The following is a 57,671-nucleotide window of genomic DNA, read 5'->3' on the forward strand; positions in this document are numbered from 1 at the left end:
TCCGCGTTGACCGTTTCTTTCGAATGCCCATCGCAACCTCCTCATCGAGTGTTGCGACGACCAATTGAATCCGCCGGGATGTCCCAGCCGAACCTGTGGTACCTGCCGCCTGCACTTCTTTCTGCAGGCGGGCCATGGGGGCGGCAGGCTCCCGGCCTTCCCCGCGCCCTCTCGTTCGAGAGAGCGATCGTCGACTGATAGCTCGGATGCCAATGCGTCGCGAGAGCGCCTGTCGACGCTCTCAGCTCACACTCATTCGAAGAAGATGAATTCGTGGTCGCCGGTGTAGCCGGAGCGCTTGAATTCGAAGGCCCATTCCTCTGGGGTGTGGAAGATGCGGCAGGTGAGCTGCCAGTACATCAGGTTCACCTTCTCGCGCTCGTTGCGGTAGCCCTCGACGCAGAGATACTTGGCGCCGCGGCTGACGCGCTCCATCTCGCGCAGGGCGGCATCGAGATCGTAGTTGTAGAGGTTGTGCAGCGTGTTGATCGAGATGACCAGATCGAAGTGCTTGTCGGGGTAGGGCAGCTTGGCCGCGGTGCCGACTTGGCAGAACGGCTTCACGCTCTCCATCGTGTGCTCGATGCCGTAGGAGGAGACGTCGATGCCGGCGACCTCGAGATCCGGGATGGCTTCGCGGAAATCGTGCAGGATGAAGCCCTTGCCGGAACCGACGTCGAGCACGCGCATGCCGGGCTTGATGCCGTAGGTCGCGATCATCGCATCGGCGACCTTGCGCCAGCGGCCGTCATATTTGTAGCCGCCATAGCCGGTCTCGCGGCTGCCGTCCCAGTAGTCGTAGTCGTACTTGATCGCCATCTCCGCGACATCGGCCTTGTCGCGCTGGGTAACGCGCGCGAGATAGTCGCGCTTGGTCGATTTGTGGACGAGACTGACGAACTCGCGATAGGCCATGAAGATCTCCGGGCGTTACGATGTCGGTTAGTCGGATGTGGCGCCGATGAGGTCGAGCTTGGCGTCGGCCTTGGCTAGCTGTTCGGCACAGCGCTGTGCCCAGGCGCCGGTGTCGGCGAAGGCGCGTCGGGTGGCGCCAAGCGGCAGGAAGTCGTTCAGGATGATGCAGGTCCACTTGACCTGATAGGCGTCGAGCAGCAGGCGGCAGCGCGCGACGCTGGCCACGTCCAGCCCAAGGCCTTCCGTCAGCCGGTCGATGAAATGCTCGTGCACGGCCAACGGCACCGGCACCTCCGGCTGGCAGAAGAAGTCCGACACCAGCTTGGCCGGGTCGTCGCGGCCGGCATATTCGAAATCGAGGAAGGTGAGCTTGCCGGCATTGTCGATGAGCGCGTTGTGGAAGCCGAAATCGGACGGCGACAGGCAGACCTGATCGGCGGGAATGGCTGCATCCAAGGCAAGCCCTTCGGCCCCGGAGCCACTCAGAATGGTCGCCTTCACGTCTGCCCAGGCCGGCTGCAGCCGCGCCGCCACGAACTGCCGGGCTTCGGCCACGTCAGGCACGTCGGCATCGAGCGTCGCGAGCCGTGCCACCCGGCGCTCGACGGTCGCAAGGTGCTCGGCGAGCGAGAAGCAGGCTTCCGATCCCGGCGCGAGAGCGGGGCGGGGCGGGGCGTTCACAGCGAGTACGAAGTCGATGGCGGCATCGACATGAGCCGGCGCCAGCTCGGCAGCCGTCAGCTTGCGTCCTTCGACGAAGCTGTAGAGGCCAGCCTGCTCGGCGCGGTCGCAGGCCAGCGGTTCCGGCACGACGCGGACGCCGCGCGACCAGGCATGGCTGATGAAGCTCCATTCAGCGCCGAGCCGGTCGCGGGTATCACGGGCATCGGTGAAGTAACGCTTGAGCACGAGGGGACCGGCCTCGGTATCGACGCGAAAGACCTGGTTGTTGCGGCCCCCCGCCAGCCGGGTCAGCGCCGTCGGGCTGGCCTTGCCGGCCTGCACGGCGAGGCGCTGGGCGAGCGCCAGCAGGGCGGCGTCGGCGTTGGCCTCAGCCGCGGTCACGGACGACATCCGCCGCGATCTCGGCCCACGAGGCGCGGCGCTCGTAAGGGACGGCCGTGGTCGCGAACTGGTTCTCCGGGTCGAACAGCACCTTGCGCATCCCTTGCGGGAATCCGGTCATGCCCAGGATCTCCGGCAGGTCGTCGACAAAGACCTCGCAGGCCAGCGCATGCGCACGGGCGACCTTCTCGTCCTTGGTCAGCTCGAAGAACACCCGGTCCGGCGCGATCTGGCTGGCGGCCGAGCCCATCAGTCCGCGGTCGGTCAGGAAGCCGCGCGCCGCGGCATGCATGTCGTGCTTCGGACCGAGAATGGGGTGTCTGGTCTTATGACTGACGATGAACAGGTCATGGCCGGCGCGGCGGGCCGCGGCGACGAACTCCGCGAAGCCAGGGTAGGGCGACACCAGGTCCATCCGGGCGCCGTAGACATAGCCCTGCAGCTCGGTGAAGTCGTCCTTGCGCCCGCTGCCGTTGAGATGGTCGCGGACGCTGTTCTTGTCGCGGCCGAGATCGGCCGGGATCAGGCCGCGCTCGAGCGCGGCCGCATGAAACACGCCGTCATAGCAGGCGATCGTGTTGTCGAAGTCGATCCCGATCCGCATGGCCTGGACTTAACGCAGCGACATGTCGATCAGCGGACGGCCGACCTTGCCGGCGGCCAGATCCTGCAGCGCCTGGTCGGCCTGGGCGAGGCTGTAGGGCTTCGACAAGAGATCTCGCACCGGGAAGCGGCCGGAGCTCAGCAGCCGGCCGTAGCGGCCGTAGTCGCGATCCGGAACGCTGTCGCCGCCCCAGGTGCCGAGCAGGCTCTTGCCCTGGTTGAAGACGCCGGGATTCAGCGTGAGCGCCGCGCCATGCTTGGCGTTGCCGATCACGACCGCGCGGCCGCCCTGCTGACGGGTGGAATTGATCGCCTGCTCCATCACGGCCGGAATGCCGGAGGATTCGACCGCGAGATCAACGCCCTGCGGCACGATCTTCTTGATCTCGGCCAGCACGTCGCCCGATGCATCGATGACATGCGTTGCGCCGTAGATCTGGGCAAGCGCACGGCGGGTCGGGTTCGGGTCGATGCCGATCACCGGCATCGCGCCGGCCAGCGCGGCGGCCATCAGCGCGTTCAGGCCGATGCCACCGGTGCCGAACACGGCGACTGCGTCGCCGGGCTGCACCTTGAGCACGTTGTAGACCGCGCCCATGCCGGTCGGCGCAGCGCAGCCGAGCAGCACCGCGACATCCATCGGCAGGTCCGGCGGCAGCAGGGTCAGGCGGTTCTCGCTGACGACAGCGTGGCGCTGGAAGGTGGTGACGCCGCCGGCGTTGACCTTCTTGCCATCCCAGTCATAGACGGCGCCGCCAGCCTCGATGCCCGTGCCCTTGATCCAGGACAGCACGACCTTGTCGCCGACCTTGACCTTGGTGACGGCGCTGCCGGCCTCGATCACCGTGCCGGTGCCCTCGTGGCCGAGGCAATGCGGCACCCATTTGTCCTCGCCCTTGTCGCCGCGCCACTCCATGACCTGGGTGCCGCAGGCGCCGGAATAGGCGATCTCGACCAGCACCTGGCCCGGCTTGAGGGCGGGGGTCTCGATCTCGGCCAGCACGAGCGGCTGGCCGGTCTGGACCAGGAGGGCAGCTTGGGTCTTCATGTGATGTCTCAGCTCAACGCGTGGATGATCTTGTCCGCGATCTGGTGGCCGGTCAGTCCCAGCACCTCGCGGGCATATTCCTGTTCGCCTGATTTCTTGAAGAACGCATCCGGCGTGCCGAAGCGCAGAAACTTCTTCGCCTGCGTCTCGGTGTCGGCAAGCCATTCGGACACGGCGGAGCCGAAGCCGCCGATCAGCGAATGCTCCTCGATGGTCGCGACTAGCTTGAAGCGGCTGAAGGCCTGCTTGAGCTTGTCCTCATCCAGCGGCTTCACGGTGTGGAAGCTGACGACCTCGGCGGAGATGCCCTTCTCCTTCAACTTATGTGCAGCTTCAATGACTTCCGGCAACATGTTGCCGGTCGAAAGCAGGCAGACGTCGGAGCCTTCCTCGATCGTGATCGCCTTGCCGATCTTGAAATCCGCGAGGGGGCCCTTGTGAACCACCGGCTCACCCTTCTTGCCCATGCGGATGTAGACCGGCCGGTCCTGCTGCATCGCCGCGCGCAGCGCACCGCGCACCTCGAAGGCATCGCCCGGGCAGATCACGACCATGTTCGGGATCGAGCGCAGGAACGAGATGTCCTCGCAGGCGTGGTGGGTCGGGCCGAGGCCGGAATAGGCGAGGCCGGCGCCGACCGCGACGATCGTCACGGGGACCTCGTGATAGCAGACGTCGGTGCGGATCTGCTCCAGGCAGCGCGTCGTCACGAACGGCGTGATCGTATAGGCGACCGGGCGCAGGCCGTTCATGGCCATGCCGGCGGCGACGCCCATCATGTTGGCTTCCGCCACGCCGCAGTTGAAGAAGCGGCTGGGGTGCTTGTCCTTGAACTTGTCGAACAGGCGGTTGCCGATGTCGCCCGAGAGCATGACGACGCGGGAATCCTCGTTGCCGAGCTTGGTCAGTTCGTCAGCGAACGCGTTTCTCATGACAGGCCGAGCTCCTTGAACGCCTTCGTCACTTCGTCTGCGGTGGGGGCGCGATAATGCCAGTTGTTGTCGTCTTCCATGAACGACACGCCCTTGCCCTTTACGGTGTGGGCGATCAGCGCCACCGGCTTGCCCGAGCCGTTCGGGATGTTCTGCATGGCTTCCGCCAGCGCGCCGACGTCATGGCCATCGATCTCGTGCGCGTCCCAGCCGAAGGCGGCCCATTTGTCGCGCAGCGGTGCCAGCATCAGGGTTTCGTTGGAGCGCGCGGTGGCCTGCCACTTGTTGTAGTCGACGACGACGCAGACGTTTTCGAGCTTCTGGGCGGCGGCGAACATCGCCGCCTCCCAAACCGAGCCCTCGTTGTTCTCGCCGTCCGAGAGCAGGGCGTAGACGCGGTAGTTCTCGCCCTTGATGCGCCCGGCCAGTGCCATGCCGCAGCCGAGCGGCAGGCCGTGGCCGAGCGAGCCGGTCGCGGCCTCGACGCCAGGCAGCAGGTTCGCCGGCGGATGCTCAGCGAGACGGCCGCCGTCCTGGCAGTAGGTGTCGAGCTCCTCGATCGGGAAGTAGCCCTTCATCGCCAGCGTCGCGAACAGCGCCGCGGCGGCGTGGCCCTTCGAGAGGATGAAGCGGTCGCGCAGCGGATCGGTCGGGTTTGTTGGGTCGATGTTGAGCACATGCCAATAGGCCGCGGTCATCGCATCGGCGCAGGACAGCGACGAGGCCAGATGCGCGGCCTGGGCCTTGTGCGACATCTCGATGATCTTGCCGCGCAGCCTTGCGGCCTGCGCCTTCAGGGCGGCGGCGTCAGGCTTGGCCGCGGTGCTCCGGACTGCAACGTTCATCGTGCTCTCCAGTCGCGCTTCCTCGGGGAAGCGCAGGGGTCTCGATCAGGGTTTATGTTCGTACTTGGTCGGCAGCTTGGCCATGACATCCTCGAAACGTCGCGCCCAGGCGATGACGTCGTCGATGCCCTGTTCCAGCGAGAAGGTGTCGCGCCAGCCGAGCTCGGTGCGCAGCTTGAAGCTGTCGAGCGTATAGGCGGTATCCTTGCCGGGACGCTCGGGTCCGATCTCGACGCAATCCTCGAACGACTTGCCGAGCCGGGCCAGGATCATCTCGACCAGGGTGCGGATCGAGACCAGCTCATAGCCCGAGATGTGATAGGTCTCGCCGAGCTTGCCGCTGCGCCCGATCTTCACGGTCGCGTCCGACACGTCGGTCATGTGGATGAAGACGCGGATCGACTTGCCGCCGCCGTCGAGCCGCAGCTTCTGCCCGGTCATCGCCGCCACGATGGTGCGCGGCACGATGCGATAGAGCTGCTGGCCCGGGCCGTACACATTGGCGGCGCGCGTGAACACCACGGGGAACTGGTAGTTGGCGAAATAGGTCCGCAGGCTCATGTCGCCGGCCGCGCGCGACACCGCGTAGGGCGTCGACGGGTTGAACGGCGCGTCCTCACGGACCCAGCCCTCGGTCGAGCCGTAGACCTCGGGCGTCGTGACGTGGACGTAGCGGTCGAGGCCGTCATAGTTGCGCAGGATGTCGTGCAGGCGGACGGCGGAGACGACGTTGGTCATCATCCAGTGGTCCGGATACAGCCAGCTCTCGCCGACCATGCTCTGCGCCGCGAAGTTCACGACGTGAGTCGGCCGCTCCGAGGCCAGCAGCGTCTTGAGCGCATCGAGATCGTGATTGAGATCGACGCGCTGGAAGCGGACCTTGCCGGGACGCTTCTGCCATTTGTACGGCAGGAAGGCGTCATGCGGCTCGTCCGAGCGGCTGGTCGCGATCACGTCGTGACCGGCCGCAGCCAGGAAGTCGACGAAGGTTGCGCCCGAAAACGAGTTCGAGCCGAGGATCAGGTACTTTTCGTTCGCAGCCATCGTCCTTGCCCGTCAGACCTCGCGCGTCGTGATGATGTCGCCGCGCTGGGCGTACAGCCACTGCATGATCATGTGGCCGATCACCATCTGCGCGTCCTCGGCGATCTGCATGTCGTCGACCGCGAAGTGGATCGGCACGTCGGCGAGCGCCTTGGCCTTGCCGCCGGAGAAGCCCAGCACGGCATAGCTGGTCATGCCGATCTTCTTGCCTTCTTCGAGCGCCTTCAGGATGTTCGGCGAGTTGCCGGAGCCGGAGAAGGTGATCAGCACGTCGCCCTTGCGCGCGAGCACCGCGAGTTGCAGCGAGAACACCTGATCATAGCCTTCGTCGTTGGCGAGGCAGGTGATCACGGACGGGTTCGACGACAGCGAGTGCACGCGCAGGCCCGAGCCGGGCGTCTTCGACAGCGCGTAGAGGAAATCGTTGGCGAGGTGGTTGGCGTTGCCGCCGCTGCCGCCATTGCCGCAGAAGAACACCTGGCGGCCGGTCTGCCAGCAATCACGCAGATCATAGGCGAGCTTCTCGACCGGGCTCCAGTCGAAATCCTTCAACACGGTGCTGAAGCGGCTGGTGTAGTCGGCGAACAGGCTGCCGGGGGTCTTGAAGGCCAGGACGTTCATTTCACGACCTCCTTCTCCATCCATTTCAGATTATACCAGCGGTCGTCGTTCTTGAGCTGGCCTTGCGAGTACATGCCGATGATTTCCTTGATCGCGTCCTCCACCGTCTTCTTCGGCCGGAAGCCGGTCGCGAGCAGACGATCGGAGTTGACGCGATAGCTGCGCGGGTCGTTCGAGGGCGTCACGATGACCTCGGCCGGCACGTGCTTGGTGACGAGCCTGGCGATGTCGAGGATCGAGATGTTCTCGAAGCCGGCATTGTAGATCCCGGTGTGCTCAGGATGATCGAGCAGGAAGAGATACAGATCGGTGATGTCGTCGATGTGAATGTTCGGGCGAGTCTGATCGCCGCCGAACACGGTGATGCGGCCGTTCATCAGCGCCTGCATCGTCAGCATGTTGACGGAGACGTCGAGCCGCTGGCGCGGAGAGTAGCCGCAGACGGTCGCGGGGCGCACGATCTGCACCACCATGTCGTCCTTGTAGGACAGCACGATGCGCTCGCCGCACATCTTGGTCTTGTTGTACTCGGAGATCGGCAGCAGCTCGAGATCCTCGGTGACCTGCTCCTCTTCCTTGACGCCGTAGACGCTGCCGGAGGAGGCGTAGATGAAGCGCTTGATGCCGTGGCGATAGGCGCGATCGGCGAGCTGCATCGTGGCGAGGCAGGAGATCTCCCAGGTCAGCTTTGGGTCGAGATCGCCGCAGGGATCATTGGCGACGCTGGAGAGATGAATGATGGCGTCGACCCCGGTCAGGTCGATGGCGTCGGGATTGCGGACGTCGCCTTGGACGACGGTGAGATCCGGATGCGGCTCGAGAAAGTTGCCGAACCACATGATGTCGAATGCAACGACCTTGTGGCCGGCCTTCAAGAGCTTCGGCACGAGCACGCTGCCCTTGTAGCCGCACGCTCCGGTCACGAATATCTTCATCTGAGCAATCCCCGTGGCTCGCCTGTCGTGTCGCCGGCTGGCGCGTCGCGCGCACCTTTATACAAATTGGCAGAAGAAGGTGACCAGCCCGGCGGCGAAACCCGCCCGTCAAGCGTCCCCGCCACGGCGTGGTTCGTGATTAAACTCCAAATGGGCCCGGCGCAAGCTTTCCGGGTTGCCGATGTCCCGATGATAACCGCTGGTTTCCACGCAGAAAATGCGTCCCAAATAGTTGGGGATGATTTCCCTGGAGAGATCGACGATCGGCTTTCCCAGCGCGGCGATGTCGGCGATGACGGCGGGATCGAATACATAGACCGCGCCATTGGCGAGGTTCCCGGGCGGATTCTTGACCTTCTCGTGGAAGGCGATGACCCTGTGCTGATCGTCGAGCTCGAGAATCCCGCACGAGCTCGGATCATCGGTGCGGAATGCGAGCATCGTCATGATGCAGCCGGGCGGGCGGTTGCGATGGGCGGCGAGCAGCCCCGCGACGTCGAAATCCGTCAGATTGTCGGCGTGAGCCACGAGGAAGGGCTGGTCGCCGAACCAGGCGCGGTTGGCAAGCACGGTGCCGCCCGTCCCGAGCAGTTCATCTTCGTGAACAAGATCGATGCGGTCCCGCCAGCGCGATTGCGCCACGTGGGCGCGCACCTGTTCGGCGAGCCAGTGTGTGTTGAGCAGCGCGCGCTCGATGCCGCCTTCGAACACGAGATCGAGCCAGTAGTCCAGCAATGGACGGTCGTGCACACGCACCAGGCATTTCGGCGTCGTATTGGTCAGCGGGCGCAGCCGGCTTCCGATCCCCGCCGCGAGCAGGAGGGCACGCATGACGACATCCTACTCCTGGCTGAATCCGGTCTCGTCGATTTCCCGCACCAATTCCGCCGTCGTCAACGGCAGATTGCCGACGCGGGAAACCTGGAGGGCAGCCGCCAGCGATCCGAGATAGGAGGCCTGCCAGATATCGGCGCCCGCGCGCAGGCCCATCGAGCAGGCCATGAAGAAGCTGTCGCCGGCACCGGACACGTCCTTCGGGGATGGATTGAACGCCGGCAGGCGGTCCGAGGTGAAGGTGCCGTCCGCCATGGTGTTGATCAGCGCGCCCTCGGCGCCGAGCGTGATCACGAGATTCTTGGTGCGGGCCCGTTCGACCAGCCGCTCGCTGATCACGGCGAGACCCGAAATGAAGTCGTTCAGTGCGACGCGCGCCTCCCGCTCGGTCGGCGTCAGCAGGGTCATGCCCTTGAAGCGGGAGACGTCGCCGGTCTGCGACGACACCTGGCTGTCGGCCGCCATCATCACGCCCTGGGCGCGGGCGCGATCGGCGATCGCGTCGACCAGATCCTGCGGCAGGCAGCCGTAGTTGAAGCAGGAGAACAGCAGCAGATCGCAGGTCTTCAAGGCGCGCTCGACCGAGGTCAGCATCTGCCGCTGCAGGTCGGCATCCGACGCGTGCTGGCGCAGATGATTGACGCGCAACAGCGTCTTGTTGAGCGCGCGAAAACGCTGCTTGCGCGTGGTCGGCCGGCTCTGGTCGGTGAAGGCGTTGAAGTTGACGCCATGCTGTTCGAGCGTGTTGCGGGCGAACCGCGCCGCTTCGTCGTCGCCGACCAGGGTGAAGAATTTCACGTCGGCGCCGAGCCCGTGCGCATGCGCCGCAACCGCACCCGCGCCGCCGACGAAGGTGCGGGTCATCAGCGGCGTCACGACGATGGTCGGGTCCTCCTGGGACATGCCGACCGCATCGCAGGTGACATATTCGTCGACGATCAGGTCGCCGATGACGGCGACCCGCATGCCGGACAGCTTGCGGAGCAGATCCTTCAGATTCGCGATCTCGAAGCCGTGGCGCCTGGGAAATTCCTGCGGCTTGCGGACCGTGGAGATGTCGATGTTGGCGTCGCGTTCCAGCAGCGACAGCGACGCAAAGCGCAATTCACCGGACGAGAAGATCAGCCGTCCGCCATAGGCGTCCACGGCCTCCTGCTCGGGATTGGCGCGATCCTCGAACTCCTTGCCCTTGACGACGACCGTCGGCTTCAGATGCGCGATGAAGTCGGACGCCGATGTTTCCAAGCGCACGACATGGTGCACAAAGGCGATGGAACGCACATTTTCGAGGCGCATGTCCTGCGCCAGGGTCACGCCAGGCGTCGAATCGGGATTGACGCCCACGACCAGCACGTCGGCCTGCTCGGCGGCGAACTTCAAAAGCCGTAAATGTCCGGGGTGCACGACGTTGAAGTTGCCGGACACGAACGCAATCGTCTGCCCGGAGTCGCAGGAGGCGCGAACAGTCTGACAGGCCAGATCCATCTCACTCATATCGATCACCTGATCCAAGGAATTCGCCTCCGGTTCGATCGGGCTGAGGTCGGATAATCGGCCACCGTGTCATTCGCGGGCCGAGGAACTCCGATGCAAAGCGTCGCTGTCGCCCGGCACATCTGCACCGCGAATCCCGTTCCGATCTGCATCTTTCATGCTCGACATTGATTTCGTTGCGAAAAAACAAGCACGGTCCCCCGATCGGAGCGATGGAGGGGCCGGCGGCGGTCATTTCCAGCGGTCTCTTTATCAGGTGTGCGCAGCAGCACAAACAGTCCTGTTAGCTTACGGTTGTGTGGTCGCGTTGGAATGCGGCTTCCGGAGAGCTCATCATCCTTTCTCCGCGATGCTCAGCATCTTTGCTGACGAATCAGGCGGCGGATGGATCCGAGGATGCTCCGACGAGAGACGGACTGCGGCGCGTTGGTGGGCGGGCCAATTGGAAAAGCCTCGGAGGACGCAAGTCTCTCGCAGCATGCCTCAGTGATAGAGATCGAACTGTTCACCCTGTCCCTTTTCGAGATCGGCTGCCAAGGCGCTGCGGTCGATCCGCGGAAACAGCTTGCTGAACTCGGTCCGGTCCAGCAGGGCGAGGTAGGTCTTGAGCATGCCCCTTTCCGAGGGATGCGCGGGATCGAAGAAGTTGCCGGAATCGCGCGATATCTCGGTGCGGCTCATATCGAAGAACTGGATGCCAAGCTGCGCAAATCTTTCGACGGTCTGTGGACTCCTGATCTCGCGCCAGAGCCCGGAATAGGGCCAATAGGCCTCGTCGGTGTCGAGAAAGGCGCCAGCGCTCTCCAGGAACGGATATTGGATCGCAACCACCGAGAACCCGCGCTCGCGGGAAAGCCTGGAAAGTCGCTCGATCTCGCCAAATTCGCGTTCGCTGAGATGAGGGGCGCCCGGAAACGAGGAGGTGACGTACTGAGCGCCGCGCGCCAAGGTTTCGGCCGCCGCATTTCGATAGGGTGGTGCGACCATGACGGAACCATCCTTGCGGAATCCGAACTTGCCGCGGATTGCCTCGGTGCCGACGAGCCTGTTGTTGTCAACGGGCTCGAGTTGCGGCGTCATCATGGCCGAACGGATCGCATCGAGATCTCCGTGATTCCGCATGACGAAGTCCGCGACGTCGTGCAGCTTCCGCCGATGCGAATCGATGCCTTGGGCGAAGTCCATCGTGCGCTCTTTCCGCCAGACGTCAGCGAGGAAATCGCCAAAGAGGAAGTAGTCCAGCGCCACGACGACCACGCGCGGCTTCGCCACCGTGGTCGCGCGATCGACGAAGTCCACAACGTGCGTGAGAGGCCAGGCCGTCAGGCACGCATTGTAGGCCACATAGGGACGGAACATCTGCTCGCGCGCCTGACCGCAGCGCGAGCTTCCCACCAGCAGAACCTCGGGCTGGACCTGTTTGATTCGTTCGAGCTTGTAGGGAGCGTAGTCCTTGAAGGTGCCGAGCCAGACCATCCGTTCGGAGTGCGATTGCTCGGCTGCGAGCACCGAGAGCGGGACGGTCGCGCCCAATCGCCAGCCGACCCATTCGAAAACAGCCAGCAGCGGCAGGAAGACGATGGCGAACAGAGCCACTACGATCGCAAGATACCGCGCCAAAGTTCGAGCCCGCCTTGGTGATTGTGCTTCGGGAGTAAGCGAGTTTGGCTCGCAATCCGCGTCGTGCTGGAAGTTGATTGCGCCAGAATCAGGCTAATGGCTGGGCGTAGCCGCTGCAAGCGGACGATGCGCCGTCGGCACGCCGCCCGCCTGGACAGCTTCGACAAGAACATATCCGCCTTCATAAGGCCGAATGTCGGTGGGAGGGTCCGAGGCCCGTCGCTCGCCATCTCCTGCGCGTTCAGAACTGGAAGTAGAGGAACTGGGAGGTGTCTCCGGCGATGATGTTCATCAGAACCGCCGCCACGAGCGCGATCGAAGTTCCGATGGCCCACGGCAGGGACGGTCGCCACTTCAGGTTCAGAATGCTCCAGGGACGAGGGTTGTGGTAGGTGTCCAGCCCGACCTTCCAACGCTCGAACATCGTGTTCACGTTGGGCAGGGTGAAACAGGCGACATAGCCTGCCAGGATTGCGATCATGAGGCGCGGATCGACGAGGTTCGTTGCCGTGATCTTCTCCGGGTTGGACAGGGCGAGCATCCCCTTGATGAGCCTGACCGCGGCATTCGGATTGTCGGCCCGGAAGAAAACCCATGCCAGAACCACGACGAACTGTGTCAACAAGAGCGCCGCCACCGCATACCAGGCGGTCGTCGACAGGCGGGTGAGGGCCGGTCGCTGTGCGACGAATTTGCTCCAGCGATGATTGACGATCAGAAACAGCCCGTGCAGCGCTCCCCAGATGATGAAGGTGAAGCCTGCTCCGTGCCAGAGACCGCCGAGCAGCATGGTGGCAAAGAGGTTGGCGTTTCTCCGGTGCTCGCCGTAGCGATTGCCGCCAAGCGGGATGTAGAGATAGTCGCGGAGGAAGCGCGATAGCGAGATGTGCCAACGGCGCCAGAACTCGACGATGCTCAGCGACTTGTAGGGGGAATCGAAGTTGAAGGGCAGCCGGATCCCGAACATGATCGAAATGCCGATCGCCATGTCGGAGTAGCCCGAGAAATCGAAGTAGATCTGCAGCGAGTAGGCGAGCGCGCCGCCCCAGGCGTCCATCAGGTGAAGGTGGCTCGAATTGGCGGCGTGGAACACGGGATTCGCGATCAGGCCGAACCCGTCCGCGATGAACGACTTCTTGAAAAGTCCGATGGTCAGAATCGTAAGGCCGACCGCGACCTTCTCGATGGAAATTCGTCGGCTCTCCTCCGAGCCGAATTGCGGCATCATCTCGCGGTGATGGAGAATCGGGCCGGCGACCAGATGCGGAAAATACGTGACGAACAGGCCGTACTTCACAAAGCTTCGTTCATCGGAATACCCGCCATAGACGTCGGCGAGGTAGGCGATCTGGGTGAAGGTGAAAAACGAAATGCCAAGCGGGAGAACGATCGCAAGCGAGGGGTGCTTCGACGCAGTGATCGCATTGAGGATCTGGATGCCGAAATTCGTATATTTGTAGAACGCGAGCGCGGCCAGGTTGAGCGTGATGGCAGCTGAAAACAGGCCGGTGCGTAGCTTTCCGGTCTGTCCGGCAATCAGCAGACCCATCGTATAATTGAAGACGATGGAGATTAGGATGATCGGGACGAAGTGGATGTCCCAATAGCTGTAGAAGGTGAGCGACGCCGCGGCGAGCCAGCTGAGGCGCACGACAGGGGCGGCGAAAAAGCGAGCCAGCAGAAAATAGCCGACCAGGGTCACCGGCAGGAACAGGAACAGAAACTCAAACTGCGTGAAGAGCATAACAAGTTTCTTGATGTTGCTGCATATTGCGCTGCTTTATCAATGATTGAGGGCGCTGCCAAGTTGCGTGCGCCGCTCCAGCTGCGAATTTCGGGGGATGCCGCCTGCTGACGGCAGCGACGTGCGGCCGGCCTCTCGAACAGGGCGGACCCTTTTCGATCAATGATTCTTCTGCTATGGCAGCTCAAAATTCGACCCAATGACGCCAATCCAACGCCGCCATGATGGGGGGCGCGCAATCACTCTCGCCGACGACCGCAGCGGCGAAGAAACCCCTCGATGGATCATGCAGATGACATCCCGATAGGTCTGCGCTCCCGCGCAAAGCAAACTTGGGAGGAGTGGGAAGCCCTCTGTTCCACCGGCTGACGTCGTGTCTAGACTCTCGTCGTCGAAGCCGAAAGCAGCTGCCACGACACCCACCGAGACAACCTATCGAGCGGAAATTGCGTCATGTCGACAGTCGGCCGGTCTGCACCGGAAAAGTCAGCTGAACCGGCCGGATTCGGGCGCTATCTCATCGCAGTCGGAATTGTCGGCCTGGCGGCCGCGTTCGCGTTTTCGCTCGGTTTGTCGCTCTTCTCGTTCGACGCGTGGACGTTGCGCGATGGGCTGTTGCAGATTCCGCGCCAAAGCGACACCAACTGGTATCGTAATTTCGGAGGCCGCAGCATTCCGCAGATCCAGGACCAGGATATCTTCTACAGCAATCTGGGAGGATCGGTCGGAGCCGCCGAGCAGGCTGACATTGTCTTTCTCGGTCCGTCCTTCGTCAGCTATGCCGTAGACCGGCAGACGCTCGCGCAATCGCCGGTGCTCGGTCGATTGGGGATCTACAACATGGCCTTCGTGGGCATTCGCGGCGGTGAGTTCTCGCGGCTCGTGATCCAACGCTGGAAAATCCGTCCGCGTCTGTGGATCATCAATGCCGACGATCAGTTCGTGCACTTCTTCAGCAACGACCTCAACGTCACTCTTGGTCCGCAGAAGCAGCCCATTGCCGCCGTCCAGCGCAACCGACTACGGGGGTACCTGACGGTGGTCGGCCGCAATCTGCACTGGCGTATCGAGGACTTGATTGCGGCGTATCAGAACGGCCATTTCTCGCCCACCGGCCTCTATCGCAACATCGCTGATGGTGACATGGGGCTGGATGACAATCCGGGCTATGTCGCCTTGGGCAACAAGCCGATGCTGTCGGCCCGCGATCCCGACTGCCATACGACCCCCGCGATTGTCGACTATGCGAAGAGATTTCTCCATGAAGTGGGCGGAGAGGCCGTGCTCACATTGGTCCCGCATAGCCAGTCCTGCGTCCAGCAGGCCGCAGAACTGGCGAAGGAATTGAACATCGAACTGATCGCGCCGCCATTCGATGGCCTGACGACGATCGACGGCGGCGGCCATTTGGACAGGCACGGGGCGCAGATCTTTACGAGCTATCTCGCTCGCGAGATCGTCAAGACGGCGGCTTTCAAGCGGGCATTTCCCGTTGGAGCTGGCGACGGCAAATGATGCCGATTTTGCTGAATTCCAACCAAGGAGGAGCCGGCCGGCTCCACGCGGGGTCGTCCGACACGCTTCGTCCGAGCCCTCGCGCATCAGGTGGGGCTCCCCGAGACCAATCGGCGCCGGGCTTAAGATTCTGAATTCTCATTTCATCCGGTTATGCTCGCGTTCATCCCCATGTTCGGCTTGGAAAATTCCCGGCACCTCTGTTATAGCTGCGATCCAATCGGCTCAATCCTTGGTTGGCATTTGCGGCGGCGATGTCTCCACGGGGAATTCTCCCATTGGACCCGGCGAGCGTACTGTCCTTATCCCGAGACGTGATCCTTGGCGCGCAGGCGACTTGAATGGCCGGTCGTCCAGGCTCCGCCTTGATCCGAACGCGCGGAATCCGGGATTTCAAGGTTGTGTGGAACTTGGTCGTATGAAACTGCAAAAGCAAAGGCCGATGCGCGGCGGCCGCCGACGGTTTGTCTACCAGGTCTTCGTCATAGTCGGAGCGACCCTCAATCTGCTGCCGCGACGCGCGGTGTTCCTTGGTCTGGTCATCGCTTTCGCCGCGAGACTTCCACTCCGGCGGCGCCTTGCTCAGGCCTATTTTCCCTATGCGACGTCGCATCTTGCAGCTCGGCCGGAGTTTCGTTTTTCGACGGCTCTCAGCCGATATTTCCCCGGCGCTTCGATTCAAGCCCTGAGCAGCATCGGCGCCTATCGCGAGGCGGCCAGGACTGTCGGCCGCGAAACCTTGGCGTTCGATGATGCGGACACCAGATACGCGCTGGTTCGATCCTTGTTCGAACTGGGCGAGTTTTCGGAAGCGCGCGATGCCGCGGCGGGAGCGAAGCCCGAACAGCTCGAAGCGACGGTCGATCTCGCCTTCTACAAGGCCATGGTTGACGTGATCGAAGGGGATGAGGCTGCGGCGCTCGACGCGATGTTCTGGGCGGGCCGGAGCAGCCTGCATTTTTTCCGTCCCCACCAGAACATCGCAGCTCGGAATTCACCGCGCTATGTTCCCAACAGCCTCGATTTCCTCTGCGGCGCTCCCGGCCGGCTGTTCGACCTGTGCAACTTCACGGGCCAGCGCGTGATGCATGTCGGTCGCGGCGAGATTGCAATTCGGTTGTATGAGCGCGCCTTGGATGCGCAGCGGGAACTGCGGGCATCGCCGCCACCGCTTTCTGATGAGTTGAAGCGTCTGCTCGACCGGCTCGGCGTCACCTTCGATACGCTGCGGCTCGTTCCTGAGGAATGGGCGACGCAGATCGGCCATCTCGGCATGCTCGACATTCTGTTTCGGATGCGAGAGCTGGGCTGGTGGTCAGGCGAAGCCGTGATCGTCGTCCGTCCCGATAGCATCGCCAACGCGGTCTTCTTCAAGCTGTTTGAAGGTTTCGGCAAGGTCGTAGTGATCGGCGAAACCGTATCGGAGCGATTGGGTGAGGAGCTGCTGTCCTTGCAGCGCTGGTGCGGGTTGAACTTCAACGCGTTCAGGCTGCCGGATGGGCGGGTCGTGCCCTGGCAGGATGCGGGTGCCATCGCCATCGAGCAATGGGAGCGTGAGGGCAGAGGGCATCCGTTGCGTGACGCCTACGACCGGAGTGCGGCCGCCGCTGCGGCTCGCTTCGATGCGTTCCGTTCCAGGTACGGCATGAAGCCCGACGACTGGTATGTGTGCCTGCACACCCGGGACGCAGCGCATTATTTCGAGTTCATGGGCACAGGGCAGACCCACCGCAATGCGCCGATCGAGACGTCTTTGGACGCCATTCGTCTGATCGCCTCCCGTGGCGGATGGGTCATCAAGCTCGGTGGTCCGAACTCGCCGAGGCTTCCGCCGATGGCTCGCACGATCGATTACGCGCTGAGCGAATTCAGATCGGAGCCGATGGACATCCACCTGATCCGACACGCCCGCGCCTTCATCGGGACGACGTCCGGGTTGACGAATGTCGCTGTCAGTTTCGGCATTCCTTGTGCGATCGTGAATGCGATCACGACCGACGCCCAGCTATGGAACAGCAACGTCCGTTTTGCCCTCAAGCCCGTCAGACTGGCAGACGGCACCGTGCTGACGCAGCACCAACTGACGACGTCGCCCTGGCGCTGGCGCGTGTTCGATGCGGCCGTGCTGGGCCGGAGCGGCGCGCATCCGGAGACCAACTCGGCGGACGACATCCGCCACACGGCGGATGAGGTCCTGGCCATCGCCGACGGTCGGTTGGCTGAATTCGAAGGCGATCACGATGGCGCACGACTGCTGTCGCGCTGGAGGCGTGCGCTGGGGCTGCCCTATTACTACGGCACCAGCCGTCCGAGCCTCGGTTTCCTGGCCAATCATGAGACGGAATTGCTGCACGACGCTGGTGAGGGTCACTGAGCCATGCAGATGGGGGACGAAGCGGCGGAGAGGGGACCATGTGCGGCATAGCCGGCCTGTTTCGCCCCGGCGGAGCCGACCAGGCCCAACTGGCCGGGATCGTCGAACGGATGACGGCAGCGCTGGCGCATCGCGGCCCCGATGCGTCCGGCAGTTGGATCAGTGCTGCGAAGGGGCTTGCCTTCGGACATCGCCGTCTGGCGATCCTCGATCTCTCCGAGGCCGGGGCGCAGCCGATGCACAGTGCCTGCGGACGCTACACCGTCACCTTCAACGGCGAGATCTACAACCATCTCGATGTCCGTGCAGAGCTGGAGGCCGCCGGCGCCGCGCCGAATTGGCGCGGTCATTCCGACACCGAAACGCTGCTCGCCGCGATCAGCCGATGGGGCGTTGAGCCGGCGCTTCAGCGCCTGATCGGCATGTTCGTCTTCGGGCTCTGGGACGCCGAAACTCGGCAGTTGATCCTGGCGCGCGACCGCTTCGGCGAAAAGCCGCTGTTCTACGGCTGGAGCGGCGCCGATCTGGTGTTCGGCTCCGAGCTCAAGGCGCTGGCGGCGCATCCCTCCTGGGCGCCGTCGCTCGACCGCGCGGCGCTCACGGCGTTCATGCGCTATTCCTACGTGCCTGCGCCCGCCACGATCTGGACCGGCATCCGCAAGCTGCCACCGGCGTCGTTCGTGAGCTTCGCCTCGGATGCGGCTCCCGGCGGCTGGCCACTGCCGCAACCCTATTGGTCGCTGCGCGATCGCGTCGCTGCCGCCCAGGAGGATCGCATCGCCGACGAGCGCGAGGCCGTCGATCGGCTGGAGCAGTTGCTGTCGGTCGCCGTGAAGCGGCAGTGCCTGTCGGACGTGCCGCTCGGCGCGTTCCTGTCCGGGGGCGTCGATTCATCGACCATCGTGGCCTTGATGCAGGCGGGGGCGAGCCAGCCGGTCCGCACCTTCAGCATCGGCTTTGCCGAAGGTGGCTACAACGAGGCCGAGGACGCCCGCAGGGTTGCCCAGCATCTCGGCACGGATCATACCGAGCTGTACGTCGATGCGCGGACCGCGATGGACGTGGTGCCGAAGCTGCCGCGGATCTATGACGAACCGTTCGCCGACTCCTCGCAGATCCCCACGCATCTGGTCGCGCAGCTCGCGCGCCGGCATGTGACCGTCGCATTGTCAGGTGACGCGGGCGACGAGCTGTTCGGCGGCTACAACAGGCATGTCTGGGGCGGCGCGCTGCAGGCGCGTCTTGGTCGCGTGCCGATGCCGCTGCGGCGTGCCATTGGCGCCGTTCTCGGCGCGATCGCCCCGGAGCCGGCCGATACGGTTCTCAGGGCGCTGCAGCCGGTGTTGCCGGCCCGATTGAAGGTTCGGCATGCCGGCGATCAGGTGGCCAAGCTCGGCCGCGTCATTGCCGCCGACGGCTTTGATGGCCTCTACCGGGCGCTGTGCTCGATCGATCAGGATCCGGCCGGGACGGTGGTGGGTGGCACGGAGCAGGAGAGTTGGGCGGGGCGCGAGATGCGGCAGCTCGCGGCGCAGCTCGATCCGCTCGACCGCATGACCCTGGCGGATTCCCTCAGCTATCTCAGCGACGACATCCTGCAGAAGGTCGATCGCGCGGCGATGGCGGTTGCGCTGGAGACGCGTGTGCCGTTCCTCGACAAGGACGTCGTCGAGTTCTCGGCCAAGGTGCCCGCCGGCATGAAGGTGCGGGACGGTCGCGGCAAATGGCTGGTGCGGCAGGTGCTGTATCGCCACGTACCGGCCGAGATGATCGATCGGCCGAAGACCGGCTTCAGCATTCCGCTCGACGCGTGGCTGCGTGGGCCGTTGAAATCCTGGGCCTCGGACCTGCTGTCGCCGGAGCGGCTGAGGCGGCAGGGCCTGTTCGATCCGGTGCGGGTGACGCGCATGTTCGACGAGCATCTCAGCCGCCGCCACAATCATTCCTACTGGCTGTGGAACGTGCTGATGGCGCAGGCCTGGCACGACGAATGGGCGCGCGCCGCTTAGAGCATGATCCGGAAAAGTGGAAACCGGTTTTCCGAAAAGATCATGCTCAAACAAAGAGATGAGATCATGATGCGATTCCGTGGAATCGCATCATGATCCAGGTCAGTCTTCGACCGTCGCGGGAACGGCGAGGCGGCCGGCGCCTTTTTCGGCGCTGAGAATCCACACCAGCCCGCCCATGCCGCCGACGATGAAGTAGACCGCGCCGAACAGGATCGAGACCACGGTGCCGTCCGCCGGCGCCAGGCCGGCATAGCCGAAAGCCACCATCATCGTCGCCTCGCGCACGCCCCAGCCGGCGATCGAGATCGGCAGCATCGTGATCAGCATGATCGGCGGGGTCAGCAGGAACAGTTGTTCGAATGCGGCTGGCGCCGCGATGGAGCGCACCGCGCACCAGGCGATGACGACGGCCAGCACGTGAATCGACAGTGACAGCGCGGCGATCTTCGCAGCCGTGGTTCGGCCGAAGATCACCTTGTTCGCGATCACCGAGCAGGCATAGACGTGACGCGTCGGCCACCACGCCTTCATCCACGCCGCCGGCAGATGGCCGATGGTGAGGAAGCCGACGCCGGCCGCCAGCGCGGCGGCGTCGACCAGCACCAGGGCCAGCCGCCCGTGCTCGTCGGCGATCATGCCATAGCTCCACGGCAGGCTCGAGACGATGATCAGCGCCAGCGCAATGAAGCCGACGGCGCGGTCGGTCAGGATCGAGTAGCTGGCCGCGCGCCAGCCGGCGCCGGTGCGCCCGATCAGCCAGAGACGCACGGCATCGCCGCCGATCGAGGACGGCAGGGTCTGGTTGAAGAAGGCGCCGATCATGTTGTAGCGGAACGCCTGCAGGTCCGTCAGCGGCGCGCCGCACAGCGCGGAGATCTCGCGCCACCGCAGGGCGCCGATGAAGATCTGCACCAGCGTGATGGCTACCGCCAGCCCGATCCAGCCGATGTTGATCTGGCTGAGCCGCTCGCGGATCGCCGCAAAGTTGATCCCGCGCAGAGCGAGATACAGCAGGGCCAGCGACACCACGATCCGGAGGAGAAGAATCAAAAACGCACGCATGCCAGGCTGGCTTCGCTCTTGGTTGAAACGGTCCAAGCCGAGTGCGATACGCGCAACTCCCGTCCTGGCAAGGCCGGACCCCGGTCGAGGGGGAGCCTTAGCCGCCCCTTGCGGTCCTGATGCCCCGGTGGCTAAACAGTCGCAGGGGTGGCGTCAATGGCCTCCGAAACGACCGGAATATCAATTTATGTCTCATGGCCGGAAGATTGCGGTGATAGGCCTTGGCTATGTCGGCCTGCCGGTCGCGGCTGCGTTCGCGCGGACAGGCTGTCCGACGATCGGGTTCGATATCGATGCGGTCCGGGTCGCGGAGCTGAAGGATGCAAGGGACCGGACCTGCGAGGTCGATGCGGCCGACCTGCGCCGGCCAGGCCTGCGCTTCACCAGCGAGCCGGATGATATCGCGACTGCCGATTTTTTTATCGTCACCGTTCCGACCCCGATCGATAGCGCGCGGCGGCCCGATCTCGGCGCCATGCTGGCCGCGACGCGCACGGTGGGGGCCGTTCTGAAACGCGGCGACATCGTCGTCTATGAGTCGACCGTGTACCCGGGCGCCGTCGAAGAAGACTGCGTCCCGTTGCTGGAGAGCTGCTCGGGACTGAAGGCGGGGACGGATTTCAACGTCGGCTATTCGCCGGAGCGCATCAATCCCGGCGACAAGACGCATCGCTTCGAGACCATCACCAAGGTGGTCTCGGCACAGAATCCGCAGACGCTCGCGATCGTCGCCGCCGTCTACGGCTCGGTCGTCACCGCTGGCATCCATCGCGCGCCATCGATCAAGGTCGCCGAGGCGGCCAAGGTGATCGAGAACACCCAGCGCGATCTCAACATCGCCTTCATGAACGAGTTGTCGCTGATCTTCCAGGCACTGGAGATCGATACCGGCGACGTGCTCGCGGCTGCCGCGACCAAGTGGAACTTCCTGCCGTTCACCCCCGGCCTGGTCGGCGGCCACTGCATCGGCGTCGATCCCTATTACCTCACCTACCGCGCCGAGAAGGCGGGCTACCATCCCGAGGTGATCCTGGCGGGCCGCCGCATCAATGACGAGATGGGCCGGCGCATCGCGCGCGAATGCATCCGCGGATTGCTGCGGCGGAAGGGCCGGGGGGGCGTCGTCACCATTCTCGGCATGACGTTCAAGGAGAACGTGCCGGACATCCGCAATTCGCGGGTGATCGACATCATCAGCGAATTGCAGTCGTTCGGCGTCGAGGTGCAGATCGCCGATCCCCTCGCCGATGCAGCGGCGGTGCACGAGGAGTATGGCATCGGCCTGACGGCGATCGAGGCGCTGCGCCCAGCCGACGCGGTGGTGTTGGCCGTGTCGCACGATCAGTATCTCGCCGGAGGCTGGGCTCTCGTGCAGGGCCTGCTGCGCGAGGAGAGCGGCCTCGTGCTCGACGTGAAGATGAAGCTCGACCGCGCGAGCAAACCCGCCGCCATCGAACTGTGGCGACCCTGACGGAGCGACCATGGCAGATCATCCCATCCTCGTGACCGGCGCCGCCGGCTTCATCGGATTCCACCTGTCGCAGCGGCTGCTCGCCGAGGGACGGCAGGTGGTCGGCATCGATAACGTGAACGCCTATTACGATCCGAAGCTGAAGGAGGCGCGCCTCGAGATCCTGAAGGCGCAGCCGGGTTTCGTTTTTCATAAGCTCGATCTCGTCGACCGCGCCGGCATCAAGGCGCTGTTCGCCCAGCATCGCTTTCCCGTCGTGGTGCATCTCGCCGCCCAGGCCGGCGTGCGCTACTCGCTGGAAAATCCGCACGCCTATGTCGACGCCAATCTTGAAGGCTTCATCAACGTCCTCGAAGGCTGCCGCCATCATGGCTGCGAGCATCTGCTGTTCGCCTCGTCCTCGTCGGTCTATGGCGCCAACACCAAGCTGCCGTTCTCGGTCAAGGACAATGTCGATCATCCGATCAGCCTCTATGCGGCGAGCAAGAAGGCCAACGAACTGATGGCGCATTCCTACAGCCATCTCTACCGCCTGCCGGCCACCGGGCTGCGCTTCTTCACCGTCTACGGCCCCTGGGGCCGTCCCGACATGGCGATGTTCATCTTTGCGAAGGCCATCCTCGCTGGGCAGCCGGTCAAGCTGTTCAATCATGGCCGGATGCGGCGTGATTTTACCTATGTCGATGACATCGTGCAGGCCATCGTCCGCCTGATCGGCCGCCCGCCCCAGGGAAACCCGGATTGGGATGGAAACAGGCCCGATCCGTCGAGCAGCCGGGCGCCATGGCGGATTTACAATATCGGCAACAATCATCCCGAACAGCTGATGGACGTGATAACGTTGTTGGAGAAGGAATTTGGGCGGCCGGCCATCAGGGAGATGCTGCCGATGCAGCCCGGCGACGTCGAGGCGACCTATGCCGATGTCAGCGACCTCGAACGCGACATCGGCTTCCGGCCGGCGACGTCGATCGCCGACGGCATCGGACGTTTTGCGAAATGGTACCGCGACTATCACCGAATTTAACGGGTTGATTCATGACCGGACGCATCATTCCTCTCATCATGTGCGGCGGCGCCGGGACCCGGCTCTGGCCGGCCTCGCGGGAGGTTCGCCCGAAGCAGTTCCTGCCGCTGTTCGGCGCCCGTTCCACGTTCCAGGACACGCTGCTGCGCGTCTCCGATGCCGATCTCTTCGAACGGCCGATCATCATCACCAATCTGGCCTATCGCTTCATGGTGCTGGAGCAACTGGCCGAGATCGGCATCGAGGCGGACGTGCTGCTGGAGCCGATGCGGCGCGATTCGGGCCCGGCCATCGCCGCCGGAGCGGCGTTCGCCCAGTCGCGCCATCAGGACGCTGTCGTGCTGGCACTCGCGGCCGATCACGTCGTCCGTGACACCCCCGCTTTTCTCGCGGCGTGCCGGCAGGGGCTCGCGGCCGCCGAGGCCGGCCGCATCGTCACCTTCGGCGTCAATCCGGAGCGCGCGGCCACCGAATATGGCTATATCAGCCCGGGTGCATCGGTATCCGGGGAAGTGCGGGCCGTCGCGAAGTTCGTCGAGAAGCCGGATCAGCCGACCGCCGAGCGCTACATTCGCGAAGGCTATCTCTGGAACAGCGGCAACTTCATGTTCCGCGCATCGGTCCTGCTCGATGAATACCGTAAGTTCGATGCGGGCAGCGTGCAGACGGTGATCGACGCTGTCTCCAAGGCCGGCCGCGACCTCGGCTTCATCATCCTGGACTCCGATGCCTTCGCGGCGGCCAAGCCGATCTCGATCGACTATGCCGTGATGGAAAAGACCGAACGTGCCGCCGTGGTGGCGGTGTCGTGCGGTTGGTCTGATGTCGGCTCCTGGCATGCGGTCTGGGAACTGTCCGACAAGGACGGGCAGGGCAATGCCGCGCGCGGCACCGCCGTGTTCGAGGATTCCCGCAACTGCAACGTGGTCACCGACAAGGCGCTGGTCGCGCTCGAGGGCGTCGACGATCTCGTCGTGGTGGCGGCGCAGGATGCCGTGCTGGTGTCGCGCCAGCGCGATGCCAACGGGTTGAAGCGGCTGGTCGCCAAGCTCAAGACCGTCGCGCCCGAAGTGACCGAGGCGCACATCAAGGTGCATCGGCCCTGGGGCAGCTATCAGTCGGTCGACAATGGCGAGCGTCACCAGGTCAAGCGCATCATCGTCAAGCCGGGCCAGCGGCTGTCGCTGCAGAAGCACTATCACCGCTCCGAGCACTGGATCGTAGTGCGCGGCGCGGCGCGGGTCACCATCAACGAGACGGTCAAGACCGTGCACGAGAACGAATCGATCTACATTCCGATGGGCGCAGTGCACCGGCTGGAGAACCCGGGCAAGATCCTCTTGGAACTGATCGAGGTCCAGACCGGATCCTATCTCGGCGAGGACGACATCATCCGCATCGAGGACGATTACCGCCGCGAGTAGGGCGGGGTCTCGCCGCGAATCACGCGAGCCGTGCTAGATAGCCCCGGACGTCGTCCGCCGGAGAGCTTCCTTGCAAAGCACGATCGGATCGCGCGCGTTCCAGAACGCGCGCCTGCAGAAGAAGAACCGCAAGCAGGCCGACGGCCTGCTGCCGAAGGCCGTCGAGGCCTACAGGGCGGGCCGGCATGCCGACGCCCAGGCCATCTGCGGTCAGGCGCTGGCCCTCGTGCCCGATCATTTCGACGCTCTTCACCTTCTCGGCGCTTCCGCGCTCGACAGCGGTCGGCTCGACCTCGCCGAGCAGGCCCTGACCCGCGCCGTCGCGGTGGAGCCGCGCAATGCCGAGGCCCTGGCCAATCTCGGCCTCGTGCTGTTCAGCATGAAGCGCTACGAGGAGGCGCGCGCGGTGCAGGAGCGCGCCGTCACGCTCAAGCCCAATTTCGCCACGGCGTTGACGAGCCTCGGCAACACCCTGATGAACATGCAGCTGTTCGCGCAGGCGATCGAGGTGCATGACCGCGCCATCGCGCTGAAGCCCGACTTCGCCGACGCCTACTGCAATCGCGGCATGGCGCAACTGCTCCTGCTGCGCAACGAAGAGGCGAGACAGAGCTTCGACCGCGCCTTGGCGCTGGCGCCGCGGCACATGCAGGCGACCTTCGGCAAGGGGTTGGTCAGCGTCAATCTGCGGCACCTCGAGCAGGCGCTCGCCGCCTTCAACGCCGCGCTTGCCATGAAGCCGGGCACGGCGGCTGTCATCGCGCAGCGTGGCCGCCTCTATGTGCAGATGGGACGGTTCGCCGAGGCCGAGGCCGATTTCGATGCCGCGCTGGCGACCGACCCCGGGCTCGAGGCGGCGCTGCTCGGCAAGGCGCATGTCTGCGTGCTCACCGAGCGGATCGCTCCGGCGATGCTCGCCTGCAAGCGGGTGCTGGAGCAGAATCCGGCGTCGGAGGTCGCGCTGATCTGGCTCGGCACGTGCCTGGCGAAGCAGGGCGACACGGCCGGCGCCATCCAGCACTTCGACCGCGCCCTCGAGATCAAGCCGGATTTCGAGGATGCAATGATGAAGAAGATCTTCGCGCTCGATTTCTATCCCGGCGCCGACGTCGCCGTGCATCAGGCCGTCCGCCGCGAATGGTGGGAGCGGATCGGCGCGCACATCCCGCAGCGCCAGCTCGCCGCCATCGACCGCGATCCGGATCGCCGCATCACGGTCGGTTACGTGTCGTCCGACTTTCGCAGCCATTCGGCCGCGCTGACCTTCCTTCCGGTGCTGCGCCATCACGACCACGCGGCGTTCAAGGTCATCTGCTACTCGTGCTCGCCGCTGGTCGATTCGGTCACCGAGCAGTGCAAGGCGGCGGCCGACGGCTGGGTCGACGGATCTCAGCTCTCCGACGATGAGTTGGCCGATCGCATCCAGGCCGACCAGGTCGACATTCTCGTCGACCTCTCCGGTCATTCGGCCGGCAACCGGCTCACCGTGTTCGCCCGCAAGCCCGCGCCGATCCAGGTCACCGCATGGGGCAATGCGACCGGCACGGGATTGCCCACGATGGACTACTTCTTTGCCGATCCGGTGACTGTGCCATCGGCGGTGCGGCCGCTGTTCGCCGAGCAGGTCTACGATCTTCCGGCGCTGATCACCACGGATCCGCTGCCGGACGCGCAGCCGACGCCGCTGCCGATGCTGCGCAACGGCTACGTCACCTTCGGTGTCTTCAACCGCGTCGACAAGATCTCCGACGAGGTGCTGAGGGTGTGGTCGGCGCTGCTCCAAGCGTTGCCGGACGCCCGCGTCGTCATCAAGAACGGCGCGCTGGAGGATGCATTCCTGCGCGACACGCTGATCGCCCGCTTCGCCGCGCACGGCGTCGGCGAGAGCCGCCTCACCTGTCTCGGCGCTTCGATGCGCCATGAGCACATCGCGGCGTTCGCCAACATCGACATCTCGCTCGATCCGTTCCCGCAGAATGGCGGCGTCAGCACCTGGGAATCGCTGCAGGCCGGCGTTCCCGTGGTTGCCAAGCTCGGCAACAGTGCAGCGTCGCGGGCCGGCGGCGCGATCGTCAAGGCGATCGGGCTCGACGACTGGGTGGCCGAGGACGACGAGGGGTACATTGCGATCGCCCTGAAGCACGCGGCGCGGCCGGCCGAGCTCGCTCAGCTCCGTGCGGAGCTGCCGATGCGGGTGGCCAACTCGGCCGCCGGCAACGTCGAGACCTACACGCGCAAGGTCGAGGAGGGGTATCGCCAGTTCTGGCGCCGCTATTGCGCTACTGGCGGCTGAGGCCCATCCGTCGCGGCCTGAAGCAAGGTCGCGCGTGAACAAGCCCGATATGTAGATCCACGCGTTATTCGGAGGCCGTCTTTGGCAAGCGATGTCGGTTCCCGTGCGTTTCAGAATGCGAGGCTGCAGAAGAAGCACCGCAAGCAGGCCGATGCGCTGATGCCCGCGGCCGTCGCCGCCTATCGCGGCGGGCGGCGGGCCGAGGCCCAGGCGATCTGCGGCCAGATCCTGGCGTTGCTGCCGGACCATTTCGATGCCCTGCATCTGCTCGGCGTGACGGCGCTCGACGGTGGCCAGATCGATCTCGCCGAGCAGGCGCTGACCAGGGCCGTGGAGATCGAGCCGCGGAATGCCGAGGCGCTCTCCAATCTCGGTCTCGCGCTGTTCAACCGCAAGCGCTTCGAGGAGGCGCGCAAGTGCCAGGAGCGGGCGATTGCGCTGAAGCCAGCCCTCGTGGTCGCGCAGACGGGTCTCGGCAACACGCTGATGCGGCTCGGCCTGCCGGGCGAGGCGATCGCGGCGCATGACCGCGCGATCGCGCTCAAGCCCGACTATGCCGACGCCTATTGCAACCGCGGCATGGCGCTGCTTCCGCTCGGTCGCAACGCGGAGGCCAACGAGAGCTTCGACCGCGCGCTGTCGCTCAATCCGCGCCACATGGAGGCGATGTTCGGCAAGGGGCTCGCCAGCATCAATCTGCGTCACGTGACCGAGGCGCTCGCGGCCTTCGATGCGGCGCTCGCCATCAAGCCCGGTGCACCGCAAGTGCTCGCCCAGCGCGGCCGGCTGCATCAGATGGCCGGGCGTTTCGACCAGGCGAAGGCGGACTACGAGGCGGCGCTGGCGCGTGATCCGATGCTGGAGATGGCGTTGCTCGGCAAGGCCCAGCTCGGCCATTTCAAGGACGTCGCCCAATCCGTCGACGCCTGCCGCAAGGTGCTGGAGCAGAATCCGCGCTCCGAGGAGGCCTGGCTGTGGCTCGGCGTCTGCTATGGCAAGCAGGGCGAGGTCGCCTCGGCCGTCGCACATTTCGATCGCGCCCTCGAGATCAGGCCCGATTTCGCCGAGGCGATGACCGCCAAGATCTTCACGCTCGAGTTCATGCCGGAGGCCGATTTCGCGCTCCAGCAGGCGGCGCGGCGCGAATGGTGGCAGCGGATCGGCGCCGACATCCCGCGCCGGCCGGCGGCCAAGCGCGATCTCGACCCGGAACGGCGCCTGACGATCGGGTACGTCTCGTCCGACTTCCGCAATCATTCGGCCGCGCTGACATTCCTGCCGGTACTCAGGCATCGCGACCCGCAGAATTTCGCGATCGTCTGCTACGCCTGCTCGCCGGTGCAGGACAGTGTGACCGCGCAGTTCCGGGCCTGCGCCGATCTCTGGGTCGACGCCGTGCAGATGTCGGACGACGAACTCGCCGACCGCATCACGGCCGATGGCGTCGATATCCTGGTCGATCTCTCCGGCCACTCCGCCGGCAACCGGCTGCCGCTGTTTGCCCGCAAGCCCGCACCTGTCCAGGTCACGGCCTGGGGCAGCGGCACCGGCACCGGCCTGCCGACCATCGACTACTTCCTGGCCGATCCGGTGACGGTGCCCGACGCCGTGCGTCATCTGTTCGCCGAGCAGGTCTACGACCTGCCGGCGGTGATCACCACCGAAGCGTTGCCGGACATCGCGCCGACACCGCTGCCGATGCTCAACAACGGCTTTGTCAGCTTCGGCGTGTTCAATCGGCTCGACAAGATCTCCGACGCTGCGCTGATCGTCTGGACCCGCATCATGCAACAGCTGCCGGACTCGCGCATCGTGATCAAGAGCAGCTCGCTCGATGATCCCTTGTTGCGCGATCGTCTCCTGGCGCGCTTCGCCGCCCATGGTGTCGCGCCGGAGCGGGTCGTCTGCCTCGGCTGGTCGACGCGCGAGCAGCAGATCGCGCAGTTTGCCGAGGTCGACATCTCGCTCGATCCGTTCCCGCAGAACGGCGGCGTCAGCACCTGGGAATCGCTGCAGGCCGGCGTGCCGGTCATCGCCAGGCTCGGCTGCAGCGCGGCGTCGCGCGCCGGAGCCGCGATCGTCACGGCGGTCGGGCTCGGCGAGTTCGTGGCCGAGGACGACGAGGGGTATGTTGCGCTCGCCGCGAAGTGGGCCTCTCGGCCGGCGGAGCTCGCCAGGCTGCGGGCTGCTCTGCCGGCGATGGTCGCAGGCTCGGCCGCGGGCAATGTCGAGACCTACGCGCGCAAGGTCGAGGAGGGTTATCGCCTGTTCTGGCGCCGCCATTGCGCCGGATAGTTCTTGTGTCGCGGCATCCGCTCGTGCCGCATGTGAGTTCACCGCGTTCCCGCGATCTGCACGCTCCTCATGGAGGCAAGTCTTTTGGCAAGCAATGTCGGCTCTCGTGCCTTCCAGAATGCGAGATTGCAGAAGAAGCATCGTAAGCAGGCCGATGAGCTCATGCCGCGCGCCGTGGCGGCGTATCGTGCCGGCCGTCACGCCGAGACGCAGGCGATCTGCGGCCAGATTCTGGCACTGCTTCCCGACCATTTCGATGCGCTGCACCTGCTCGGCGTCACGGCGCTCGACGGCGGCCAGCTCGACCTCGCCGAGCAGGCCCTGACCAGGGCCGTGGAAATCGAGCCGCGGCATGCCGAGGCGCTCTCCAATCTCGGTCTCGCGCTGTTCAACCGCAAGCGCTTCGACGAGGCGCGCAAATGCCAGGAACGGGCGATCGCGCTGAAGCCGAATCTGCTCGTGGCGCTCACGGGCCTCGGCAACACGCTGATGCGCCTGGGGCGGCCGGAGGAGGCGATCGCCGCGCATGACCGGGCGATCGCGCTCAAGCCCGACTATGCCGACGCCTATTGCAATCGCGGCATGGCGCTGCTTCCGCTCGCCCGCAATGCAGAGGCCAATGCGAGCTTCGATCGCGCGTTGTCGCTCAACCCGCGTCACATGGAGGCGATGTTCGGCAAGGGACTCGCCAGCATCAATCTGCGCCATTCCGACGAGGCGCTCGCGGCATTCGACGCCGCGCTTGCGATCAAACCCAACGCCGCGCAGGTGCTGGCACAGCGCGGCCGGCTGCATCAGCAGGCCGGACGTTTCGACAAGGCGATGCCCGATTTCCAGGCCGCGCTGGCGCTCGATCCGCGGCTGGACGTCGCGCTTCTGGGCTTCGCGCAGCTCAGCGCCATCAAGGACAATATCGCGCCGGCGATGGATGCCTGCCGCAAGGTGCTGGAGCAGAACCCGCAGTCGGAGGTTGCCTGGACCTGGCTCGGAGAATGCTTCTGCAAGCAGGGCGATCTCGCGACGGCCTTGCAGCACTTCGAGCGTGCGCTCGAGATCAAGCCGGAATTCGGTGATGCGATCACCGCGAAGATCTTCCTGCTCGACTTCATGCCGGATACCGATTTCGCTCAGCACCAGGCGGTACGCCGGGAATGGTGGACCAGGATCGGCAGCAAGATCACGCGGCGGCCGCCGCCGGTCCGCGACCGCGATCCGGAGCGGCGGCTCACCATCGGCTACGTCTCGTCCGATTTCAGGAATCACTCGGCTGCCCTGGTGTTCCTGCCGGTCCTGCGCCACCACGACCATCAGGCGTTCAGGGTCGTCTGCTATTCCTGCTCGCCGCTGCAGGATGGCATGACCGAGCGATGCCGTTCCGCCGCCGACCTCTGGGTCGACGCCTGGCAGATGTCCGATGAGGAACTGAGCGACCGTATCGAGGCCGATCAGGTCGATATCCTCGTCGACCTCTCCGGCCATTCCGCCGGCAACCGGCTGCCGGTGTTCGCGCGCAAGCCGGCGCCGGTGCAGGTCACGGCGTGGGGCAGCGGCACCGGCACGGGGCTTCCGACCATCGACTACTTCTTCGCCGATCCGGTGACAGTGCCGGAGGCTGTGCGTCCGCTGTTTGCCGAGCAGGTCTATGATCTGCCGGCCGTGATCACCACCGATCCGTTGCCGGGATGGCAGCCGACGCCACTGCCGATGCTGCGCAACGGCACCGTCACGTTCGGCGTCTTCAACCGGATCGACAAGATCTCCGAGCCTGCGCTCGCGCTCTGGTCTCGCCTGATGGGCGCGCTGCCGGGCTCGCGGATCGCCATCAAGAACGGCGCGCTCGATGAGCCCTTGCTGCGCGACGGCCTCGTCGCGCGGTTCGTGGCGCATGGCATCGCGCAGGAGCGCATCACCTGCCTCGGCCTGTCGACGCGCGATCAGCACATCGCGCAGTTCGCAGGCATCGACATGTCGCTCGACCCGTTCCCGCAGAATGGCGGCGTCAGCACCTGGGAGTCGCTGCAGGCCGGCGTCCCCGTCATCGCCAAGCTCGGCCACGGCGCGGCGGCGCGCGCGGCCGCGGCGATCAACACGGCGGTCGGGCTCGGCGACTTCGTGGCCTCCGACGATGACGGCTACATCGCCATCGCGCTGAAATATGCTGCCGCACCCGCGACGCTGGCGAAGCTGCGTGCTGAACTGCCGGCCATGGTTGCCAACTCGGCCGCCGGCAATGTCGAGACCTACACGCGCAAGGTGGAGGAGGGCTACCGCCAGTTCTGGCACCGGTACTGCGCCTCCTCCTGACCGCATACTACAATCGCGCCGCGCCGACGATGCGCCCGTCCGCCGCTTCGAGCAGCACCGCCGCATCTTCGCCTTCAGGCATCGGCTCGCTGAGGCGCAGCGCGGTGCCGCTCCAATCCCCGAGCGGACGCACCGAGCGCACCACGTTGAGCTCCTCCAGCGTGCGGCCGCCATTCTCGCCGCGGCGGATCGCCGTTTCATGCCGATGATCGAAGCCGACCAGGAGGAGGCGTCCGCGTCCTTCGCCGCCGTCGACCTCGACCGTGAGCCTGTCGCCATCGCGCGCGAGCTTGAGCCGCGCCGCCGTCGCGCTCGCGCCCCTGGCGCGATCGATCGCGGCTCCCACCTCGGCCCTGTTGGAGCCGACATGACCCGTCACCCCGTCGACGACGATCTCCGGCGTGTAGGAGCCGTCGCCGAAGCGGCTGCCGTAGCGGGCCTGGCGGTCGGTGGCGGCCGGCAACGAGAACGGATCCTTCCAGCCCAGCCGGTCCCAATAGGTGACGTGAAAGGCGAGCGGCAGCACGTCGCGGCGCTGCCGCACCAGCTCGTTCAGATAGGCATTTGCAGGCGGGCAGGAGGAGCAGCCCTGCGAGGTGAAGAGCTCGATGACGACAGGCCGATCCACCGCGGCCACCGACGGCGACCACGGGGCAAGCGAGGCGAGCAGCACGGCGAAGGATGAGGCGTAGCGGAGCGAGGCGAGGCTGAGGGTCATGGGTGTTCTCCGGCGATGTGACGTGATCTCCTTCGCCGGCGGGATCCACCGTGTTACCTCCTGCCGTAGCCAACACGCAGGCGTGAAGACGCATCGACCGTTACCTTCGCGGCCTGTCGTGACGCGTGAGCAGGGCGCTCGCCACACGTGAAGGGCATCGTGCACGCCGTTCAAAAGACAGCGCTTTTCGTCCGCACCCGATGTAACTTTCTGAATCAAATCGTGTCCTGAAAAAGGTTTCCGCATTCGCCTCGCTTCAAGCGGCATGCTAGGAGAGCTTCGACCGGTGATTTGCCGTTCGTTAACCGTTGCGGCCAATCCGTGACGTCGCAATCCGGGGACATTGATGGGGTCGATGACATGAGTTCCAAGGGGGCGGGCCACAAGGCCGAGCTGAGGCAGGCGCTGCGAGTCGGCGTGATCGGAGCCGGCGTGATGGGCAGCAATCATGCCCGCGTGCTCGCCGGTCTGCCCGACGTGCACCTCGTCGGCGTCGTCGATCCGCTGCCGGCGCATCGCAGCCGCGTCACCGAGCTTGCTAACTGCCCGACCTTCGAGACGCTCGATGAGCTCGTCGCCGAGGGCGTCGACGCCGTGACGATCGCCGCGCCGACCCATCTGCATCACGAGCTCGCGCTCGCCTGCATCGCCCGCAAGGTGCATCTGCTCGTCGAGAAGCCGATCGCCTCCACGGTCGAGGAAGGCAAGGAGATCGTCTCGGCCGCGCACCGCGCCGGCGTCACCCTGATGATCGGCCATGTCGAGCGCTTCAATCCGGCGGTTGCCGCGATCAAGAAGGCGATCGCCGGCGAGGACATCCTGTCGATCGCGATCACCCGCGTCGGCCCGTTCCCGCCGCGCATGTCCAATGTCGGCGTCGTCATCGACCTCGCCGTGCACGACATCGACCTGATCCGCTGGTTCACCGAGTCCGACATCATCGAGGTGCAGCCACAGCTCTCCAGCGCGGTCGCCGAGCGCGAGGACATCGCGCTTCTGCAGTTCCGCACCGCATCGGGCGTGTTGGCCCACATCAACACCAACTGGTTGACGCCGTTCAAGGCGCGCAACGTCACCGTGGCGACGCGCGGCAAGTACATCATGGGCGACCTGCTGACGCGCCAGGTCACCGAATGCTTCGGCTTCAAGCCGGACGGCAGCTACTCGATGCGGCATCTCCCGGTCGGCCATGACGAGCCTCTGCGCGCCGAGCTGATCGCGTTCCTGCATGCGGTGCGCTCGGGCACGTCGCCCGCCGTCACCGGCGACGAGGGCGTCGCGAGTCTGGCGATCGCCACGCAGTGCCTGGAAACCTCGAGCCATCGCCCGGCCGAGGCCGCCGCCACCAAGCTGCGCGCGGCCGGCTAGCCGGCTCGGCCTTCGCCTCATCCTCATTTCCATTTGCGAACATGTGTCAGAGCTCATGAACCAGCACCTGCGTCATCAGCCCATTCCGTTCATCGACACCGCCGCGCAGCGCCAGCGGCTCGGCAAGTCGCTCGATGACGCCGTCGCCCGCGTGCTCGCGCACTGCCAGTTTCTCGGTGGCCCCGAAATCATCCAGCTCGAGAAGGAGCTGGCTGAATTCTGCGGCGCCAAATACGCCGTGAGCTGCTCCAGCGGCACCGACGCGCTGCTGATGGTGCTGATGGCCCAGGGCATTGGCCCCGGCGACGCGGTGCTGTGCCCGTCCTTCACCTTCTGCGCCACCGGCGAGGCGGTGGCACTGACCGGCGCCACGCCGGTGTTCGTCGACGTGCTGGAGGACACCTTCAACATCGATCCGGCCTCGCTCCGCCGCGGCATCGCCACCGCGAAGCGGCTCGGCCTGAAGCCGAAGGCCGTGATCCCGGTCGACCTGTTCGGGCAGAGCGCCGACCACGATGCGGTCGCCGCGATCGCGGGGGACGAAGGCCTGTTCGTGCTCGACGACGCAGCCCAAGGTTTTGGCGCCAGCTACAAGGGCCGCCGCATCGGCACCTTCGGCCTCGCCACCGCCACCAGCTTCTATCCGGCCAAGCCGCTCGGCTGCTTCGGCGACGGCGGCGCCATCCTCACCGACGATGCCGGCCTCTTGGAGCGCCTGCGCAGCGTGCGCGCCCATGGCGGCGGCAGCGACAAATACGACAACGTCCGCCTCGGCCTCACCGCGCGGCTCGACACCATCCAGGCCGCGGTGCTGATCGAGAAGCTCAGGATCTTCGAGGACGAGATCGCCGCGCGGAACGCGGTCGCCGAGCGCTACACCGCGGCGCTGGCCGACGTCGTGAAGGTGCCGCGCCTCGCCGAGGGCTGCACCTCGGTCTGGGCGCAATACACCATCCGCCTGCCCAAGGGCGTCGACCGCGACACCTTCGCTGCCGCGCTGAAGGCGCAGGGCATTCCGACCGCGATCTACTATCCGAAATCGATGCATCAGCAGACCGCCTACCGCATCTTCCCGAGCGCCGATGGCGGCCTGCCGGTCAGCGAGCAGCTGTCCAGCGATGTCATCAGCCTGCCGATGCACGCCTATCTCGACGAGCCGACGCAAGGGCGCATCATCGACGTCGTCCGCGGCGCAGTCCGGGCCTGAGGCCTTACGCATCCTTGACGTCACGCCGCTTGCTGCGGCGCGGCTCACAGCGCCGGCGGGCGATCTGCCCCGTTGGCAGCCCCAAATCACACTGTCGTCCCGGCGAACGCCGGGACCCATACCGCGTGATCTCTGAAACGGGCAGGCGGCCCGATCCACGCGCCCCATCGGCCGCACGGCGTATGGATCCCGGATCAGCGCCCGCCGCCGCTTCGCGTCGGCCGGCTTGTCCGGGATGACAGCGGAGTGCTTGGCACGCATCTGGCGCCTTCTCCGGTGTTGTTCGTGCTGACGCCGCATCGGCACACTCATCGTCATTGCGAGCGAAGCGACTTGTCCGCCATAGCCCGAAGGGCGACGGCGGAAGCAATCCAGCGCTGCGCGTGCGGCCCTGGATTGCTTCGTCGCTGACGCTCCTCGCAATGACGGTGGTGAGTTGCGTGCTCGCAGCAAGCCTCGCCCCGATGAGCGCATCGACATCCGGAGTACTAATCGGCCCTACGGGCTGAGCGAAAGATCGTTGGCTACTGCGAACCGTTGATCACTCGGCCAGCTCTGAAGAGAACAGGGATGAGGGCAACGATGGCAATCACGACCAGCGGTCCGGCCCAAACGAACGTGCCGCTGTCAATGTAGCCCTCCGCCAACGCCGTTCGCAGCAGCGTGGCGGTGACCGGCAAATTGATGAGCACTGCAGTTGCAGTCCCCGGCGCATAGCGGCGCATCGCCAGTGTCGACAGAACATGCGGGACGGCGACGTTCAGCAGCATGGCCAGTGCGTAGCCACACAACAAGTAGGATCCGAGACTTTGCTTGCCCTGCAAATTCGCGAGAACGGCCGCGACCGCTGCCACCAGCGTCAACACCGCCAACGCAAACCGAAACTCACTGCTTCCTACGGTATGGTGCCATCTCCCAGCCGTTGCCGACCATCCCGGCAACCAAACGGCCTCTTCGACGTTGTGAACGGCAATTGCCGCCACAAAGAACCATGCGAGAGTTGAGTAGCTCACTCTGGGAACCAAGCTTCTAACAACGCCACATTGCATGCCTACCTTGGTCGGGACATGACCCATTTGACATGTCTCAAGTGTCCGCGAACCGGAGGTCGGACATCGGCCCGAGCATGCTTGCCAGCCGGCGGAGCGCAAGATCCGAGACGATATGTGCTGGCGCTGGCCGCAAGTCGGGAGAGGGGCCGCGACCGGGTCGCCACAATTTACCCCCAAGCAGGCATCGCCCGCGTTCTCCGCTTCAAACCCGCCCCCCAATGCTCTAGAAGCCCCCCATGCTCGGACGTATCTTCACCGTCGGCGGCTATACGCTGCTGTCGCGCCTCACCGGCTTTGCCCGCGACATCATGCTGGCGGCGATTCTCGGCGCTGGGCCGGTGGCGGATGCGTTCTTCATTGCGTTCCGGCTGCCTAATCATTTCCGGGCGATCTTCGCCGAGGGGGCGTTCAACGCGGCCTTCGTGCCGGCCTATGCGCATGTCCATGGCGAAAAGGGGCCGGCCTCGGCGAGCCTGTTTGCCGACCGCATCTTCACCCTGCTGCTGGCCTCGCAAATCGTGCTGCTGGTCCTCGCCTGGGTGTTCATGCCGCAGGCGATGACGATCCTGGCGCCCGGCTTCACCGACGATCCGGCGCAGCGGGACCTGGCGATCACGCTGACCCGGATCACCTTTCCGTACCTGCTGTTGATCACGCTGGTGACGCTGTATGGCGGCATGCTCAACGTGATGCAGCGTTTCGCCAGCGCTGCGGCGGCGTCGATCTTCCTCAATCTCGCGATGATGGGGACCTTGGCGCTGGCGGCGTTCTTCCCCGGCGTCGGTCATGCCGCGGCCTGGGGCGTGCTGATCTCGGGCTTCCTGCAATATTTCCTGCTCGCCGGCGATCTCGCCCGTCACGGCGGGCTGCCGCGCTTCGCGCCGCTCAAGCTCGACGACGACATCCGCGCCTTCTTCAAGGCGCTGGGGCCGGCCACGCTCGGCTCGATGGGCACGCAGGTGGCGATGTTCGCCGACACCATCATCGCGACGTTCCTCCCCGCGGGCGCGATCTCGGCGCTGTATTATGCCGACCGTCTCAACCAATTGCCGATCGGCGTGATCGGCATCGCCATCGGCACCGTGCTGCTGCCGGAAATGTCGCGGCGGCTGACGGCGAACGATCATGAAGGGGCCATGGAGCAGCAGCGCCGCGCCTTCGAGTTCACGCTGCTGTTCTCGGTGCCGTTCGTCGCCGCCTTCCTCGCGGTGCCCGACGTCATCACGCGGGCGATGTTCGCGCGCGGCGCCTTCACCAAGGGCGATGCGGCGGCGGCGGGTGCGACGCTTGCCGCCTATGCCGTCGGCCTCATTCCGTTCGTGATGATCCGCAGCGCGGTCTCGACCTTCTACGCTCGGAAGGACACGGCCACGCCGGTGAAGGCCTCGCTCACCGGGCTGACCGCCAACGTCGTGCTGAAGGTGCTGCTGATGGGCTCGCTGGCCCAGGTCGGCCTCGCGCTGGCGACGGCCGTCGGCGCCTGGATCAACCTGCTGCTCGTGCTCGGCTTCGCCGTGCACAAGGGCTATCTGCGCTTCGATCGGCGGCTCACCATGTCGCTGCTGAAATTTGCCGGAACCGGCGTGGTGCTCGCGGCGGCGCTGTGGGCGACGGCGTTGGTGGCATCGGCCCATCTCGCTTCGCTCGGCCGCTTGCAGGACGAAGCCGTTCTCGGCCTGTTGATCGTGGTGGGGGCCGTCATTTATGCCGGCGCCATTCTGGTGCTGTTCGGCCCGCGCTGGCTCAAGGCCCTCGTGCGGCGCTGATGTTTGCGCTGCAGCATCGAGCTGGTGGCATGCCTGCGGAGAGTTGACCGCACGTGGGTCCAGGGGCGGCCATATGGCGTTTGCGCGAGTCTTCGTTCCGCTGCAATATGCCGTCCAATATTTGCGACAATGCAAGCGGGAAGTGAAACCAGATGGCAGCTCCTATCAAGTTCGGCGTCGGACAAAGCGTTCTCCGGAAAGAGGACGACGCGCTGATTCGCGGCAAGGGCCGCTATACCGATGATCTGGCGCCGGCTGCCGCCTTGCATGCGCTGGTGCTGCGCTCGCCGCATGCCCATGCCAAGTTCACCATCGATGTCACCCAGGCGCGGCTCTTGCCGGGCGTGGCGCTGATCCTGACCGCCGCCGACACCGCGGAGCTCGGTGGGCTGCCCTGCCTGTTCAATCTCGAGACCGATCCCTTCACCGCGCCGCCTTATCCGATCCTCGCCAAGAACGAGGTGCGCCACGTCGGTGACGCCATCGCCTTCGTCGTCGCCGATACGCTGGATCACGCGCGCGACGCGCTGGAGGCGATCAAGGTCGAGTGGACGACCTTGCCGGCCGTGACCGGCGTCGTGAACGCGATCAAGCCGGATGCGCCGCAGGTGTGGGCCGAACACAAGGGCAATGTGCTGTTCGACGTTTCGATCGGTGACAAGTCCGCGACCGAGGCGGCCTTCGCGAAAGCGCATGCGGTGGCCGAGATCCGCATCGTCAATCCGCGCGTGGTGGCGAGCTTCATGGAGACGCGCGCCGCGGTCTGCGAATACGACACCAAGCGCGATCATCTGACCCTGACGGCGGGCAGCCAGGGCAGCCACCGGCTGCGCGACATCCTCTGCCAGAACGTGCTGAAGATCCCGACCGAGAAGATGCGGGTGATCTGCCCCGACGTCGGCGGCGGCTTCGGCACAAAATTGTTTCCCTACCGGGAGTATGCGCTGCTCGCGGTCGCCGCGCAGCGGCTGCGCAAGTCGGTGCGCTGGGCCGCCGACCGCTCCGAGCATTTCATGGGCGACGCGCAGGGCCGCGACAACGTCACCACGGCGAAGATGGCGCTGGCCGAGGACGGCAAGTTCCTCGCCATGGACGTCGACCTGATGGGCGACATGGGCGCCTATCTCTCGACCTTCGCGCCGTACATCCCGCATGGCGGCGCCGGCATGCTGCCGGGCCTCTACGACATCCAGGCGTTCCACTGCCGGGTGCGCACGATCTTCACCCACACCGTTCCGGTCGACGCCTATCGCGGCGCGGGCCGCCCCGAGGCAGCGTACGTCATCGAGCGCCTGGTCGATGCCTGCGCGCGCAAGCTCGACATGAGCGTCGATGCGATCAGGCGCAAGAACTTCATTCCGCCGCGCGCGCTGCCCTACAAGACCGCGACCGGCAAGGTCTATGATTCCGGCGACTTCAATGCGCATCTCAAGCGCGCGATGGAGATCGCGCAGTGGAAGGAGTTTCCGAAGCGCGCCAAGGCCGCCAAGAAGCACGGGCTGATCCGCGGCATCGGGCTCGCGAGCTACGTCGAGGTCTGCGGCGTGATGGGCGAGGAGACCGCCAATGTGCGGCTCGACCCCAATGGCGACGTCACCATCCTGATCGGCACGCAGTCGAGCGGGCAGGGCCATCAGACCGCCTATGCCCAGATCGTCGCCGAGCAGTTCGGCCTGCCGCCGGAGCGGGTCCACATCCACCAGGGCGACACCCAGGAGATCGCGACCGGCCTCGGCACCGGCGGCTCGGCCTCGATTCCCTCCGGCGGCGTCAGCGTGCAGCGCGCCACCCATGAGCTCGGCGACAAGCTCAAGCAGATCGCCGCCGAAGCGCTCGAGGCCGGCCTCGGCGATCTCGAGATCGCCGACGGCGTGATCCGCGTCGCCGGCACCGACCGCGCGATCTCGTTCGCCGATCTCGCCAAGCGTCCGGGCACAGATCCCGCCAAGCTCAACGGCAGCGCCACCTTCGCCAGCGCCGATGGCACCTATCCGAACGGCACGCATGTGGCCGAGGTCGAGATCGATCCGGCGACCGGCATCATCAAGATCGTCAACTACGTCATCGTCGACGATTTCGGCGTGACGCTGAATCCGCTGCTGCTGGCCGGCCAGGTGCATGGCGGTGCGGTGCAGGGCATCGGTCAGGCGCTGATGGAGCAGGTGGTCTACAGCAACTCCGACGCTCAGCTCGTCACCGGCAGCTTCATGGACTACGCGCTGCCGCGCGCCGCCGACGCGCCGTCCTTCACCTTCGAGACCCACAACGTGCCCTGCAAGACCAATCCGATGGGCGTCAAGGGCGCCGGCGAAGCGGGCGCGATTGGCTCCTGTCCGGCCGTCGTCAATGCGATCGTCGAAGCCCTCTGGCGCGAGTACAAGATCGATCACATCGACATGCCGGCGACCCCGGAGCGCGTCTGGATCGCGATCCGGGAGCAGCATCGCCGTCATAGTCTCTGAGTACTCTCCCTCCGGATCTCCTCCGATATCCGCCTCAATTCCGGAATAACCCGCCGGCTGAGGGGTTGACCAACCAAGCGACCCGTCCAGGTGGGCTGGACGGGATTGTGACAACAAAGGAGCGAATTGATGAAGCGGACTGTCGTGGCTGTCGCAGCTTTGCTGCTAGGGGCCGGCGCCGTGATGGCACAGCAGGATCTGGTCAAGCATAGCCAGGACACGATGAAGGCCAACGCCAAGAACCTCGGCGGTGTCCTGATCGCGATGGTCAAGGGCGAGAAGCCGTATGATCAGGCCGCCGTCAATGCCGCTCTGGCGCAGCTCGAGGAGACCGCCAAGAAGCTGCCGACGATGTATCCGGCGAGCCTGAAGGGCGCCAAGTTCGAAGGCGACTACGGTCCGTCGCCGAAGATCTGGGAAGACCAGGCCGGCTTCAAGGCCAAGATCGAGACCTTCGGCAAGGTCGTCACCGAGGCCAAGGCCAAGATCAAGGATCTCGACAGCCTGAAGGCGACCGCGCCGGGCATCGGCAAGGAATGTGGCGGTTGCCACGAGACCTTCCGTCTCAAGAACAGTTGATCTGACCAGCCATCAACGGGGGCGGACGCGACATGGCGTCCGCCCCCGTTTGTTTGCGCCGCGCGGGCGTCCTGACGTATCACGGCGCCGCCGAGCTCCGGTGATGATCGCCGGGCCGACGATATCCTCCTGCTGTGACGGAGCCACCATGCTACGCCGCCTCCTGCTTGCTCTCTGCGTGCTCGGCGCCGCCGGCCTGGCGGTGTTCTGGTGGCTGACCCAACCGTCGACGATCACGCTCGCAGCGGCGACGCGCGCGCCGGATCTCGCCAACGGGCAGGAAATGTTCAACATCGGTGGCTGCGCGTCCTGTCACGCGGTGCCGAACCAGCCGGATCGACTGAAGCTCGGCGGCGGTCTGCCGCTGAGCTCGCCGTTCGGCACCTTCTATGCGCCCAACATCTCGCCCGACCCCACTGACGGTATCGGGCGCTGGAGCGAGGCCGAGTTCGTCAATGCGGTGGTGAGGGGCGTGTCGCCGGACGGCAGCCACTACTACCCGGCGTTTCCCTATCCCTCCTACGCGGCGGCGAAGATCGACGACGTCCGCGATCTCTTCGCCTACATGAAGACGCTGCCGCCGGTCGCCGGCGCCTCGCGCGCGCACGACATGCCATTCCCGTTCAACATCCGTCGCACCGTTGGGGTCTGGAAGCTACTGTTCTTCGACGACAGGCCGTTTGCCGCCAACGCCGCGCGCCCGGCGGAGTGGAATCGCGGCGCCTATCTGGTCAATACGCTCGGCCATTGCGCCGAGTGCCACAGCCCGCGCAACGCGCTCGGCGGCATCGTTTCGGCGCAGCGTCTGGCGGGTGGGCCGGATCCCGAAGGTCAGGGCTTCGTGCCGAACATCACCCAGAAGGGCCTGGCGGACTGGAGCGAGAGCGACATCAGCTATTTCCTCGAGACCGGACAGCTGCCCGACGGCGACAGCGCCGGCGGCTCGATGGCGCGGGTGATCCGCAACACCTCGCAGCTCACGCCCGAGGATCGCAAGGCGATGGCGGTCTATCTGAAATCGCTGCCGCCGGTTGAAGGCCCGCCGAAGCCGAAGAAGCCGGCAAGCTGATCAGTTCGGCGAGCGCGCGGACGCAGGTCAGATCGGCTTGAAGCTGCCGTCGCTCTGGATCACCGTCAGCGATACCGGCGGTGGATTCTCCTTGCGCGCGTTGCCGAAGCTGACCACCAGTCCGCCGATGTCGAACTGGCCGACCTCGTTGATGATGCGGAGCAGCTCGGCGCGGGTCGGGTTCGGCCCGGTCATCGCCAGGGCGCGGGCCACCAGGCGGCCGGTGATGTAGCCCTCGAGCCCGATGAAATCCGGCGTCTGGCTCGGATCGAGCGTCTTCATCGCGGCCTGGTAGTCGGCGACGACGCGGAGGTCGGTGTCCCACGGAAACGGGACCACCTCGGAGACGATGACGCCGCGTCCCTCCGGACCGAGCTCCTTTGCAAGGGCATTGCCACCGACAAAGGACACCGCCGAGAACGTCGGGTTGAAGCCGCTGCGATGCGCCATCTTGATGAACTCGGCGCACGGGCCGTAGGTGCCGACCAGGATCACCGCTTCCGGCTCCGCGCGCCGGATGACCTTGAGCGCCGCGCCGACCGCGCGCGTGTTGCGCTCGAACGTGCCTTCGGCCGCGAGCTCGAGGCCGCGGCGATCGAGATGCGTCTTCACGCCGGCCAGCACGTCGCGGCCGAACGAGTCATCCTGATAGAAGATGGCGATGCGGGTGAGGTGAAGCTCTTCGGTGAGATGCTTGATGGTGGCTTCGGCCTCGGCCGCGTAGCTTGCGCGGATGTTCACGACGTTCTGGAATTCGGGCGCCCGCAGGAATTCGGCGCCCGAGATCGGCCCGATGAAGGGGACGTCGTTCGACGCCGCGATCGGCGCGGTGGCCATCGCGGTCGGGGTGCCGACGGCGCCGATCAGCGCGAACACCTTGTCCTCGTAGATCAGCTTGATGGTCTCGACCACCGAGCGATCGGGGTCGTAGCCGTCATTGCGGCTCGCCAGCTTCAGCCTGCGGCCGTAGACGCCGCCCTTGGCGTTGAGCTCGTTGAAGGCCGCCAGCAATCCCTGGCGCGCCGCCTGGCCCAGCGCGGCCGACGGGCCCTCCAGCGCCGCCACCTGGCCGAACATGATGGAGTCGTTGGTGACGCCGAGCTCGTCGGCGCGCGCAGACCCGGGCGGGAGCACGCCGGCGATCAGGGCGAGAACGATGGAGATCCGAAGGCTTGAAAACCAGTTCATTGCGATCTTCGATGCACGAGTACGCTTGATGACAACTCAGTCTAGGCGTGTTGAATGAAGACCTCGCTAAAGACGTGGCCCGCGCTTGATCGCGTTTTGGGCGGCCCTCAACAGTCAGCCGTTAACCAAGCCCGGTTTCTGGTACGCCACGACGGATCATCTTTGACCGTCCTTAACTTACCGCGGCCAGCATCGGCCGCATCGTGGTGAGGGGCAGCCGTTTGGCGGGGGCCATATTGCAGGTTGAAGAGTACAGCGCACCGACGCTGCAGGAAAAGGATGATGCTCGCAGCGGTAGCGGGCGCGAGAGGCTGCGCGCGTCGCTATCGCGATACCGGCTTTATCGCCCTGCGATCATCGCGGCATGCGTCGGCGTCGTGCTGTCGGTCGTCGGGACGGTTGCCGTGGGACGCTGGGAAAACCGGCTGGCGCGCACCGATTTCGAAGGCGTGGCCGAAGCTCAGGCGATCCTGGTCCAGAACGGCGTCAACGAATATGTCAGCCGGCTGACCGCGCTGCGCACCCGCTTCGAATCCGCCAACGACGACATCACCCGCAGCGAGTACCAGACCTTCAGCGCGCGCCTGTTCGAGGCGCATCGCGGCATGCTGCGCTTGGCGTGGCTGCCGCGGATCAAGCGCAAGGAGCGCGGCGAATACGAGGCGGCGGCGATCACCGATGGTGTTCCCGCCTTTCGCATCAAGTCCTATCCCGACGGCACGGTCGCGCCGGAGAGCGACGAATATTATCCGGTCTACTTCTCCACCGAGGCGAAGACCTCGCCGGTCTACGGTCTCGATTATTGGAGCATTCCCGACCATCGCGCCGTGCTGGAGCAGTCGCGCGACTACGACGTGATCGGCGCATTGCGCACGCGTCAGAACCTGATCAATCAGAACGAGCGCAACAACGCCGTGATGATCGGCATCCCCGTCTACGCCAAGGGGACGTCGCGCACGACGGTCGCCGACCGCCGCCGCAATCTCAGCGGCTTCATCATCGGCGTGTTCGACCTGCCGACGCTGTTGCAGTCGGTGCGCGCGAACAATCCCAACAGTCCGGCGCTCGCGATCAACCTTCTGCCGCCCGAGCGCGTGATCAACGCCTCCGGCGTGGACCCGCAGCGCTGGCCCGCGGACCCCAGTATCTGGTCGACGACCTTGCGCATCGGCGATGCCGACTGGGTGTTCCAGGCGGCGCCCGCCGGTGGCAGCCTGATGGCGAGCCACAACCGCGCGCTGGCGCTGTATGCGGCCGGCATGGCGACGACGATCTTCCTCGCCGTGTATCTCGCGCTGTCGAGCCGCAACGCCCTGCAGCTCGCGCTCGCCAATCGCCGCGTGCTCGAGCTGGCGCAGACCGACGCGCTGACGGGCCTTGCGAACCGCGCCTTCTTCCTCGAGGAGATGGAGCGCATCAACGATGAGAAGAGCGGGCGCTTCACCGTCTTCCTGCTCGACCTCGACCGCTTCAAGAACGTCAACGACTCGCTCGGCCATGGCGCCGGCGACGAACTGCTGGTGCAGGTCGCTCAGCGGCTGAGATCGCAGCTGCGCGACGAGGACGTGCTGGCCCGGCTCGGCGGCGACGAGTTCGCCCTGATCCAGGCCGGATCCGCCGACCAGCGCGCCGCCGCGATCGAGCTTGCGCAGCGCATCACCAAGCTGATCGCCGAGCCGTTCCAGCTCGGCGGGCAACGGGTCGAGATCGGCACCAGCATCGGCATCTCGCTCGCGCCCCAGCACGGCCGCGACCAGGAGCACCTGCTCAAGAAGGCCGACCTCGCGCTCTATCGCTCGAAATCCGCCGGCCGCAGCTGCTACACGCTCTATGACGATGCGATGTCGGCCGAGCTCGAGGCGCGCAACACGCTCGAGGGTGATCTGCGCGACGCCATCGCGCAGTGCCAGTTCGAGGTGCACTATCAGCCGTTCTACGACGCCGAGACACGCGAGCGCCGCGGCGTCGAGGCGCTGGTGCGCTGGCGTCATCCGGTCAAGGGGCTGGTGCCGCCGGACAAGTTCATCCCGCTTGCGGAGTCGACCGGCCTGATCGTGCCGCTCGGCGAATGGATCATCGGGCGCGCCTGCGACGACGCCACCGCATGGCCGGACGACGTCAAGATCGCCGTCAATCTGTCGCCCGTCCAGTTCAAGCAGGCCGAACTGTTCGACGTCATCCAGTCGGCGCTCGCGAGGTCCGGCCTCGATCCGAAGCGTCTCGAGATCGAGATCACGGAGTCGGTGCTGCTGGAGCGCGCGGCCGAGAACGAGAGCTTCATCGACCGGCTGAAGGGCCTCGGCATCTCGCTGGCGCTCGACGATTTCGGCACCGGCTATTCGTCGCTGCGTTCGCTGACGGCGTTCCCGTTCAACAAGATCAAGATCGACAAGTCCTTCGTCGCCAATCTGAGCGTGCGCGACGAAAGTGCCGCCGTCATCTCCTCGGTCGTGACGCTGGCGCGGGGGCTTGGCATCCAGATCACCGCCGAAGGCGTCGAGACCGAAGAGCAGCTGGTGCAACTGCGCGCCCTCGGCGTCAACTTCGCGCAAGGTTATCTGCTGGGCCGGCCGATGCCGGTCGAGCAGCTCGAGCAGCATCTGGAGATCGCGCGCGCTGCGTCCGATGCCGACGAGCCGCAGCCGGCCGAAGACGCATCTGAGGACGACGCATCCGAGGACGACGACCCGCACTCGGCGGCCGTCGTCGCGCTCATTCCCCGGTCCGGGGCGCTGCTATCCCTCGCATCCAACGGCTGAGCGGCGAGGCGGTTTCGGCGTCCGCGTCGACCGGCAGGCGTGGCGAGCCCAGCATGGCGGCCTCGCGCGCGGCGCTCGGCGTGATGCCGTAGGCGGCCTTGAACAGCCGCGTGAAATGCGCATCGGTCCCGAGCTGCCAGCGCCGCGCGACCTCGCTGATGCGCTGCGTCCGCGATCCCGTCCCGGCGAGATCGAAGAACGCGCGGTGCAGGCGGCGGCTGCGGATGTAGTCGGCGATGCCGCCGATCGGCGCGAACAGGCGATAGAGCGACGCGCGAGACATCCCGAAATGCAGCGCCACCGCGTCGGCGCTGAGTTCAGGGCTCGACAGCCGCGCTTCGATATATTGGCGGACGCGGAGCAGCGAGGCGTCCGGCGTCACGCTGCGGTCGGCATCGCGGCGTTCGAGCTCGCCGCGCAGGCACGCCGAGATCAGCGCGATCGTGCCCTCGACCGCGGCCTGGCACTCGTCGAAACTCATGCGCGGCGCACAGTCGAGCAGCGCGCCGAAATGCCGCGCCAACAGCGGCGCCAGCGCGCCGCTGCGCGGCAGCACCAGGCCGTGCAGGTCGTCGACCTGCAGCAGGCGCGCATCGAACATCGGACGCGGCACCACCAACGTGACGTTCTCGAACGGTGTCGCGCGCGTTTCGAGTGTCTGGGCGAGATCGAGCACGCAGAGGTCGCCGGCCTCGACCCGGATCGGCGAGGCGCCCGCGACGCCCTCATAGCTGCCGTTCACGTAGAGCTGCAGGATGATGTGATCCACGCCGCTGCGGGCGACGGTTTCGGCCGATCGCCGGAACCGCTGGCCGCTCGCACGGGCCGATCCCAGCAGCACGGAGCCAAGCGCATAGGACAGCACGTCCGCTCTGAACGGAGCGGCCTCGCCGGCCGCGAGCTGGTCGACCTCGAAGAACGTCGACGTGGCCTCGCGCCACGCCGCAATGTTCGCCTCGGTGTCCATCTGCTCGGCGCAAAAGCCGTAGCTCGGCAGCAGGGACGAAACGGCTTTGATCTCACTCTTCACGCGGCGCCGCAGTCATTCTTGAGTTTTCGTCTCAACTTCTTGATCGACCGTATCGGATCGGCCGCCCGCCTTGACCCGGTGCTCCGCGTACCCGCTATAGAACGCCTGTCGCCAAGTTGCCGAAGGGAAAGCCGGGCCGTTCGACGGTCCCCCCATTGCCCCTCACGATCGAAAGGTCCGGCTTTCCGGCCCACTGGTGCGAATTGGCGGACAACGGTCTCCGGCCGCCACCGTCTTTCATGACGAAACCATGCTTGACCCATTTTCAGGACCTCGGCGCCCGTCGGTCACGACGGGCGCCTTTGTCGTGAGGCAGGTGTTGAGGCAGGCGCCCGACGGGCAGGCCGCGCCGGGTGGTGAGAAAGCGCGCCTCGTCAGGTGGCGCCGAAGGCCTTGAACGTGATGATGGTGTGGGTGTCCTGAATGCCGGGCAGGATCTGGACCTTCTCATTCACGAAGTGGCCGATGTCGGTGGCATTGTCGACGTAGAACTTCACCAGCAGGTCGTAATTTCCCGCCGTCGAGTAGATCTCGGAGGCGATCTCGGCTTCCGCCAGCGCATTGGCGACCGTGTAGGACTGGCCAAGCTTGCACTTGATCTGGACGAAGAAGGGAACCATTGCGGGCTGTCTCCGGAAGGCATCTTTCGCCTCAATATAGCGTTTTCCGACGAAGTCGATACGCTTTCTCCGGTGGGCCGGCCTGCTTGCCGGGCGCGGCCGGCCCGCGCTAGGAAGGGGGCATGAGCACCCCCGTCGCACTTACCATCGCCGGTTCGGATTCCTCCGGGGGAGCCGGTATCCAGGCCGACCTCAAGACCTTCGCGGCGCTCGGCGTCTATGGCGCCTCGGTGCTGACGGCGCTGACCGCCCAGAACACCAGGGGCGTGACCGGGGTGCATCTGGTGCCGCCCGATTTCGTCGCCGCGCAGATCGATGCGGTGTTCGATGACCTCGCGGTCGGCGCGGTCAAGATCGGCATGGTGGCGCAGGCGCCGATTGCCGACGCCATTGCGGCAAGCCTCGCGCGCTGGCGGCCGCGGCACGTGGTGCTCGATCCGGTGATGGTCGCAACCTCGGGCGCCCGGCTGTTGCCGGAGGATGCGATCGACGCGCTGCGCCGCGGGCTGATCCCGCGGGCGTCGCTGATCACGCCGAACCTGCCCGAGGCGGCCGCGCTGCTCGACGAGCCGGTCGCGACCTCGGACGAGGCGATCGCGGCGCAAGGCCGCCGGCTGCTCGCGCTCGGCTGTCCGGCGGTGCTGATCAAGGGCGGCCACGGGCAGGGCGCTGACAGCACCGATTACCTGATCACATCAGCAACCAGCATCCCATTGCCGTCGCCGCGCATCGACACGAAGAACACCCACGGCACGGGGTGTTCGCTGTCGTCGGCCGTGGCCGCAGGGCTGGCGAAGGGGGAGAGCCTCGAGGCGGCCGTGCGCAACGCCAAGGCCTTCATCTCCGGCGCGATCGCGGCTGCCGATCGCTTCACGGTCGGACACGGCCACGGCCCGGTGCATCATCTCCACCGCTATTATTGAGGTCACTCATCTTTGAGGTCACTTCCCGTGGGAAGTCCGCTTAGCTGGCGACAGCCGAAATAGCTGGGGTGGACAACGGCTGCATCATGTCTGCGCCCCGGGGGAGATGACGGAATGATGACGCGTTTCGCCACAGTGGCCGCGGTGCTGTTCGCCACGGTCGCAACACCGGTGCTGGCTCAGCGGGCCTATTCGGCCCAGGAGGAGCGCAACAAGGCGATCGTGCTCGACTTCTATGAGCAGGGCCTCAATCGCAAGGATTTCGAGGCGGCGTCGAAATATCTCGGCACCTACATCCAGCACAATCCGAATGCCGAGGACGGCCCGGAGGGATTTCGCAAGTTCATCGAATTTTTGAAGGCCAAATTTCCACAGTCGCACAGCAGGATCACGCAGGTGCATGTCGACGGCGACTTCGTCGTGCTGCGCGTTCACGCCGTCCGCGAGCCCGGCACACGCGGCAACGCGATCGTCGACATCTTCCGTCTCAAGGACGGCAAGATCGAGGAGCATTGGGATTCGGTTCAGCCCGTTCCCGAGCAGTCGGCCAATCCCAACGGGATGTTCTGAAGAACGCGCCTGAAGGCGTCTCCCGCCGGCGGATCATGGTCCGCGCGCGACAGCGACTTCCCGCCGCACGCCCTCCATCAGCCGCGAGCGGTATTCGCCCGGTGATTCGCCGAACCACCGATTGGATGCGCGGAAGAAGGTGCTCTGGTCGGCATAGCCGAGCAGATAGCCGATGTCGGTGAGCGTCATGCGGAAATCGGCGAGATGGCGCTGGGCGAGCTCGCGCCTGACATCGTCGACGAGATCGCTGAAGGAGAGGCCTTCGTCCGCCAGCCGGCGCTGGAAGGTTCGGTCGCTCAAGCCCAGCTCGGCTGCGATGGCCGAGCGCAGCGGGCTGCCGTCGGGCAGCAGCCTGACGATCGCTGCGCGGGCGCGATACGCAGTGTCGGCCTTGACCAGACGCTCCAGCGCCTCGTCGGCGATCCGATCGTGGATTGCCGAAAGCTCGGGCGCAGAGGTCGTCAGCTTGCAGGCGAGATCCTGATCCGACACCAGGAAGCCGTTGAATGGCGCATCGAATTCGAGTGGGGATTGGAACGCCCTGTTGTAGCACGCGATCGATAGCGGCACCGCATGCGAGAAACGCGTGGCGAGCGGCGTCAGCGGACGATCCAGCATCCACCGGCATAGATTGAGCAGATTGACGACGCCGTAGTCATAGCGCTGCCGCGGAATCGGGCATTCACCGCCGAACACGTCGGTCCGCACCCAACGGCCGCCATTGCCCTGCTCGAGCGTGATGGTCACCGCGTCGCTCACCAGGCACATGTAGCGGATCAGTCGCGTCAGCCCGGCGAGGAGCGTGGGGCTCGACATCATGGCATAGCCGGCGACGCCATAGTTGTCAGGTCGCGGCGCATCGAGCTTTGCCAGCCCGATGTCCGGATTGCCCGAACGCTCGGCCGCCAGCACCCACAACCGGCTCAGCGCCTCGGTCGGCCAGCGGCGATCGCAATCGTCGAGATCGTCGATCGACAGGCCTACGTCGGCGAACAGCGCAGCCGCATCCAGACCTTGCTCGTTCAGCGTCGTCGCGACGCCGCGCATCCAGGACGACGATGTGGTTCGAATCTGCTGAGCCATCCCTTGGCCTTCTGGGGCCAGTGCTTTGGCCTCCTCGGGTCATTGTGCAGATGCACATGAGATTGCATAGCACCGGGTATTGGCGATCGCGACACGAAATTCGTTGGTGCGACCGCATGGCTGGCGCGCAGGAGAAAATCATGCCCGTTCTGAAAACCAATGACGGCACAGAGATTTACTACAAGGATTGGGGCTCCGGCCAGCCGATGGTGTTCAGCCATGGCTGGCCGCTGTCAGCGGATGATTGGGATGCGCAGATGCTGTTTTTCCTCAATCACGGCTTTCGCGTCATCGCCCATGATCGCCGCGGCCATGGTCGTTCGGCCCAGGTCGCCGACGGTCACGACATGGACCACTATGCCGACGATCTCGCGGCCTTGACCGCGCATCTCGATCTCAAGCGCGCGATCCATGTCGGCCATTCCACGGGCGGCGGCGAGGTGGTGCATTACCTCGCGCGCCATGGCGAGAGCCGCGCGGCCAAGGCTGCCATCATCGCCGCGGTGCCGCCGCTGATGCTGCAGACCGCGGCCAATCCGGGCGGGCTGCCGAAGTCGGTGTTCGACGACTTTCAGACCCAGGTCGCCACGCGCCGCGCGGAATTCTATCGCGACGTCGCCGCTGGGCCGTTCTACGGCTACAACAAGCCCGGCGCCAAGCCGTCCGAGGCCGTGATCCAGAACTGGTGGCGGCAGGGCATGATGGGCAGCGCCAAGGCGCACTACGACGGCGTCGTCGCCTTCTCGCAGACCGATTTCACCGAGGATCTCAAGAAGATCACCTTGCCGGTGCTGGTCATGCACAGCGAGGACGACCAGATCGTGCCTTACGCGGATTCCGCGCCGCTGTCGGCCAGGCTGCTGAAGAACGGCGTGCTGAAGACCTACAAGGGCTTTCCGCACGGCATGCCGACCACGGAGGCGGAGACCATCAACGCCGACCTGCTGACCTTCATCAAGGGCTGATCAGAGGAGGCTTGCATGACCTGGGGAATTCCGACGGCCCTGTTTCTTCAGATCCACGTGGTGCTGAGCCTGATCGGAATCGCGACCGGGCTCGTCATGCTCGCCGGCATGCTGGCAGGCCGCCATCTGGCGGCCTGGGCGGCGCTGTTCCTGGTCACGACCTTCCTCACCGGCGTGACCGGCTTTCCGCTGCCGCCGTTCGGTCTCGACCCGCCGCGCATCATCGGCATCATCCTGCTCGCGCTGTTGATTGCGGCCAGCGCCGCACTCTATGCGTTCGCGCTGTCGGGATGGTGGCGACGGGTCTACGTCGTCACCGCGCTGCTCTCGCTCTATCTCAACGTCTTCGTCGCGATCGTGCAGTCGTTCCAGAAGATCGGCGTGCTCAATGTCCTGGCGCCGACGCAGAGCGAGCCGCCGTTCGCCGCAGCTCAGCTCGTCACGCTCGCTCTGTTCATTGCTTTCGGTGTCTTCTCGTGGCGGCGTTTCGCGCCAACCACGCTGGCGCCGCGAGCTTCTCTCACCTGATCGATTCGACCCTTCAAGGAGAACCTCGTGTCCAAGCTCGAAATGCTGACCCCGCAGAACTGCGCCGTGGCGCTGATCGACTATCAGCCCGCGATGTATCAGGGCGTGCAGTCTCATGACCGCCTCGGCGTGTTCAACAACATCCAGATCGTCGCCAAGGCGGCCAAGCTGTTCAAGATTCCGACCGTGCTCACCACGGTCGCCAAGGACTCGTTCTCCGGTCCCTTCATGCCGGAGGTGACCGAGATGTTTCCAGAGCACGACATCGTCGACCGCACGGCGATGAACTCCTGGCTCGATGCCGGCTTCCGCAAGCAGGTCGCTGCCACCGGTCGCAAGAAGTTCATCATCGCGGGACTCTGGACCGAGGCCTGTGTGCTGTTCCCGACGCTCGACATGCTGCGCGAAGGCTATGAGATCTACATCCCGGCCGATGCCTGCGGCGACCTGTCGCTCGAGGCGCACAACAGGGCGATGGACCGCGCGGTGCAGGCCGGCGCGGTGCCGATCACCTCGTGCCAGTTCGCCTTCGAGCTGCAGCAGGACTGGGCGCGTGCCGAGACCTATGACGGCATGATGGAGATCCTGAAGGCGCATTCGCCCTACGGCATCCAGATCCGCTTCTCCAAATGGGCGCTTGGAGAGCACGCCTCGGAGGGCGGGGCCAAGTAGTCCCGGGACGAACGATGAAGATCTATCTGTTTTCGCTCGGGGCAGGGCTGCTGGTCGGCGTGATCTACAGCCTGCTTCAGGTCCGCTCGCCGGCGCCGCCATTGGTGGCGCTGGTCGGCCTGCTCGGCATCCTCGTCGGAGAGCAGGTGATCCCCGTGGGCAAGCAGCTCCTGAACGGGACCACGCTTGCTGCCGCGTGGCAGAAGGCGGCCTGCGCCACGCACATCTTCGGCCTGCTGCCTGGCCACCACGGCCGGGCAGAGACGACCAATTCTACCGCCCAGAATGAGAAGGCCTCATGAGCGATTACCCCGATCTCATCCTCCATCACGGCCTGTTCACGACGCTCGATCGGTCCAATCCCACGGCGAGCGCGGTGGCGATCAAGGACGGCGCCTTCACCGCGGTCGGCCACGAGCAGGACGTGATGAAGCTCGCCGGTCCCCGAACGAAGATCATCGATCTCAAGGGCCGTCGCGTGCTGCCGGGGCTGATCGACAATCACCTGCACATCATCCGCGGCGGGCTCAACTTCAACATGGAGCTGCGCTGGGACGGCGTGCGCTCGCTCGCGGACGCGATGGCGATGCTCAAGGCCCAGGTCGCGATCACGCCGCCGCCGCAATGGGTGCGCGTGGTCGGCGGCTTCACCGAGCACCAGTTCGCCGAGAAGCGGCTGCCGACGATTGACGAGCTCAACGCCGTCGCGCCCGACACGCCCGTGTTCCTGCTGCATCTGTACGACCGCGCCATCCTGAACGGCGCCGCGCTGCGTGCCGTCGGCTACGACAAGGATACGCCGCAGCCGCCAGGCGGCGAGATCGCGCGTGACGCACAGGGCAATCCGACCGGCCTGCTGCTCGCCCAGCCGAACGCCGCGATCCTCTACGCGACGCTGGCCAAGGGTCCAAAGCTGCCGTTCGACTATCAGCTCAACTCGACGCGGCACTTCATGCGCGAGCTGAACCGGCTCGGCGTCACCGGTGCGATCGATGCCGGCGGCGGCTTCCAGAACTATCCGGACGACTACGCCGTGATCCAGAAGCTGGCCGATGACGGCCAGCTCACGATCCGGCTCGCCTACAATCTGTTTACCCAGAAGCCAAAGGGCGAGAGAGACGACTTCCTGCGCTGGACGCAGAGCTCGACCTACAAGCAGGGCAACGACTATTTCCGCCACAACGGCGCCGGCGAGATGCTGGTGTTCTCTGCCGCCGATTTCGAGGATTTTCGCGTACCGCGGCCGGACATGCCGGCCGAGATGGAAGGCGAGCTCGAGGAGGTCGTGCGCATCCTGGTCCAGAACAAGTGGCCGTGGCGGCTGCACGCGACCTATGACGAGACCATCTCGCGCGCGCTCGACGTGTTCGAGAAAGTCAACCAGGATACGCCGCTCGAGGGTCTGCACTGGTTCTTCGACCATGCCGAAACGATCTCGGACCAATCGATCGACCGCATCGCGGCGCTCGGCGGCGGCATCGCCGTGCAGCACCGCATGGCCTATCAGGGCGAGTACTTCGTCGAGCGCTACGGCTTCGGCGCGGCCGAGGCGACGCCGCCGGTGAAGAAGATCCTCGACAAGGGCGTCAAGGTCTCCGCCGGCACCGACGCGACCCGCGTCGCTTCCTATAACCCCTGGGTGTCGCTGTCGTGGCTGGTGACCGGCCGCACCGTCGGTGGCCTGCGGCTGTATCCGCAGCGCAACTGCCTCGATCGCGAGACCGCGCTCAGGATGTGGACCGAGAACGTCACCTGGTTCTCCAACGAAGAAGGCAGGAAGGGCCGCATTGCGGTCGGGCAGTTCGCCGATTTGATCGTGCCGGATCGCGACTTCTTCTCCTGTGCGGAGGCCGAGATCGCCGATATCACCAGCGACCTCACCATGGTGGGTGGCCGCATCGTCTACGCCGCCGCCGCGTTCAAGCCGCTGGACGACGCGGCTCCGCCGCCGGCCATGCCGGAGTGGTCGCCGGTGCGCCGCTTCGGCGGCTACGGCGCCTGGCTGGAGAAGGACGATCACGGCGGCATCCGCGCCCAGGCGATGCAGATGTGCGGCTGCGCCAGCGGATGCGGCGTGCACGGCCATGACCACGCGCGGGCTTGGTCCTCCAGCCTGCCGGTCTCCGATCTCAAGAGCTTCTGGGGTGCGCTCGGCTGCGCCTGCTGGGCGGTCTGAGATGGCGGGGATGTCCGACACGCCACGGCCGATCGCCGCGGTGCTCGACTGGCGCTGGCTGTGGCACGCGGCGCGGGTCGCGCTGGTTTCAGCCTATCTGATCGGCGGCGTCCAGAAGTTCATGGACTTCCCAAGCGCGATTGCCGAGCAGGCGCATTTCGGCCTGGAGCCGGCGGCGCCGTGGGCGGCGGCCGCGATCGCCGTCGAGCTGATCGGCTCGGTGCTCGTCATCGCGAACCGGTTCGTTTGGCTCGGCGCCGGCGCGCTCGGCGTGCTCACGCTCGTTGCGATGCTCGCCGCCAATGATTTCTGGCACATGTCCGGCCATGACCGGTTCATGGCGCTGAACGCCTTCTTCGAGCATCTCGGCCTGATCGCCGGCCTCGTGCTCGTCTCGATCATCTCCTGGCGCACGCACCGCGCTTGATCCACATCTGCTCATTCGAGGTCGTCATGGTCCGTTCCTGTCATCTGCTCGGCGCCGTCATCGCCACCACGCTGCTCGCCGCCCCCGCGCTCGCCAAGGACGCGCCGCCGCTGATCGGCGTGGGCGCGCAATACGACACCACGCATGTCTATGTCGCGCCGGACGATGTCGAGAAGTTCGCCACCAGCTTCCTCGCCACCTTCGGCGGCCAGAGCACCAAGCAGGTGGTTGCGACGGTGACGCCTGCTCCGAGCAGCACAACCTCGCAGCTGCTGCAGACGCCAGTCGGCACGGTCTCGCTGTTCGGCTTCAAGACCGGAATTCCGTATCCGTTCGGGGCCGAACGCACCGGCTATCTGGTCACCGATCTGGACGCGGCGATCGAGGCGGCCAAGGCCGCCGGCGCCGACGTGCTGGTCGCGCCATTCCCCGATCCGATCGGACGTGATGCCGTGATCCAATGGCCGGGCGGCGTCAACATGCAGCTGTACTGGCACACGACCAAGCCGTCCTATCCGGCGTTCGACACCGTTCCGGAGAATCGCGTCTATGTGTCAGCCGACCGCGCCGAGACCTTCACGCGCGCCTTCCTGCGCTTCTCCAAGGGCAAGGTCATCTCCGATGACACCAGGGCGCCGGGCGTCGAGATCGGCCGTCCGAATGATCACTATCGGCGCATCCGCATCGCGTCGGTGTTCGGCCGCATGACCGTGCTCGTCACCGACGGCCATCTGCCGTATCCGTTCGGACGCGAGACGACCGGCTACGAGGTGACTGATCTCAAGGCGACCCTGGACAAGGCAAAAGCAGCGGGCGCCACTGTGCTGGTCGAGCCGTTCAACTCGGACAGGCGCGAGCAGGCGGTGGTGCAGTTTCCCGGCGGCTATGTCGCGGAGATTCATGCGCCATTGAAGTAGGATGCTGCGGCGATTCCTGAGAGGTCATGGATGGCGTGGCTCCTGAGAAAGACCCTGGTCGCGAGTACGCTGCTCAGCGCGCTGTGTGCAGCCACGCCAGCTTTCGCCGAGGACAACGCCTCGCGTCCGGCGATCCGCACCAACCGCTGGCAGGAGGACTGGTCGGTGCTGGCCGATCCGGCGCTGCGCGCGGCGCCATCAGATCCGATCAAGTACATCCCGCTGCAGCAGGACCATCCGCAGAGCTACGTCTCGTTCGGCATGAACCTGCGCGAGCGGTTCGAGAGCCTGGATGCCGCGAGCTTCGACATCGCTGGAACGAAACCCGATCAGCATGTCCTGCAACGGCTGCAGATCCATGCCGACGCACATCTCAACGAGAACTGGCAGTTGTTCGTCCAGCTGGAGGACGACCGTGCCTTCGGCAAGGCCAAGATCACGTCCGTCGACCAGGACCCGCTCGACCTCCGGCTCGCCTTCCTCGCCTATGTCAATACGACGGACAGCGGCACGTTCAAGGCCCGGGTCGGGCGGCAGGATTTCGACTTCGACCTGCAGCGCTTCGTGTCGTCGCGCGACGGACCGAACGTGCGCCAGTCCTTCGATGCGCTGTGGGCCGACTGGGAAAGCGGCCCATGGCGCTTCATCGGCTTCGTCAGCCAGCCGGTGCAATATAATCTGGTGCGTCCGTTCGACGACACGTCGAACGGATCGTTCCTGTTCCACACCTTCCGCGTCGAGCGCCAGGTGCTCGGCACCAACGAGTTGTCGTCGTATTATTCCTACTATCAGCGCGACAATGCGCGTTTCCTCGACGCAGCCGGCCTCGAGCAGCGCCACGTGCTGGACATCCGCTTCGCCGGCAAGCTCGCGGGCTTCGACTGGGATCTCGAGGCGATGGGGCAGGCGGGCTCGGTCGGGGCGAAGCAGATCCGCGCCTGGGGCGCCGGCGCCCGCGCCGGCTACACTTTCGCCGACCTCGCCTGGCAGCCGCGCATCGGCCTTCAGCTCGACGGCGCCTCCGGCGACCGCCATCCCGGCGACAACAGGGTCGAGACGTTCAATCCGCTGTTCCCGAACGGCTATTACTTCACGCTGGCCGGCTTCACCGGCTACACCAACCTGATCCATCTCAAGCCGTCGCTGACGGTGAAGCCGACCGCCGCGCTGTCATTCATGGCCGCGATCGGCCTGCAATGGCGCGCGACCGATGCGGACGCGATCTACGTCCAGCCCAATGTCGCGGTCGCCGGCACCGCGGGGCAGGGCAGCTCGTGGTCCGGCGTCTATGCGCAGTTGCGCGCCGACTATCGCTTCAACGCCAACCTCACCGGAGCGTTGGAAGCCGTGCACTATGAGATCGGCGATACGCTGCGCCGCGCCGGCGGCCATGACTCCGACTACATTGGCGTCGAATTGAAATACGCGCTCTGAGCAACGAAAGTAGGACGACATGTCGCAATTCGAGTCCCGCAACGTGGTGCCGCTGCTGCTCAGCGTCAATGCCGGCTATGTCGACACCGCCGGGTTCCTGGCGCTGCAGGGCCTGTTCACGGCGCATGTCACCGGCAACTTCGTGACGTTTGGCGCGGCGCTGGCGCTCGGGACCTCGGGCGCGATAGCCAAGCTGCTGGCGCTGCCGGTGTTCTGCGTGGTCGTGATCGCGACGCGGCTGACCGGGACCTTGCTGTCCCGGCTGTGGTCACGCGCCTTCGAGATCCTGATCGGCGTCAAGCTGGTGCTGCTCGTCCTCGGCGCCGTGCTCGCCATCCATTTCGGCCCGTTCCACAATGGCGACAGCCGCGAGGCGATCATCACCGGCATGGTGCTGGTCGCGGCGATGGCGATCCAGAATGCCGTGCACCGGATCCATCTGCCGAGTTCGCCGCCCTCGACCCTGATGACCGGCACCACGACGCAGGTGATGATCGACCTCGCCGACAGGATCTATGTCGGCGACAAGGGCCAGGCGTCGCCGCCGGCGCGGCTCATGCAGATGGCCATCAACGTGCTCGCCTTTGCGCTCGGCTGCGGCGCCGCCGCGCTGCTGTTCGTGCGGCTGGGCAGCTGGTGCTTCGTCGTGCCGCCGGTCATTGCCGCGCTGGCGCTCGGCGT

47 protein-coding genes (1 of these 47 running past the window's edge) are annotated in these 57,671 nt (G+C 65.5%); 27 read left to right on the top strand and 20 right to left on the bottom strand.

Annotation, left to right across the window (positions count from 1 at the left end):
* Positions 1 to 252 precede the first annotated feature (252 nt).
* The 13 genes from QX048_RS29035 to QX048_RS29095 all read right to left on the bottom strand — a co-directional run bounded on the left by QX048_RS29035 (position 253) and on the right by QX048_RS29095 (position 13,700).
* Positions 253 to 915, bottom strand: a complete 663-nt coding sequence (locus QX048_RS29035) for a class I SAM-dependent methyltransferase (RefSeq protein ID WP_315712807.1) — start codon at positions 913 to 915, stop codon at positions 253 to 255.
* A 27-nt stretch (positions 916 to 942) separates the two neighbouring features.
* Positions 943 to 1,980 carry an aminoglycoside phosphotransferase family protein gene (locus QX048_RS29040; protein ID WP_316200818.1) on the bottom strand — a complete coding sequence of 346 codons (1,038 nt, stop codon included), beginning with the start codon at positions 1,978 to 1,980 and terminating at the stop codon, positions 943 to 945.
* A complete protein-coding gene (locus QX048_RS29045; protein WP_315828210.1) occupies positions 1,967 to 2,584 on the bottom strand; it encodes a hypothetical protein in 618 nt (205 codons plus the stop codon). Before QX048_RS29045 ends, QX048_RS29040 begins: the two co-directional genes overlap by 14 nt.
* A gap of 9 nt (positions 2,585 to 2,593) precedes the next feature.
* Positions 2,594 to 3,631: a zinc-binding dehydrogenase gene (locus tag QX048_RS29050; protein WP_315753230.1), complete on the bottom strand. Its 1,038-nt coding sequence runs from the start codon at positions 3,629 to 3,631 to the stop codon at positions 2,594 to 2,596.
* An 8-nt stretch (positions 3,632 to 3,639) separates the two neighbouring features.
* Entirely contained in the window at positions 3,640 to 4,563 is a 924-nt protein-coding gene (locus QX048_RS29055; protein ID WP_315828209.1) for a transketolase family protein, read from the bottom strand.
* The gene (locus QX048_RS29060) at positions 4,560 to 5,408 is read right to left on the bottom strand and encodes a transketolase (protein ID WP_315828208.1); all 849 of its coding nucleotides are present in this window, start codon (positions 5,406 to 5,408) and stop codon (positions 4,560 to 4,562) included. The genes QX048_RS29055 and QX048_RS29060 overlap by 4 nt, the downstream gene beginning before the upstream one ends.
* Positions 5,409 to 5,453: 45 nt before the next feature.
* The gene (locus QX048_RS29065) at positions 5,454 to 6,452 is read right to left on the bottom strand and encodes an NAD-dependent epimerase/dehydratase family protein (RefSeq protein ID WP_315828207.1); all 999 of its coding nucleotides are present in this window, start codon (positions 6,450 to 6,452) and stop codon (positions 5,454 to 5,456) included.
* Between the two features lie 12 nt (positions 6,453 to 6,464).
* On the bottom strand, positions 6,465 to 7,073 hold the full coding sequence (locus QX048_RS29070; protein ID WP_315712798.1) for an SIS domain-containing protein: 609 nt from the start codon (positions 7,071 to 7,073) through the stop codon (positions 6,465 to 6,467).
* The gene (locus QX048_RS29075; protein ID WP_315712796.1) at positions 7,070 to 8,008 is read right to left on the bottom strand and encodes an SDR family oxidoreductase; all 939 of its coding nucleotides are present in this window, start codon (positions 8,006 to 8,008) and stop codon (positions 7,070 to 7,072) included. The genes QX048_RS29070 and QX048_RS29075 overlap by 4 nt, the downstream gene beginning before the upstream one ends.
* Positions 8,009 to 8,116: 108 nt before the next feature.
* Positions 8,117 to 8,839, bottom strand: coding sequence for a nucleotidyltransferase family protein (locus QX048_RS29080; protein ID WP_315828206.1), 723 nt, complete (start codon positions 8,837 to 8,839; stop codon positions 8,117 to 8,119).
* Between the two features lie 9 nt (positions 8,840 to 8,848).
* Positions 8,849 to 10,336 carry a PfkB family carbohydrate kinase gene (locus QX048_RS29085; RefSeq protein WP_409977946.1) on the bottom strand — a complete coding sequence of 496 codons (1,488 nt, stop codon included), beginning with the start codon at positions 10,334 to 10,336 and terminating at the stop codon, positions 8,849 to 8,851.
* A 483-nt stretch (positions 10,337 to 10,819) separates the two neighbouring features.
* Positions 10,820 to 11,932, bottom strand: a complete 1,113-nt coding sequence (locus QX048_RS29090) for a hypothetical protein (RefSeq protein ID WP_315828205.1) — start codon at positions 11,930 to 11,932, stop codon at positions 10,820 to 10,822.
* A gap of 265 nt (positions 11,933 to 12,197) precedes the next feature.
* A complete protein-coding gene (locus QX048_RS29095; protein WP_315828204.1) occupies positions 12,198 to 13,700 on the bottom strand; it encodes an MBOAT family protein in 1,503 nt (500 codons plus the stop codon).
* Between the two features lie 453 nt (positions 13,701 to 14,153).
* Here QX048_RS29095 and QX048_RS29100 point away from each other — a divergent pair, with 453 nt between their 5' ends.
* The 3 genes from QX048_RS29100 (at position 14,154) to asnB (ending at position 19,598) form a co-directional block, all read left to right on the top strand.
* Complete coding sequence (locus QX048_RS29100) at positions 14,154 to 15,215, top strand: hypothetical protein (protein ID WP_315828203.1); 1,062 nt, start codon at positions 14,154 to 14,156, stop codon at positions 15,213 to 15,215.
* 418 nt (positions 15,216 to 15,633) lie between these two features.
* The gene (locus tag QX048_RS29105) at positions 15,634 to 17,589 is read left to right on the top strand and encodes a TIGR04372 family glycosyltransferase (RefSeq protein ID WP_315712789.1); all 1,956 of its coding nucleotides are present in this window, start codon (positions 15,634 to 15,636) and stop codon (positions 17,587 to 17,589) included.
* A gap of 38 nt (positions 17,590 to 17,627) precedes the next feature.
* The gene (gene asnB, locus QX048_RS29110; RefSeq protein ID WP_315828202.1) at positions 17,628 to 19,598 is read left to right on the top strand and encodes an asparagine synthase (glutamine-hydrolyzing); all 1,971 of its coding nucleotides are present in this window, start codon (positions 17,628 to 17,630) and stop codon (positions 19,596 to 19,598) included.
* A gap of 102 nt (positions 19,599 to 19,700) precedes the next feature.
* Here asnB and QX048_RS29115 read toward each other — a convergent pair whose 3' ends face one another.
* Positions 19,701 to 20,663, bottom strand: coding sequence for a lysylphosphatidylglycerol synthase transmembrane domain-containing protein (locus QX048_RS29115; RefSeq protein WP_315712786.1), 963 nt, complete (start codon positions 20,661 to 20,663; stop codon positions 19,701 to 19,703).
* Positions 20,664 to 20,850: 187 nt separating this feature from the next.
* On the opposite strand from QX048_RS29115, the gene QX048_RS29120 reads away from it, so the two are divergent.
* The 6 genes from QX048_RS29120 to QX048_RS29145 all read left to right on the top strand — a co-directional run bounded on the left by QX048_RS29120 (position 20,851) and on the right by QX048_RS29145 (position 31,477).
* The gene (locus tag QX048_RS29120; RefSeq protein ID WP_315753219.1) at positions 20,851 to 22,134 is read left to right on the top strand and encodes a nucleotide sugar dehydrogenase; all 1,284 of its coding nucleotides are present in this window, start codon (positions 20,851 to 20,853) and stop codon (positions 22,132 to 22,134) included.
* Positions 22,135 to 22,144: 10 nt separating this feature from the next.
* On the top strand, positions 22,145 to 23,161 hold the full coding sequence (locus QX048_RS29125) for an NAD-dependent epimerase (protein WP_315828201.1): 1,017 nt from the start codon (positions 22,145 to 22,147) through the stop codon (positions 23,159 to 23,161).
* Between the two features lie 11 nt (positions 23,162 to 23,172).
* Positions 23,173 to 24,585 carry a mannose-1-phosphate guanylyltransferase/mannose-6-phosphate isomerase gene (locus tag QX048_RS29130; protein ID WP_315828200.1) on the top strand — a complete coding sequence of 471 codons (1,413 nt, stop codon included), beginning with the start codon at positions 23,173 to 23,175 and terminating at the stop codon, positions 24,583 to 24,585.
* 70 nt (positions 24,586 to 24,655) lie between these two features.
* On the top strand, positions 24,656 to 26,878 hold the full coding sequence (locus tag QX048_RS29135) for a tetratricopeptide repeat protein (protein ID WP_315828199.1): 2,223 nt from the start codon (positions 24,656 to 24,658) through the stop codon (positions 26,876 to 26,878).
* An 81-nt stretch (positions 26,879 to 26,959) separates the two neighbouring features.
* Positions 26,960 to 29,173, top strand: a complete 2,214-nt coding sequence (locus QX048_RS29140) for a tetratricopeptide repeat protein (RefSeq protein ID WP_315828198.1) — start codon at positions 26,960 to 26,962, stop codon at positions 29,171 to 29,173.
* 84 nt (positions 29,174 to 29,257) lie between these two features.
* The gene (locus QX048_RS29145) at positions 29,258 to 31,477 is read left to right on the top strand and encodes a tetratricopeptide repeat protein (protein WP_316200819.1); all 2,220 of its coding nucleotides are present in this window, start codon (positions 29,258 to 29,260) and stop codon (positions 31,475 to 31,477) included.
* A gap of 7 nt (positions 31,478 to 31,484) precedes the next feature.
* Here the strand turns inward: QX048_RS29145 and QX048_RS29150 are convergent, their stop codons facing one another.
* Entirely contained in the window at positions 31,485 to 32,195 is a 711-nt protein-coding gene (locus QX048_RS29150; protein ID WP_315828196.1) for a DUF1223 domain-containing protein, read from the bottom strand.
* A gap of 360 nt (positions 32,196 to 32,555) precedes the next feature.
* Here QX048_RS29150 and QX048_RS29155 point away from each other — a divergent pair, with 360 nt between their 5' ends.
* Both QX048_RS29155 and QX048_RS29160 read left to right on the top strand, forming a co-directional pair.
* Positions 32,556 to 33,563, top strand: coding sequence for a Gfo/Idh/MocA family oxidoreductase (locus QX048_RS29155; RefSeq protein WP_315712777.1), 1,008 nt, complete (start codon positions 32,556 to 32,558; stop codon positions 33,561 to 33,563).
* A gap of 55 nt (positions 33,564 to 33,618) precedes the next feature.
* Positions 33,619 to 34,770: a DegT/DnrJ/EryC1/StrS family aminotransferase gene (locus tag QX048_RS29160; protein ID WP_315828195.1), complete on the top strand. Its 1,152-nt coding sequence runs from the start codon at positions 33,619 to 33,621 to the stop codon at positions 34,768 to 34,770.
* 524 nt (positions 34,771 to 35,294) lie between these two features.
* Here the strand turns inward: QX048_RS29160 and QX048_RS29165 are convergent.
* Positions 35,295 to 35,783, bottom strand: a complete 489-nt coding sequence (locus QX048_RS29165; RefSeq protein ID WP_315753211.1) for an HXXEE domain-containing protein — start codon at positions 35,781 to 35,783, stop codon at positions 35,295 to 35,297.
* Between the two features lie 275 nt (positions 35,784 to 36,058).
* Here QX048_RS29165 and murJ point away from each other — a divergent pair, with 275 nt between their 5' ends.
* From murJ to QX048_RS29185, 4 genes are all read left to right on the top strand, one after another.
* Complete coding sequence (murJ, locus tag QX048_RS29170; RefSeq protein ID WP_315753210.1) at positions 36,059 to 37,588, top strand: murein biosynthesis integral membrane protein MurJ; 1,530 nt, start codon at positions 36,059 to 36,061, stop codon at positions 37,586 to 37,588.
* A 152-nt stretch (positions 37,589 to 37,740) separates the two neighbouring features.
* Positions 37,741 to 40,050 carry a xanthine dehydrogenase family protein molybdopterin-binding subunit gene (locus QX048_RS29175; protein ID WP_315828194.1) on the top strand — a complete coding sequence of 770 codons (2,310 nt, stop codon included), beginning with the start codon at positions 37,741 to 37,743 and terminating at the stop codon, positions 40,048 to 40,050.
* 129 nt (positions 40,051 to 40,179) lie between these two features.
* The gene (locus QX048_RS29180; protein WP_315753208.1) at positions 40,180 to 40,629 is read left to right on the top strand and encodes a cytochrome c; all 450 of its coding nucleotides are present in this window, start codon (positions 40,180 to 40,182) and stop codon (positions 40,627 to 40,629) included.
* A gap of 148 nt (positions 40,630 to 40,777) precedes the next feature.
* A complete protein-coding gene (locus tag QX048_RS29185; protein ID WP_315712767.1) occupies positions 40,778 to 41,698 on the top strand; it encodes a cytochrome c in 921 nt (306 codons plus the stop codon).
* Positions 41,699 to 41,725: 27 nt separating this feature from the next.
* Here the strand turns inward: QX048_RS29185 and QX048_RS29190 are convergent, their stop codons facing one another.
* Positions 41,726 to 42,886, bottom strand: coding sequence for an ABC transporter substrate-binding protein (locus QX048_RS29190; RefSeq protein ID WP_315753207.1), 1,161 nt, complete (start codon positions 42,884 to 42,886; stop codon positions 41,726 to 41,728).
* Between the two features lie 236 nt (positions 42,887 to 43,122).
* Between QX048_RS29190 and QX048_RS29195 the strand changes: the two genes are divergently transcribed.
* The gene (locus QX048_RS29195) at positions 43,123 to 45,645 is read left to right on the top strand and encodes an EAL domain-containing protein (RefSeq protein ID WP_315712764.1); all 2,523 of its coding nucleotides are present in this window, start codon (positions 43,123 to 43,125) and stop codon (positions 45,643 to 45,645) included.
* Here the strand turns inward: QX048_RS29195 and QX048_RS29200 are convergent.
* Both QX048_RS29200 and QX048_RS29205 read right to left on the bottom strand, forming a co-directional pair.
* Positions 45,599 to 46,663: a helix-turn-helix domain-containing protein gene (locus QX048_RS29200; RefSeq protein ID WP_315753295.1), complete on the bottom strand. Its 1,065-nt coding sequence runs from the start codon at positions 46,661 to 46,663 to the stop codon at positions 45,599 to 45,601. The two genes, QX048_RS29195 and QX048_RS29200, sit on opposite strands and share 47 nt — an antisense overlap.
* Before the next feature lie 386 nt (positions 46,664 to 47,049).
* On the bottom strand, positions 47,050 to 47,295 hold the full coding sequence (locus tag QX048_RS29205; RefSeq protein ID WP_315712762.1) for an Lrp/AsnC ligand binding domain-containing protein: 246 nt from the start codon (positions 47,293 to 47,295) through the stop codon (positions 47,050 to 47,052).
* A gap of 122 nt (positions 47,296 to 47,417) precedes the next feature.
* On the opposite strand from QX048_RS29205, the gene thiD reads away from it, so the two are divergent.
* Together thiD and QX048_RS29215 are read left to right on the top strand one after the other, a co-directional pair.
* Entirely contained in the window at positions 47,418 to 48,218 is an 801-nt protein-coding gene (gene thiD / locus QX048_RS29210; RefSeq protein WP_315828193.1) for a bifunctional hydroxymethylpyrimidine kinase/phosphomethylpyrimidine kinase, read from the top strand.
* A 117-nt stretch (positions 48,219 to 48,335) separates the two neighbouring features.
* Positions 48,336 to 48,788 carry an ester cyclase gene (locus QX048_RS29215; RefSeq protein WP_315828218.1) on the top strand — a complete coding sequence of 151 codons (453 nt, stop codon included), beginning with the start codon at positions 48,336 to 48,338 and terminating at the stop codon, positions 48,786 to 48,788.
* 33 nt (positions 48,789 to 48,821) lie between these two features.
* Here QX048_RS29215 and QX048_RS29220 read toward each other — a convergent pair whose 3' ends face one another.
* Positions 48,822 to 49,871: an AraC family transcriptional regulator gene (locus QX048_RS29220; protein WP_315712759.1), complete on the bottom strand. Its 1,050-nt coding sequence runs from the start codon at positions 49,869 to 49,871 to the stop codon at positions 48,822 to 48,824.
* A gap of 140 nt (positions 49,872 to 50,011) precedes the next feature.
* Between QX048_RS29220 and QX048_RS29225 the strand changes: the two genes are divergently transcribed.
* The 9 genes in view from QX048_RS29225 to QX048_RS29265 are tightly spaced (at most 30 nt apart) and all read left to right on the top strand, a layout consistent with a single transcriptional unit that may run on beyond the window.
* Positions 50,012 to 50,836, top strand: coding sequence for an alpha/beta hydrolase (locus tag QX048_RS29225; RefSeq protein ID WP_315828192.1), 825 nt, complete (start codon positions 50,012 to 50,014; stop codon positions 50,834 to 50,836).
* Positions 50,837 to 50,851: 15 nt separating this feature from the next.
* Entirely contained in the window at positions 50,852 to 51,364 is a 513-nt protein-coding gene (locus QX048_RS29230; RefSeq protein WP_315753202.1) for a hypothetical protein, read from the top strand.
* 27 nt (positions 51,365 to 51,391) lie between these two features.
* Positions 51,392 to 52,036, top strand: coding sequence for a hydrolase (locus QX048_RS29235; protein ID WP_315828191.1), 645 nt, complete (start codon positions 51,392 to 51,394; stop codon positions 52,034 to 52,036).
* Between the two features lie 14 nt (positions 52,037 to 52,050).
* Positions 52,051 to 52,338, top strand: a complete 288-nt coding sequence (locus QX048_RS29240; protein WP_315738868.1) for a XapX domain-containing protein — start codon at positions 52,051 to 52,053, stop codon at positions 52,336 to 52,338.
* Positions 52,335 to 54,212: an amidohydrolase gene (locus QX048_RS29245; protein ID WP_315828190.1), complete on the top strand. Its 1,878-nt coding sequence runs from the start codon at positions 52,335 to 52,337 to the stop codon at positions 54,210 to 54,212. The genes QX048_RS29240 and QX048_RS29245 overlap by 4 nt, the downstream gene beginning before the upstream one ends.
* Before the next feature lies 1 nt (position 54,213).
* The gene (locus QX048_RS29250) at positions 54,214 to 54,639 is read left to right on the top strand and encodes a DoxX family protein (protein WP_315828189.1); all 426 of its coding nucleotides are present in this window, start codon (positions 54,214 to 54,216) and stop codon (positions 54,637 to 54,639) included.
* 26 nt (positions 54,640 to 54,665) lie between these two features.
* Entirely contained in the window at positions 54,666 to 55,556 is an 891-nt protein-coding gene (locus QX048_RS29255) for a glyoxalase (RefSeq protein WP_315828188.1), read from the top strand.
* A 30-nt stretch (positions 55,557 to 55,586) separates the two neighbouring features.
* Positions 55,587 to 56,990 carry an alginate export family protein gene (locus QX048_RS29260; protein WP_316191388.1) on the top strand — a complete coding sequence of 468 codons (1,404 nt, stop codon included), beginning with the start codon at positions 55,587 to 55,589 and terminating at the stop codon, positions 56,988 to 56,990.
* 19 nt (positions 56,991 to 57,009) lie between these two features.
* A protein-coding gene (locus tag QX048_RS29265; protein WP_315828186.1) for a YoaK family protein crosses the window boundary here: on the top strand, positions 57,010 to 57,671 show its 5' portion. Its footprint extends 31 nt past the window's final position; 662 of the gene's 693 nt are visible here — the first part of the coding sequence; the start codon lies at positions 57,010 to 57,012; the stop codon falls past the right edge of the window.

The organism is Bradyrhizobium sp. SZCCHNS30572, assembly GCF_032484415.1.
GTDB lineage: Bacteria > Pseudomonadota > Alphaproteobacteria > Rhizobiales > Xanthobacteraceae > Bradyrhizobium.

What these genes read in the sequence shown, in the direction of transcription:
- QX048_RS29180 (WP_315753208.1), top strand. Translation starts at nt 40,180, where the DNA reads ATGAAGCGGACTGTCGTGGCTGTCGCAGCTTTGCTGCTAGGGGCCGGC.
- QX048_RS29060 (WP_315828208.1), bottom strand. Translation starts at nt 5,408, where the DNA reads ATGAACGTTGCAGTCCGGAGCACCGCGGCCAAGCCTGACGCCGCCGCC.
- QX048_RS29045 (WP_315828210.1), bottom strand. Translation starts at nt 2,584, where the DNA reads ATGCGGATCGGGATCGACTTCGACAACACGATCGCCTGCTATGACGGC.
- QX048_RS29035 (WP_315712807.1), bottom strand. Translation starts at nt 915, where the DNA reads ATGGCCTATCGCGAGTTCGTCAGTCTCGTCCACAAATCGACCAAGCGC.
- QX048_RS29175 (WP_315828194.1), top strand. Translation starts at nt 37,741, where the DNA reads ATGGCAGCTCCTATCAAGTTCGGCGTCGGACAAAGCGTTCTCCGGAAA.
- QX048_RS29190 (WP_315753207.1), bottom strand. Translation starts at nt 42,886, where the DNA reads ATGAACTGGTTTTCAAGCCTTCGGATCTCCATCGTTCTCGCCCTGATC.
- QX048_RS29080 (WP_315828206.1), bottom strand. Translation starts at nt 8,839, where the DNA reads ATGCGTGCCCTCCTGCTCGCGGCGGGGATCGGAAGCCGGCTGCGCCCG.
- QX048_RS29130 (WP_315828200.1), top strand. Translation starts at nt 23,173, where the DNA reads ATGACCGGACGCATCATTCCTCTCATCATGTGCGGCGGCGCCGGGACC.
- QX048_RS29050 (WP_315753230.1), bottom strand. Translation starts at nt 3,631, where the DNA reads ATGAAGACCCAAGCTGCCCTCCTGGTCCAGACCGGCCAGCCGCTCGTG.
- QX048_RS29185 (WP_315712767.1), top strand. Translation starts at nt 40,778, where the DNA reads ATGCTACGCCGCCTCCTGCTTGCTCTCTGCGTGCTCGGCGCCGCCGGC.
- QX048_RS29055 (WP_315828209.1), bottom strand. Translation starts at nt 4,563, where the DNA reads ATGAGAAACGCGTTCGCTGACGAACTGACCAAGCTCGGCAACGAGGAT.
- QX048_RS29075 (WP_315712796.1), bottom strand. Translation starts at nt 8,008, where the DNA reads ATGAAGATATTCGTGACCGGAGCGTGCGGCTACAAGGGCAGCGTGCTC.
- QX048_RS29115 (WP_315712786.1), bottom strand. Translation starts at nt 20,663, where the DNA reads ATGCGTGCGTTTTTGATTCTTCTCCTCCGGATCGTGGTGTCGCTGGCC.
- QX048_RS29215 (WP_315828218.1), top strand. Translation starts at nt 48,336, where the DNA reads ATGACGCGTTTCGCCACAGTGGCCGCGGTGCTGTTCGCCACGGTCGCA.
- QX048_RS29255 (WP_315828188.1), top strand. Translation starts at nt 54,666, where the DNA reads ATGGTCCGTTCCTGTCATCTGCTCGGCGCCGTCATCGCCACCACGCTG.
- QX048_RS29160 (WP_315828195.1), top strand. Translation starts at nt 33,619, where the DNA reads ATGAACCAGCACCTGCGTCATCAGCCCATTCCGTTCATCGACACCGCC.
- asnB (WP_315828202.1), top strand. Translation starts at nt 17,628, where the DNA reads ATGTGCGGCATAGCCGGCCTGTTTCGCCCCGGCGGAGCCGACCAGGCC.
- QX048_RS29240 (WP_315738868.1), top strand. Translation starts at nt 52,051, where the DNA reads ATGAAGATCTATCTGTTTTCGCTCGGGGCAGGGCTGCTGGTCGGCGTG.
- QX048_RS29220 (WP_315712759.1), bottom strand. Translation starts at nt 49,871, where the DNA reads ATGGCTCAGCAGATTCGAACCACATCGTCGTCCTGGATGCGCGGCGTC.
- QX048_RS29105 (WP_315712789.1), top strand. Translation starts at nt 15,634, where the DNA reads ATGAAACTGCAAAAGCAAAGGCCGATGCGCGGCGGCCGCCGACGGTTT.
- QX048_RS29155 (WP_315712777.1), top strand. Translation starts at nt 32,556, where the DNA reads ATGAGTTCCAAGGGGGCGGGCCACAAGGCCGAGCTGAGGCAGGCGCTG.
- QX048_RS29085 (WP_409977946.1), bottom strand. Translation starts at nt 10,336, where the DNA reads ATGAGTGAGATGGATCTGGCCTGTCAGACTGTTCGCGCCTCCTGCGAC.
- QX048_RS29260 (WP_316191388.1), top strand. Translation starts at nt 55,587, where the DNA reads ATGGCGTGGCTCCTGAGAAAGACCCTGGTCGCGAGTACGCTGCTCAGC.
- QX048_RS29095 (WP_315828204.1), bottom strand. Translation starts at nt 13,700, where the DNA reads ATGCTCTTCACGCAGTTTGAGTTTCTGTTCCTGTTCCTGCCGGTGACC.
- QX048_RS29150 (WP_315828196.1), bottom strand. Translation starts at nt 32,195, where the DNA reads ATGACCCTCAGCCTCGCCTCGCTCCGCTACGCCTCATCCTTCGCCGTG.
- QX048_RS29070 (WP_315712798.1), bottom strand. Translation starts at nt 7,073, where the DNA reads ATGAACGTCCTGGCCTTCAAGACCCCCGGCAGCCTGTTCGCCGACTAC.
- QX048_RS29205 (WP_315712762.1), bottom strand. Translation starts at nt 47,295, where the DNA reads ATGGTTCCCTTCTTCGTCCAGATCAAGTGCAAGCTTGGCCAGTCCTAC.
- QX048_RS29125 (WP_315828201.1), top strand. Translation starts at nt 22,145, where the DNA reads ATGGCAGATCATCCCATCCTCGTGACCGGCGCCGCCGGCTTCATCGGA.
- QX048_RS29065 (WP_315828207.1), bottom strand. Translation starts at nt 6,452, where the DNA reads ATGGCTGCGAACGAAAAGTACCTGATCCTCGGCTCGAACTCGTTTTCG.
- QX048_RS29120 (WP_315753219.1), top strand. Translation starts at nt 20,851, where the DNA reads ATGTCTCATGGCCGGAAGATTGCGGTGATAGGCCTTGGCTATGTCGGC.
- thiD (WP_315828193.1), top strand. Translation starts at nt 47,418, where the DNA reads ATGAGCACCCCCGTCGCACTTACCATCGCCGGTTCGGATTCCTCCGGG.
- QX048_RS29250 (WP_315828189.1), top strand. Translation starts at nt 54,214, where the DNA reads ATGGCGGGGATGTCCGACACGCCACGGCCGATCGCCGCGGTGCTCGAC.
- QX048_RS29100 (WP_315828203.1), top strand. Translation starts at nt 14,154, where the DNA reads ATGTCGACAGTCGGCCGGTCTGCACCGGAAAAGTCAGCTGAACCGGCC.
- murJ (WP_315753210.1), top strand. Translation starts at nt 36,059, where the DNA reads ATGCTCGGACGTATCTTCACCGTCGGCGGCTATACGCTGCTGTCGCGC.
- QX048_RS29230 (WP_315753202.1), top strand. Translation starts at nt 50,852, where the DNA reads ATGACCTGGGGAATTCCGACGGCCCTGTTTCTTCAGATCCACGTGGTG.
- QX048_RS29225 (WP_315828192.1), top strand. Translation starts at nt 50,012, where the DNA reads ATGCCCGTTCTGAAAACCAATGACGGCACAGAGATTTACTACAAGGAT.
- QX048_RS29245 (WP_315828190.1), top strand. Translation starts at nt 52,335, where the DNA reads ATGAGCGATTACCCCGATCTCATCCTCCATCACGGCCTGTTCACGACG.